General features: G+C 64.4%; 46 protein-coding genes, 1 tRNA gene and 2 pseudogenes (1 of these 49 cut by a window edge). 21 read left to right on the forward strand and 28 right to left on the reverse strand.

What is annotated here, in order from left to right:
- The 5 genes from IWX77_RS10350 to IWX77_RS10370 all read left to right on the forward strand — a co-directional run.
- Window positions 1-1,036, forward strand: the 3' portion of a protein-coding gene (locus tag IWX77_RS10350; protein WP_196844428.1) for a purine-cytosine permease family protein. 536 nt of this gene lie to the left of the window's left edge; only the last 1,036 of its 1,572 coding nucleotides appear in the window; the start codon falls outside the window, past its left edge; the stop codon is at window positions 1,034-1,036.
- The gene (locus IWX77_RS10355) at window positions 1,033-1,464 is read left to right on the forward strand and encodes a nuclear transport factor 2 family protein (protein ID WP_196844429.1); all 432 of its coding nucleotides are present in this window, start codon (window positions 1,033-1,035) and stop codon (window positions 1,462-1,464) included. The genes IWX77_RS10350 and IWX77_RS10355 overlap by 4 nt, the downstream gene beginning before the upstream one ends.
- Window positions 1,465-1,526: 62 nt before the next feature.
- Complete coding sequence (locus IWX77_RS10360) at window positions 1,527-1,865, forward strand: DUF6855 family protein (protein WP_196844482.1); 339 nt, start codon at window positions 1,527-1,529, stop codon at window positions 1,863-1,865.
- A 61-nt stretch (window positions 1,866-1,926) separates the two neighbouring features.
- Window positions 1,927-3,159, forward strand: coding sequence for an NRAMP family divalent metal transporter (locus tag IWX77_RS10365; RefSeq protein ID WP_297413015.1), 1,233 nt, complete (start codon window positions 1,927-1,929; stop codon window positions 3,157-3,159).
- Window positions 3,150-3,947, forward strand: a complete 798-nt coding sequence (locus tag IWX77_RS10370; protein WP_327012200.1) for a putative hydro-lyase — start codon at window positions 3,150-3,152, stop codon at window positions 3,945-3,947. The genes IWX77_RS10365 and IWX77_RS10370 overlap by 10 nt, the downstream gene beginning before the upstream one ends.
- A gap of 19 nt (window positions 3,948-3,966) precedes the next feature.
- Here the strand turns inward: IWX77_RS10370 and IWX77_RS10375 are convergent, their stop codons facing one another.
- The 5 genes from IWX77_RS10375 to IWX77_RS10395 all read right to left on the reverse strand — a co-directional run bounded on the left by IWX77_RS10375 (window position 3,967) and on the right by IWX77_RS10395 (window position 9,033).
- On the reverse strand, window positions 3,967-4,647 hold the full coding sequence (locus IWX77_RS10375) for a GntR family transcriptional regulator (RefSeq protein ID WP_196844430.1): 681 nt from the start codon (window positions 4,645-4,647) through the stop codon (window positions 3,967-3,969).
- A gap of 30 nt (window positions 4,648-4,677) precedes the next feature.
- Entirely contained in the window at window positions 4,678-6,426 is a 1,749-nt protein-coding gene (locus IWX77_RS10380) for an acetyl/propionyl/methylcrotonyl-CoA carboxylase subunit alpha (RefSeq protein ID WP_196844431.1), read from the reverse strand.
- A 3-nt stretch (window positions 6,427-6,429) separates the two neighbouring features.
- A complete protein-coding gene (locus IWX77_RS10385; protein WP_196844432.1) occupies window positions 6,430-8,058 on the reverse strand; it encodes a 5-oxoprolinase/urea amidolyase family protein in 1,629 nt (542 codons plus the stop codon).
- A gap of 3 nt (window positions 8,059-8,061) precedes the next feature.
- Entirely contained in the window at window positions 8,062-8,820 is a 759-nt protein-coding gene (locus tag IWX77_RS10390) for a LamB/YcsF family protein (protein WP_196844433.1), read from the reverse strand.
- Between the two features lie 66 nt (window positions 8,821-8,886).
- Window positions 8,887-9,033 (reverse strand): hypothetical protein, encoded by a 147-nt coding sequence (locus tag IWX77_RS10395; RefSeq protein ID WP_196844434.1) that lies wholly within the window; start codon window positions 9,031-9,033, stop codon window positions 8,887-8,889.
- Between the two features lie 354 nt (window positions 9,034-9,387).
- Between IWX77_RS10395 and IWX77_RS10400 the strand changes: the two genes are divergently transcribed.
- The 3 genes and pseudogenes from IWX77_RS10400 to IWX77_RS17460 form a co-directional block, all read left to right on the forward strand.
- Window positions 9,388-9,783 (forward strand): hypothetical protein, encoded by a 396-nt coding sequence (locus IWX77_RS10400; protein WP_196844435.1) that lies wholly within the window; start codon window positions 9,388-9,390, stop codon window positions 9,781-9,783.
- Window positions 9,784-10,925: 1,142 nt separating this feature from the next.
- Complete coding sequence (locus tag IWX77_RS10405) at window positions 10,926-13,991, forward strand: RHS repeat-associated core domain-containing protein (protein ID WP_196844436.1); 3,066 nt, start codon at window positions 10,926-10,928, stop codon at window positions 13,989-13,991.
- Between the two features lie 459 nt (window positions 13,992-14,450).
- Window positions 14,451-14,546: pseudogene (locus tag IWX77_RS17460) on the forward strand (DUF4158 domain-containing protein); the annotation flags it as partial.
- Window positions 14,547-14,602: 56 nt separating this feature from the next.
- Here the strand turns inward: IWX77_RS17460 and IWX77_RS10410 are convergent.
- Both IWX77_RS10410 and IWX77_RS10415 read right to left on the reverse strand, forming a co-directional pair.
- Window positions 14,603-15,175 carry a recombinase family protein gene (locus IWX77_RS10410; protein ID WP_196844437.1) on the reverse strand — a complete coding sequence of 191 codons (573 nt, stop codon included), beginning with the start codon at window positions 15,173-15,175 and terminating at the stop codon, window positions 14,603-14,605.
- A gap of 134 nt (window positions 15,176-15,309) precedes the next feature.
- Window positions 15,310-18,408, reverse strand: a complete 3,099-nt coding sequence (locus IWX77_RS10415) for a Tn3 family transposase (RefSeq protein WP_196844479.1) — start codon at window positions 18,406-18,408, stop codon at window positions 15,310-15,312.
- A gap of 64 nt (window positions 18,409-18,472) precedes the next feature.
- Here IWX77_RS10415 and IWX77_RS10420 point away from each other — a divergent pair.
- Both IWX77_RS10420 and IWX77_RS10425 read left to right on the forward strand, forming a co-directional pair.
- Window positions 18,473-19,063, forward strand: a pseudogene (locus IWX77_RS10420) (trypsin-like serine peptidase); the annotation flags it as partial.
- The gene (locus IWX77_RS10425; protein ID WP_196844439.1) at window positions 19,044-19,298 is read left to right on the forward strand and encodes a hypothetical protein; all 255 of its coding nucleotides are present in this window, start codon (window positions 19,044-19,046) and stop codon (window positions 19,296-19,298) included. The pseudogene IWX77_RS10420 and the gene IWX77_RS10425, both read left to right, overlap by 20 nt.
- Before the next feature lie 56 nt (window positions 19,299-19,354).
- Here IWX77_RS10425 and IWX77_RS10430 read toward each other — a convergent pair whose 3' ends face one another.
- Window positions 19,355-20,005: a CoA transferase subunit B gene (locus tag IWX77_RS10430; protein ID WP_196844440.1), complete on the reverse strand. Its 651-nt coding sequence runs from the start codon at window positions 20,003-20,005 to the stop codon at window positions 19,355-19,357.
- A gap of 39 nt (window positions 20,006-20,044) precedes the next feature.
- Window positions 20,045-20,761: a CoA transferase subunit A gene (locus IWX77_RS10435; protein ID WP_196844441.1), complete on the reverse strand. Its 717-nt coding sequence runs from the start codon at window positions 20,759-20,761 to the stop codon at window positions 20,045-20,047.
- Window positions 20,762-20,948: 187 nt separating this feature from the next.
- Between IWX77_RS10435 and IWX77_RS10440 the strand changes: the two genes are divergently transcribed.
- Window positions 20,949-21,758: an IclR family transcriptional regulator gene (locus IWX77_RS10440; RefSeq protein ID WP_196844442.1), complete on the forward strand. Its 810-nt coding sequence runs from the start codon at window positions 20,949-20,951 to the stop codon at window positions 21,756-21,758.
- A 106-nt stretch (window positions 21,759-21,864) separates the two neighbouring features.
- Here the strand turns inward: IWX77_RS10440 and IWX77_RS10445 are convergent.
- The 4 genes from IWX77_RS10445 to galU form a co-directional block, all read right to left on the reverse strand.
- Window positions 21,865-21,940 (reverse strand) — tRNA-Ala (locus IWX77_RS10445).
- 112 nt (window positions 21,941-22,052) lie between these two features.
- Window positions 22,053-23,054 carry a hypothetical protein gene (locus IWX77_RS10450; protein ID WP_196844443.1) on the reverse strand — a complete coding sequence of 334 codons (1,002 nt, stop codon included), beginning with the start codon at window positions 23,052-23,054 and terminating at the stop codon, window positions 22,053-22,055.
- A gap of 106 nt (window positions 23,055-23,160) precedes the next feature.
- Window positions 23,161-23,820 (reverse strand): GNAT family N-acetyltransferase, encoded by a 660-nt coding sequence (locus IWX77_RS10455; protein WP_196844444.1) that lies wholly within the window; start codon window positions 23,818-23,820, stop codon window positions 23,161-23,163.
- 50 nt (window positions 23,821-23,870) lie between these two features.
- Complete coding sequence (gene galU, locus IWX77_RS10460; RefSeq protein ID WP_196844445.1) at window positions 23,871-24,764, reverse strand: UTP--glucose-1-phosphate uridylyltransferase GalU; 894 nt, start codon at window positions 24,762-24,764, stop codon at window positions 23,871-23,873.
- A gap of 34 nt (window positions 24,765-24,798) precedes the next feature.
- Between galU and IWX77_RS10465 the strand changes: the two genes are divergently transcribed.
- The 3 genes from IWX77_RS10465 (at window position 24,799) to mscL (ending at window position 26,365) form a co-directional block, all read left to right on the forward strand.
- Window positions 24,799-25,377, forward strand: a complete 579-nt coding sequence (locus IWX77_RS10465; protein ID WP_196844446.1) for a 5-formyltetrahydrofolate cyclo-ligase — start codon at window positions 24,799-24,801, stop codon at window positions 25,375-25,377.
- Window positions 25,378-25,485: 108 nt separating this feature from the next.
- Window positions 25,486-25,878, forward strand: a complete 393-nt coding sequence (locus IWX77_RS10470; protein ID WP_196844447.1) for an FmdB family zinc ribbon protein — start codon at window positions 25,486-25,488, stop codon at window positions 25,876-25,878.
- Window positions 25,879-25,882: 4 nt separating this feature from the next.
- Window positions 25,883-26,365, forward strand: a complete 483-nt coding sequence (mscL, locus tag IWX77_RS10475; protein WP_442784473.1) for a large conductance mechanosensitive channel protein MscL — start codon at window positions 25,883-25,885, stop codon at window positions 26,363-26,365.
- A gap of 21 nt (window positions 26,366-26,386) precedes the next feature.
- Here mscL and IWX77_RS10480 read toward each other — a convergent pair whose 3' ends face one another.
- From IWX77_RS10480 to IWX77_RS10490, 3 genes are all read right to left on the reverse strand, one after another.
- Window positions 26,387-26,605 carry a hypothetical protein gene (locus tag IWX77_RS10480; RefSeq protein ID WP_196844448.1) on the reverse strand — a complete coding sequence of 73 codons (219 nt, stop codon included), beginning with the start codon at window positions 26,603-26,605 and terminating at the stop codon, window positions 26,387-26,389.
- Window positions 26,602-30,384, reverse strand: coding sequence for an AAA family ATPase (locus IWX77_RS10485; RefSeq protein WP_327012199.1), 3,783 nt, complete (start codon window positions 30,382-30,384; stop codon window positions 26,602-26,604). Before IWX77_RS10485 ends, IWX77_RS10480 begins: the two co-directional genes overlap by 4 nt.
- Window positions 30,385-30,462: 78 nt before the next feature.
- Window positions 30,463-31,479 carry a magnesium and cobalt transport protein CorA gene (locus tag IWX77_RS10490; protein ID WP_196844449.1) on the reverse strand — a complete coding sequence of 339 codons (1,017 nt, stop codon included), beginning with the start codon at window positions 31,477-31,479 and terminating at the stop codon, window positions 30,463-30,465.
- 61 nt (window positions 31,480-31,540) lie between these two features.
- Between IWX77_RS10490 and IWX77_RS10495 the strand changes: the two genes are divergently transcribed.
- Window positions 31,541-32,155: a 4'-phosphopantetheinyl transferase family protein gene (locus IWX77_RS10495; protein WP_196844450.1), complete on the forward strand. Its 615-nt coding sequence runs from the start codon at window positions 31,541-31,543 to the stop codon at window positions 32,153-32,155.
- Between the two features lie 378 nt (window positions 32,156-32,533).
- On the opposite strand, the gene IWX77_RS10500 is transcribed toward IWX77_RS10495, so the two are convergent.
- From IWX77_RS10500 to IWX77_RS10510, 3 genes are all read right to left on the reverse strand, one after another.
- Complete coding sequence (locus IWX77_RS10500; protein WP_196844451.1) at window positions 32,534-33,574, reverse strand: type IV toxin-antitoxin system AbiEi family antitoxin domain-containing protein; 1,041 nt, start codon at window positions 33,572-33,574, stop codon at window positions 32,534-32,536.
- A gap of 919 nt (window positions 33,575-34,493) precedes the next feature.
- Window positions 34,494-35,822: a M1 family metallopeptidase gene (locus IWX77_RS10505; RefSeq protein WP_196844452.1), complete on the reverse strand. Its 1,329-nt coding sequence runs from the start codon at window positions 35,820-35,822 to the stop codon at window positions 34,494-34,496.
- Between the two features lie 99 nt (window positions 35,823-35,921).
- Window positions 35,922-39,866, reverse strand: a complete 3,945-nt coding sequence (locus IWX77_RS10510) for a Pls/PosA family non-ribosomal peptide synthetase (RefSeq protein WP_196844453.1) — start codon at window positions 39,864-39,866, stop codon at window positions 35,922-35,924.
- A 433-nt stretch (window positions 39,867-40,299) separates the two neighbouring features.
- On the opposite strand from IWX77_RS10510, the gene IWX77_RS10515 reads away from it, so the two are divergent.
- The gene (locus tag IWX77_RS10515; RefSeq protein ID WP_196844454.1) at window positions 40,300-40,446 is read left to right on the forward strand and encodes a hypothetical protein; all 147 of its coding nucleotides are present in this window, start codon (window positions 40,300-40,302) and stop codon (window positions 40,444-40,446) included.
- A 42-nt stretch (window positions 40,447-40,488) separates the two neighbouring features.
- Here IWX77_RS10515 and IWX77_RS10520 read toward each other — a convergent pair whose 3' ends face one another.
- Window positions 40,489-41,421: a hypothetical protein gene (locus IWX77_RS10520; protein ID WP_196844455.1), complete on the reverse strand. Its 933-nt coding sequence runs from the start codon at window positions 41,419-41,421 to the stop codon at window positions 40,489-40,491.
- A 306-nt stretch (window positions 41,422-41,727) separates the two neighbouring features.
- On the opposite strand from IWX77_RS10520, the gene IWX77_RS10525 reads away from it, so the two are divergent.
- The gene (locus tag IWX77_RS10525) at window positions 41,728-41,994 is read left to right on the forward strand and encodes a DUF7218 family protein (protein ID WP_196844456.1); all 267 of its coding nucleotides are present in this window, start codon (window positions 41,728-41,730) and stop codon (window positions 41,992-41,994) included.
- 457 nt (window positions 41,995-42,451) lie between these two features.
- Here the strand turns inward: IWX77_RS10525 and IWX77_RS10530 are convergent, their stop codons facing one another.
- Together IWX77_RS10530 and gmd are read right to left on the reverse strand one after the other, a co-directional pair.
- Window positions 42,452-43,414, reverse strand: a complete 963-nt coding sequence (locus IWX77_RS10530; RefSeq protein WP_196844457.1) for a GDP-L-fucose synthase family protein — start codon at window positions 43,412-43,414, stop codon at window positions 42,452-42,454.
- Window positions 43,411-44,457, reverse strand: a complete 1,047-nt coding sequence (gene gmd / locus IWX77_RS10535) for a GDP-mannose 4,6-dehydratase (protein ID WP_196844458.1) — start codon at window positions 44,455-44,457, stop codon at window positions 43,411-43,413. Before gmd ends, IWX77_RS10530 begins: the two co-directional genes overlap by 4 nt.
- 579 nt (window positions 44,458-45,036) lie before the next feature.
- Between gmd and IWX77_RS10540 the strand changes: the two genes are divergently transcribed.
- The 4 genes from IWX77_RS10540 (at window position 45,037) to IWX77_RS10555 (ending at window position 49,083) form a co-directional block, all read left to right on the forward strand.
- Window positions 45,037-45,816, forward strand: a complete 780-nt coding sequence (locus IWX77_RS10540; RefSeq protein WP_196844459.1) for a WecB/TagA/CpsF family glycosyltransferase — start codon at window positions 45,037-45,039, stop codon at window positions 45,814-45,816.
- Window positions 45,817-45,912: 96 nt separating this feature from the next.
- A complete protein-coding gene (locus tag IWX77_RS10545) occupies window positions 45,913-47,106 on the forward strand; it encodes a glycosyltransferase family 4 protein (RefSeq protein ID WP_196844460.1) in 1,194 nt (397 codons plus the stop codon).
- Window positions 47,099-48,226 carry a glycosyltransferase family 4 protein gene (locus IWX77_RS10550; RefSeq protein ID WP_196844461.1) on the forward strand — a complete coding sequence of 376 codons (1,128 nt, stop codon included), beginning with the start codon at window positions 47,099-47,101 and terminating at the stop codon, window positions 48,224-48,226. Before IWX77_RS10545 ends, IWX77_RS10550 begins: the two co-directional genes overlap by 8 nt.
- The gene (locus IWX77_RS10555; RefSeq protein ID WP_196844462.1) at window positions 48,223-49,083 is read left to right on the forward strand and encodes a glycosyltransferase family 2 protein; all 861 of its coding nucleotides are present in this window, start codon (window positions 48,223-48,225) and stop codon (window positions 49,081-49,083) included. The genes IWX77_RS10550 and IWX77_RS10555 overlap by 4 nt, the downstream gene beginning before the upstream one ends.
- A 140-nt stretch (window positions 49,084-49,223) precedes the next feature.
- Here IWX77_RS10555 and IWX77_RS10560 read toward each other — a convergent pair whose 3' ends face one another.
- The 6 genes from IWX77_RS10560 to IWX77_RS10585 all read right to left on the reverse strand — a co-directional run bounded on the left by IWX77_RS10560 (window position 49,224) and on the right by IWX77_RS10585 (window position 55,581).
- Complete coding sequence (locus IWX77_RS10560; RefSeq protein ID WP_196844463.1) at window positions 49,224-50,675, reverse strand: oligosaccharide flippase family protein; 1,452 nt, start codon at window positions 50,673-50,675, stop codon at window positions 49,224-49,226.
- Between the two features lie 3 nt (window positions 50,676-50,678).
- Entirely contained in the window at window positions 50,679-51,530 is an 852-nt protein-coding gene (locus IWX77_RS10565; protein ID WP_196844464.1) for a hypothetical protein, read from the reverse strand.
- Window positions 51,531-51,901: 371 nt separating this feature from the next.
- Window positions 51,902-52,990 carry a hypothetical protein gene (locus tag IWX77_RS10570; RefSeq protein ID WP_196844465.1) on the reverse strand — a complete coding sequence of 363 codons (1,089 nt, stop codon included), beginning with the start codon at window positions 52,988-52,990 and terminating at the stop codon, window positions 51,902-51,904.
- Window positions 52,991-53,077: 87 nt separating this feature from the next.
- Complete coding sequence (locus IWX77_RS10575) at window positions 53,078-53,467, reverse strand: DapH/DapD/GlmU-related protein (protein ID WP_196844466.1); 390 nt, start codon at window positions 53,465-53,467, stop codon at window positions 53,078-53,080.
- 142 nt (window positions 53,468-53,609) lie between these two features.
- Window positions 53,610-54,275, reverse strand: a complete 666-nt coding sequence (locus IWX77_RS10580) for an acyltransferase (RefSeq protein WP_334353664.1) — start codon at window positions 54,273-54,275, stop codon at window positions 53,610-53,612.
- A gap of 94 nt (window positions 54,276-54,369) precedes the next feature.
- On the reverse strand, window positions 54,370-55,581 hold the full coding sequence (locus tag IWX77_RS10585; protein ID WP_196844467.1) for an O-antigen ligase family protein: 1,212 nt from the start codon (window positions 55,579-55,581) through the stop codon (window positions 54,370-54,372).
- Window positions 55,582-56,013 lie beyond the last annotated feature (432 nt).

A 56,013-nucleotide genomic window follows, 5' to 3' on the forward strand; every position in this document is an offset into this window, starting at 1 on the left:
CCAGTTCATGCTGCTGGTCAATAAGACCGCCGTCATCGCCAACACGACCCTGATCCTGCTCGCCGTCGTCGCATTCTCGGGCACCTTCGACGCCGGTTATGACCCCGGAGTGGATGCCTACGCCCTCGGCGGGTTCTGGCCCACGTTTGTCGCCGCAGCCCTCATCGTGATGAGCAATCCGATCTCGTTCGGTGCATTTCTCGGCGACTGGGCACGCTACATTCCGAGGAGCACTCCGCCACGCAAGCTATTGCTGGCCACATTTCTCGGCCAGCTGCTCACGCTCATCCCATTCTTGTTCGGCGTCGCCACCGCGACGATCGTGGCCGGGCAGGTTGACTACGTGTTCGCCCTGATTCAGGCGTCACCGATCTGGTACGCCGTGCTGCTCATGCTCGTCGCGTTCATCGGGGGGCTCTCGACCGGAACCACCTCGCTCTACGGGACCGGGCTCGATTTCTCGTCGGTGTTTCCCCGGTTCACCCGGGTGCAGGCCACGATCGGCATTGGCGTCGTCGCGTTCGGGTTCATCCTGACCGGGCGGCTGTTCTTCGACCTGCTCGGTGCCGTGTTCGCGTTCGCCGGCGCGATCATCGTGACTACGACCCCGTGGATCGTCATCATGGCGATTGGCTACTTCGTGCGCCGCGGCCACTTCGATGCCCGCAACCTGCAGGTCTTCAACAAGGGAGAGGTCGGCGGCATCTACTGGTTCAGCAGCGGCGTGAACTGGCGAGGAATGGTTGCCTGGATCGGCGCAGCAACGATTGGGCTGCTGTTCGCCAACTATCCGCCGGTGATCGTTGGCCCGCTCAGCGGCCTCGGCGGCGGCATGGACCTCAGTCTGATCGTCGCCGTCGTCGCCGGGGCCGTTCTTTACCTCGGTGCCCTGTGGATCTTTCCGGAGCCGCGGTATGTCTTCGGTCCCGACGGTTCGCGGCTCATCCCCTCGATTCCAGGAATCCCGCAGGCCATTGAAACGGACCACGATTCGACCGCGGCCAAGGTTGCCGAGCTTCGAAGCCGCAGGCCGTGAACGTCGTCACTCCGGCGGCCAACGCTCAGGCCGAAGCCGCGGCCCTCGCCGCCGTCGATGCGATCATTGACAACTTCAGCCGACACCAGACCCGGGCCTACTTCGACGGTTTCGCCACGGATGCCACCTTCCTGTTTCACAGCACGCCGCACCGCCTCGAGAGCCGCGCCGACTACGAAGACCTCTGGACCGAATGGGAGCAGACCGCTGGCTTTCGCGTGCACGGCTGCACGTCAACGAATCGCCGCCTGCAGGTGTTCGGCCGGGTGGCCATCTTCAGCCACGACGTTGAAACGACCCTCGAACTGCAAGGCACGACCCAGACCCTTGACGAACGCGAGTCGATTGTCCTGGAGTATCGCCACGGCACCTGGCTGTGCGTGCACGAGCACCTGTCTGTGCTCGACACGAGTGCGGCCGAAAAATGACCGAGAAATGACCCAGAAATGACCGAGAAATGACACCCCCACCTGGTTCCCGCGAAACGATTGTGACGATCTCCCCGGATCTCGGCGCGGGCGCCAGCCAGGGCGACGCCCACTACGCTGCAACGAAAAAATCCATCGGGGGCGTCAGCCACAGTGTCGCCCTCGACGTCGGCGCTGCCTGCATCGGCCCGGCCATTTCCCGAACGCCCGAACGCCGATCTCATGGGCGCACAGACAGAACCCGTGGGCCCGACACCATCGAGGCGTGGGATCGCTCGGAGAATAACCCGGTCGGAGGCTGGTATGGCCTCAAGAACGGGTTCCGCGGCCGCGTTTGGCAGCACGATACGAGTTGGGCCAATTTGCCACAAACTGTTGCGGGGATTGTTGAACAATCATAGGCTTTCTCACATTCAGTGACCGCCGGCGCTGACTTTCATCCCAGAGAAGTGAGCAGCGCCCATGGCTCCGACCGTCCTACCCGCAACCGCGAAACGATCGAAAAAACTCCAGAGCAAACACCGCGGCGCACTGCTCGGTGCCATGTTTCTCATGGCGACGAGTGCGGTCGGCCCCGGGTTCATCGTGCAGACCACAACGTTCACGGTGCAGCTCGGCGCCGCCTTCGCGTTCGCCATTGTGGTGTCGATCCTCGTCGACATCGCCGTGCAGCTGAACGTGTGGCGGGTGATCGGGGTGAGCGGCAAGCGCGCCCAGGAACTCGCCAATACCGTACTGCCGGGAGCCGGCTGGTTTCTGGCCGCGCTCATCTGCATCGGCGGGCTGGTCTTCAACGTCGGCAACATCGCCGGGACCGGCCTGGGCATCAACGTTCTGTTCGGCATCGACCCGAAGATCGGCGGGCTCATCTCTGCCGCCGTCGCCATCGCCATCTTCCTGAGCAAGCGCGCCGGCCTGGCCCTCGACAAGATCGTGGTCCTGCTCGGCGCCGTCATGATTCTGCTCATCGGCTACGTGGCGATCGTGTCGCAGCCGCCGCTCGGCGAAGCGCTCAAGAACGCCGTCATTCCCGACAACGTCGACTTTCTCATCATTACGACCCTCATCGGCGGCACGATCGGCGGGTACATCACCTATGCCGGGGCGCACCGCATGATCGACGCCGGCGTCTCCGGGCATGAAAACGTCGGCGAGATCACCCGAAGCTCTATTCTTGGCATCATCATCACGGGCGTCATCCGGGTGCTGTTGTTCCTCGCGATTCTCGGCGTCGTCGCGGGCGGTGTCGCGCTCACAAGCGATAACCTCGCCGCTGAGGCTTTCCAGTCCGCGGCCGGAGACATCGGACTCACGCTGTTCGGCGTAATCCTCTGGGCCGCCTCGATCACCTCGGTGATCGGCGCCGCGTACACCTCGATCTCGTTCGTCACGACCGCCAAGACCTCGCCGCGGGTGCGCAGCATCGCCACCTGCGTGTTCATCGCGGTGTCGGCGACGGTCTTCACCCTGCTCGGCCAGGCCCCGGCCACCCTGCTCATCATGGCCGGCGCCGTGAACGGGCTGATCCTGCCGGTGGGTTTCGCGGTCATTCTCTGGGTGGCCTGGCGTCGCCGCGACCTGCTCGGCGGCTACGTGTATCCCAAGTGGCTGCTCGTGATCGGTGTCGTCGCCTGGCTGCTCACCCTGTATCTCGGCTATCGCTCGCTCGGCGGCCTCGTGCAGCTGTGGGCGTAGCGGCCATCGACCGGGCCGACCTCACTCCCGCGCAGGCCCGCGCGTTGTTTCGCGACGGGCTCGCGGTGCCGACCGCAGGCTGGTCGAGCGGGTTCACCCAGGCGAATCTCATCATCGTGCCGCGCGAGCAGGCCTTCGACGTGCTGTTGTTCGCCGAACGTAATCCCAAGCCGTGCCCGATCCTCGGGGTGCTCGAGGCCGGGGAGACGACCGGCCCGCTGCTGGTCGGCGGCGATATTCGCACCGATCTCGGCCGGTACACGGTCTACCAGAACGGTGTGCTCGTCGATGAGCCCACCGACCTGTCGGCCTGGTGGCGCGACGACCTGGTGACCTTCATCGTCGGTTGCAGCTTCACCTTCGAGGCGGCGCTGCACGATGCGGGCATTCCGATCGCCCACATTGAGCAGGGCCGGAACGTACCGATGTACCGCACGAACCGGCGCTGTGCATCCGCTGGCAGCATGGCGGGGCCCCTGGTCGTGTCGATGCGCCCGATCGCCGCTGACCGAGTGGCGGATGCCGCGCGCATCACTGCGCGCTACCCCGCCGTGCACGGCGCGCCGGTGCACATCGGGGATCCGGCCGACCTGGGCATCCATGACCTCGCCAGCCCCGACTTCGGTGACCCGGTCACCCTGGCTGACGGCTTCGTTCCGGTGTTCTGGGCCTGCGGAGTGACGCCGCAGGCGGCCGTGATGGAGTCACGCCCGCCGCTCGCGATCGGTCATGCTCCCGGCCACATGCTCATCACGGATGCCCGCGACTCCGACTATCTGGTGCCGTGAGCCGGGCGCGCCCTGGCCGCTACGTGCGCGCGTGCGCCTCGAGCAGCTGCTCCTCGGCGCGTCGCAGGTAGTCGACCATGAGAGCGGCCGCCGCAAAGCGTTCGCCCGCCTCGAACTTCTCGAGAATGACCGCGTTGTCGTCGATGTAGGGCGCGTGGAAGAGCGGAGTGGCCACCATCGAGTGGAAGACCAGCCGCATCTCGGCGAGCACCTGCGTCATCTGCAGCTTGAGGCGGTCACTGTCGGTCAGGGCCACGATTGCCGCGTGAAAGTCCTGGTTGGCGCTGGCCATGCCCGGCACCGAACCGGCGCTGCGAGCGACGCGGGCGCGCGCGATGGCGGCGTGGAGGGCATCCGTTTTCGGCTCGGTCGACCAGGTGAGCGCTGCCGGTTCGAGAAAACGCCGCACCCGGTAGATTTCGCGTATGTCGTCGACGGTCGGCCGGGTCACGAAGACACCGCGATTGGGGATGCGCGTGACAACGTGCTCGCGGGCCAGGGTCGCGAAGGCCTCGCGCAGCGTATTGCGTGAGACGCCGAGCACCTCGCAGAGCGGTTCCTCCGACAGCTTGGCGCCGGGCGCGAGCTGCCCGGCCGAAATGCGTTCGCGCAGCATCGACGCGACCCACAGGCCGGTTTCGGCGTGGCGAACGTCGACGCTCTGGCGACGCAGGTCGGGGAGAATCTCGTCGAGGGTCATAACCTCACAGTATCGACTCTCGTGCGCGGGTCAGGCCTCGATGCCGGCGACGACCGCGTGCAGGGTCACCGTGTCGCCGGGAACCACGAGCAGTCCAACGACGATGCCGGAGCGGTGCGCGACGACGGTTGACTCCATTTTCATGGCCTCGAGCACCAGCAGCGCATCACCCTCGGCCACCGTGGCGCCGTCCTCGACGAGCCATTTCACGACGGTGCCGCTCATGGTGGAGCGGAGCGCGGCCGGATCCGGCTCGCTGGCCTCGTGCACGTCGGCGACCGGGGCGACGGGTACAGGACCGCCGCCGTGCACGAGGCCGGCGAGCAGGGTGTCGGGTACGCCCAGCGCCATCCGTCGCCCGTCGAGTTCGATGGTGATGGTGCGCCGGCTCGGGGCCGGGGCCGCCGGGGCGAGCGAGGGGTCGTGGGCGAGCTGCTCGGCGAACTCGGTTTCGATCCAGCTCGTGTGTACGCCGAGCCGATCCGGCCCAGTGAACGCGGGCAGGTCGACGACCGCGCGGTGGAACGGCAGCACGGTCGGCAGGCCCGCGATCTCAAACTCGGCGAGCGCCCGGCGCGCGCGCCGTACGGCCTGCGGCCGGTCGGCGCCGGTGACGATGAGCTTGGCGAGCAGTGAATCGAATTGGGGGGGTACCGCATCGCCAGAGCGGATGCCCGCATCCACCCGAATTCCCGGCCCGGTCGGCACGGTGAACGTCGTCACGGTGCCGGGCGAGGGCAGGAACCCGCGGCCCGGGTCTTCCGCGTTGATACGGAACTCGAAGGAGTGACCGTGCGGCACCGGGTCTTCGGACACCGGCAGCCCTCCGCCGGCAGCGATGGCGAGCTGGGCAAGCACGAGGTCAACGCCCGAGGTCTCCTCGGTGATCGGGTGTTCCACCTGCAGGCGGGTGTTCACCTCGAGAAAGGAGATGCTGCCGTCGTCGGCGAGCAGGTACTCCACGGTGCCGGCGCCGACATATCCGGCCTCCCGGCAGATGGCTTTCGCCGAGGTGTAGATGAGGTCGCGTTGGCTCGCGGTGAGAAACGGTGCGGGCGCTTCCTCGACCAGCTTCTGGTTGCGGCGCTGCAGCGAGCAGTCGCGGGTGCCGACGACGATCACCGCGCCGTGCCCGTCGGCGAGAATCTGCGCTTCAACGTGCCGGGGCTTGTTCAGAAAGCGTTCCACGTAGCATTCGCCGCGACCGAACGCCGCGATGCTCTCCCGCACGGCCGAGTCGAACGATTCCTCAATGGCATCCATCTCCCAGACCACCTTCATGCCGCGACCGCCACCGCCGAACGCCGCCTTGATAGCGACCGGGAGCCCGTGTTCCTCGGCGAAGGCGCGCACCTCGGCGGCGGTCTCGAGGGTACCGTTCGAGCCGGCCACGAGCGGAGCGCCCACGCGCACGGCGATCTCGCGCGCCGACACCTTGTTACCGAGCACCCGGATGCTCTCCGGGCTCGGGCCGATCCAGATCAGCCCGGCGTCCTGCACGGCCTGGGCAAAGTCAGCGTTCTCGGAGAGAAAGCCGTAGCCGGGGTGCACGGCGTCGGCGCCGGCCCGGTGGGCGATGGCCAGCAGTTTCGGCACGCTGAGGTAGGTGTCGGCCGGGCTGTTGCCGTCGAGCGCGTAGGCCTCGGTCGCCATGCCCACGTGCAGCGCGTCGGCGTCGACGTCTGCGTACACGGCCACCGAGTCGAGCCCGGCGTCAAAACAGCCTCGAATAATGCGCACGGCGATTTCGCCGCGGTTGGCGATGAGTACTTTCTGCACGGTTCAGCTCTCGTTCGGGGTGTGTGAGGTGGCGATATCACGCGCTGCGGCGTTCTTCACCACGGCGGCGAAGCGGATGCGCGCGCCCGTGCCGAGCTGCGCGGCGAGGTCGAGGTCGGCGTGCAGCACCACGCCGAGCACCGGATACCCGCCGGTCACCGGGTGGTCGGCGAGAAACAGCACCGGAACGCCTGAGGCGGGCAGCTGGATGGCGCCGGAGACAGTGCCCTCGCTCGGCAGCTCGCCGCCGCGCGCGCGTTCCAGGGCGGTCCCGTGAAGGCGCAGGCCAATCCGGTTCGACTGGGCGGTGACGCTCCAGTCGGTGCGGTCGAAGTCGGCGAGGGTGTCGGCGCTGAACCAGTCCGCTCGCGGGCCGGGCAGGTAGCGCAGCACGGTCACATCGGCGGGCGGCGCCGGCGCGGGTTCGGCGGCCCCGACAACGCTCGTCGGCGGGGCGGGGAGCACCCGCAGTGCGGTGCCGGCGACCAGCGGCGGCGGGCCGATACCCGACATCGAGTCGGTGGAACGACTGCCGAGCACGAGCGGCACGTCGAAACCGCCGCGCACGGCCACATAGCTGCGCACGCCCCACGCCGGAACGTCAAGGCTCAGGCGTTCACCGGCGTGCAGCGCGAAGGGCGCGTCGGTGGGAACGACGCGCGGGGCGGCATCCGCTCTGCTGATCGTGATCAGAACGGATGCCCCCGCCACCGCGAGAACCTGCTCGGTGAGTGCTTCGAGCACGAGGCCGCCGAGGGCGTTTTCGAGCACGGCGGCCGAGGCGGGGTTGCCGACCAGCCGGTTGGCGCGGCGCAGCGCACCGCGATCGAGCGCGCCGGCCCCGGCCACGCCGAGGTGGGCGAGGCCGGGGCGGCCGAGGTCCTGCACGGTGGTCTGCAGTCCGGGCTGCACGACGACGAGGCCCGCAGCGGGGTCGATGCCGGTGCCGTCAGCAGCGGTCCCGACGCTGTCGGCCTCCGCTGCCCGGGCCGTCGGTGCGGTGCGCACGAACTCCCGCACGGCTCGAAACTGCACCCGATCACCGGGCTGCACGAGTGCGGGTTGGTCGCGGTCGAGGCTCCACAGGGCCGCGTCGGTGCGGCCGATCAGCTGCCAGCCACCGGGGGTGACCCGCGGGTACACGGCCGAATAGCTATCGGCGAGCGCCACCGAACCGGCCGGAACAGCCTTGCGCGGGCTACTGCGCCGGCAAACCCGCAGGCTGTCGTCGCCGACGAGATACGCGAAACCGGGGGCGAAGCCGCCGAACGCGGCGGTCCACAGCTGCCCGGTGTGCGCCGCGATCACGCCGTCTGGGCCGAGTCCGGTGAGTTCGCCGACCTCATCCCGGTCGGCCCCGTCGTAGATCACGTCGATGGTCACGAGCCCGTCGTGCCCGGTTGCGGCGGTGCGCGCGTCGATCGCGCGCAGCCGGGCAGCGAAGCCACGGGCTGCTAGAGCCGAGTCGGCCGTCACGAGCACGGTTTCGGCGGCGGCGACAACGTCGACCTGGCCGGGGAGCGGATACTCACGGAGCGCCTCATACAGGCCGAGCACCTCGCCGAGGCTGCCGAGCTGCACGAGGACGGCCCGGTCCCCGACGGGCCGGATGGATCGAATGGGGGTGGGCATCCGCTAGGCGAAACTGGCAATGGAGACGCCGGCGCCCAGCAGAGCCTCGCGCACCGCTGCGGCGAGCCGCACGGCGTCGCGGGTGTCGCCGTGCAGGCAGATGCTCTGCACCGGCACCGTGATGATCGAGCCGTCGACGGCGACCACGGTGCCCTCGACGGCCAGCCGCACGACCTGGGCCGTCACGGCCTCGACCGAGTGCAGCACGGCGCCCGCAATCGCCCGCGACACGAGGCTGCCGTCGGGGTTGTAGGCGCGGTCGGCAAAGGCTTCGGCCACGGTGCGCAGCCCCGCGGCCTGGGCCAGGCCTTCGATGTCGCTGTTCGGTAGCACCATCAGCGGCAGCGTCGGGTCGACGGCGAGCACCGCGTCGACCACGGCGTGCGCCTGCACCGGGTGGTGGGCGATCGTGTTGTAGAGCGCGCCGTGCGGTTTCACGTAGCGTACGGCGGTTCCGGCGGCGCGGGCGAGAGCCTGCACGGCGCCGACCTGATAAATCACGTCGTTAGTGAGTTCGGCCGCATCCATCTCGATGAAACGACGGCCGAACCCGGCCAGGTCACGGTAGCCGGGGTGCGCGCCCACCGTGACTCCCGCGGCTGCTGCGGCGGCGCAGGTCGCACGAATGGTCGTGGGATCGCCGGCGTGGAATCCACCGGCGACGTTGACGCTCGTGACCGAGGCGATGATGGCGGCGTCGTCGCCGAAGGTCCAGTTGCCGAAAGACTCTCCGACGTCGCTGTTCAGATCGATGGTTGGCATGGGCCCCGTCTTTCGTTCCCCCTAGACTGCCGTATTTCTCTGAGTTGTTCAACAATCTGAACGAAATTATGCCGTGATTTCACTGTACCGAGAACGGATGCCGGCACCCACGCCCGGCGCGGAACCGGCCACCCCAGCACCATTCCGAACGTCGTTCCAGCTCAGGACCCCGTCGTCGTCGTCGTCGATCATCACGGCAACAATCCTGGTCACGATGACGAGTCAAGCTCCAGCAGCGGACTGCGCCACGTAGGCGGTCGTTCCCGCGATCGAAAGTCCGGCCACCGTCACGAGCACCATCGCGGAAAGAACGCGCGCGCAACGACAACGCGGGGCGTCGCCGCCCGGCGCGCACACCGATCGGGTCCGCCGTGCGCCCAATATGACGGGTGCCCAGTATGACGGGTGCCACCGACAGATGAGCACGCGAGCGGATACCGTTCCCCACCCACACTCCCCTTTTGGGTGGCACCCAAAAAGGGTAGACAGCGCGTGAACTGCCAAATACTGTATTAACACAGCGACAAGACAGTCTGCTGAATGCGATCGATAAGTGGAGTAAAGCACATGATGCGAAGCAGAGTGAAGACCGGCGCCCTCTCGGCGCTTCTGATCGGCACGTTGGTCGGTGCCGGCGGTTTCTTGTCGGCCGGCGCAGCCTCCGCCGCCATCGCGCCCGAGTCAGCAATCACTTCCGCGTCAGCGGATGTCGACCGCTGGGTCGTTCCAGAGACCCAACAGGGCGGCAACTACTGGACTCCCGAGCGCATGCGCTCCGCCGTCCCCGGCGAAGTCCTGGTGCAGGACAACGTGGCAGCCGGCGTGAGCGGTACGGTCGCATCCGGAGCCGCCTCGCGGGTGTCCCCGCAGGCAGCCAAGCCAGGCCCGTCACCCGCGGCCAGCCAGGTCTCCCCCATTTCTCACATCGGCAAGATCTTCTTCACCCTCGGCGGCACCGATTAGGGGTCTGGCCAGTAATGGAACGGTGGTTGGCGCTAAGGGTTGAGGTGGCGGTAGATCGTCGCTCGTGAGACGCTGAGGGCTTTGGCGATTTAGGTGGGGGTTTCGCCGCGTTGCTGTCGGGCTTTGGCTGTGAGTTTTGGCGCTCCATGGCGGCATTCTGTGCGCGCTATGTGGCGGCGTCGCCTCTCATCTCCCTCGGATTGTGCGCCGAGGGAATCGCCGACCAGGTTAAGACGCACGTCTCGAGCTGTGGTGTCACCAAATTTTCGATCACAATGTCGAATGTCGGCGACCCAGCCAACCCGGGAACAATATCCATGCCGACGTACGGTCGGGTCCGGTCCTCGCTGTCTTGCGCCTCGCGGAGCGCAGCTCCACGCATTTGACGAGATGTAAACCGAATCTACTGATAGGTACACAAGATGGCCACGACGACAGCAATTGCGGTCGCAATGGCCGTTATCCAGGTCGGCACAAGATCGTAAGAAACGCTGTCTCGGCGGAGATCCACGTGCTCACACGGTAGCCGGAGCGCACCGTACTGGTGCGCCATCGATATTCAATTCCATGTGTCGAGGAGGTTACCCTGGCTCGCAGGGAGGCTGCTCGTCACCGCGTCTCGCGCCCGCCCGCCCGCCCGCCCGCCCGCCCAAGCGTCAGGATCCACGGTCAACCTCGCAGACGACCTCGAAAAGCGACAACTCACGCACTTGCCGCCGGGGCGCCCCCGGCGACGCATGTTGTGCCCGAAAGGGGGCATGGACATTCCCGACATACATCGTATATTTGTGGAACGCCATGGCGGCGATATTTGCCCCGGATCGTATGGGAACGGTACGCACATGTCGCGTGGTCGGGTCTTTGTTCCTATCGCTGCCGTTTCGGTCGTCGCGATGTCGTTTACCTCGCTTCCGGCTGTCGCCGCCCCGGTCTCACCATTGGCGAGTCGGTCACTCCCACCGGGGGTTGAGTACCTGCCGCCGACAGAGTTTGACGAGGTGTGGTCACCATCGAAGGACGCTGCGAAGGGTGCAGCCGGCGAGTCGAATGCCCCCGCGAGCACATGGGCCACGCCACTGGCAACGAGATCGCTGTCGAACGGTTCGGGTGGGACCGCGAACCGGGCACCGGCGGGAACTGTTGTGGGCGCACCAGGCCTGGGCGCTCTGCCCTACTTTGCTTTCGATGAAGCGAACGTCTCGAACGCGACTGTGGCGCGGGTGAATCTCGCGAACGGGAACCTGTTGCTCACCTCGAACGACGGCGTCTTGAACGGTCCGGCCCTCGCGGTGCGCAACGACCGGTTCTACAACGGCCTGTCATCGTCGGAGGGCTCACTCGGTGGCGGCTGGTCGTCGCCCCTGTCGGCGTTCGATGTGGGTCTCGCGGTGACCTCGAGCACCGCCACCTACACCGGGGCGAACGGGTTCAAGGCGGTGTTCACGAAGTCCGGTGAGGCCTGGGTAACTCCGTCCGGTTTCAACGCCACGCTGACCGATCAGCCCTACACGAAAACGGTGACGTTCAATCGGACCGGTGAGCAGTTCGTTTTCAACAGCTCAGGCTGGATCACGAAGAACCTGAACCGGAACGGCGAGGGCACGACGTACAGCTACGACCCGTCGACGGGGACCGTGTCCACGGTGACGGAAGCGGCCGGCCGCTCGTACTCGGTGACGTGGGCGGGTGGGTCGCGGATCAGCCAGATCGTGGACTCTGCCGGCCGGACGACGACCTACACCGCGAACGGGGCCGGGCAGCTGAGCCGGGTGGATTCCCCGGGTGGGCTTTGGGAAGAATATGACTACGACGCGACCGGGAGAATCTCCGAGCTCCGGGCCCGCGGCACCAACGCGGCGTCGACGTCCCGCACCCTGTTCGGCTACGACACCCAACACCGGCTGACGTCGATCAAACGCGGGCTGGCGTCCTCCTCAACGTTCCTTACGACCGCCTCCTACGTCTACACGGCCGGGCAGACGGTCCTCACCAATGGGCGTGGGAAATTGTTCACCTACGCGATCGACGCCTCCGGGCGGATGACCTCTGTCACGGACCCGTTGAACCGTACCCGGTCGCAGTCCTACGCCGCGAACAGTGAGGTGGCGACCGTCACGGACGCGTTCGCCACCGGCGGCGTCGGTGGGAACAGCACCACGTACTCATATGACGCGTTGAACAACGCGGTCAGCGCGACCCTGCCGACCGGGGCGGCGGCCTCGGCCGCGTATGCGACCGGAGTTGGCTGCGCCGGCACCGGTGGAACCGTGTTCCCGGCTAAGTGCTCCACCGACGCGGCCGGGAACGGGAAATCGTTCGAGTACGACGCGAAGGGCAACCCGACGAAAGTCACCGACAGCACAGCCGGTGGCACCGGGGCGGTCCCGCAGCGGTTTACTTACGAGAATGGTGGCGCGGTCTGCGGCGGTTTCGACGGGCAGGTCTGCACCTCCAAGGACGGTAAAGGGAACACCACCGCTTACACGTATGACGGGAACGGGAACCTCAGCTCGGTGACCCCGCCCGCACCGCAAGGTGCGACCAGCTACACCTACGACTCCCTCGGACGGGTGCTGACCGTCACCGACGGCAATAGCGACACCACGACCTACGCGTACAACCTCCGGGACGACATTGCGCTGTCCACCTTCCAGGGCGGGCAGACCCTCACCACGACGTTCTACAGCAACGGCATCAAGAACCGCGACACCGACAGCACCGGCCCGTTCACCCAGTACACCTACGACGCCCTCGGCCGGATCATCAACTACCAGACCATCGTCACCAGCACCGTGAACCAGGAATTCGACTACGACGCCGCGGGGAACATCACAAGGTTCCGGGACGCCATGACAGGCGAGGTGAACTACATCTACGACGACGCCAACCAACTTACCCAACTCACCGAAAGCCTCGGCACCTGCCCGGTCGCGGCCGGCTCTCCGACCGACTCCGGCTGTATCAAGTTCGCCTACGACGCGAACGGTGCCGAGACGCTGCGCACCCTGCCCGGGAACGCGACCGTCGCCACGGTGAACGACGCGGCCAGCCGGGCGACCAGGATCACCGCGAAGGATGGTTCCGGCGTCGTCAAAGCCGACATCGGCTACTCCTACATCGTCCCCGGTGGAACCGCGGACCGGACCAACATCCAGACCCGCACCAGCTATCTCGAACAGGGCATCAGCGCCGGTGCGATCAGTACCTACGGTTACGACTCCCTCAGCCGCCTGACCACAGCCACCGAGAGACTCGGTGCAGCCACGACCGCCTCCTGGGCGTATACCTACGATCCGGCCGGGAACCGCACCCAGCAGGTGAGGGCCGGCGCGACCGGTGCGACGGCGGGGACCATTGCATACAGCTACAACGCCGCGAACCGGATCACCGCTGCCACCGGAGACACCACCACCTGGACCTACGACGCGGCCGGGAACCAGACCAAAAACGGCCTTACCGGGCAAACCGCCACCTACAACGCCCGCGGCGCCGTCACCGCGATCGGCGCGACCACCTACACCGCCCTCGGCCAGGGCAACACCAACCAGCTCTCCCGAAGCGCCTCCACCACCACCTACCTGAACGGGCCGCTCGGCCTCGCCAGCGAGAAACTCGGCACCGCCAACCGAGGATTCACCCGCACCCCCACCGGCCAGGCCTTGGGCGTGCACGGCACCAGCACCAAGTACTACTACGCACAAGACTCCCTCGGATCCGTGATCGGACTGTTCGACAAAACCGGCGCCTACATGGGCGGGTACTCCTACAGCCCCTACGGCGAAGCACGCGCTACCGGCACCAACACGGCCACCGCCTACAACCACCTCCGCTACATCAGCGGCTACTACGACGACGCCACCAACCTCTACAAACTCGGCGCCCGCAACTACGACCCCACCATCGGACGCTTCACCCAATACGACCCGTCCGGGCAAGAAGCACACCCCTACGCCTACGCAAGCTGCAACCCCATCAACGCGAAAGACCCGTCCGGCCTGGGAGCCTTTTGCACATTTGCTCCCCTGGCTGTCGCCGCCCTAGGTTTTCTAACGGCGCAAGTCGGGTTGACCGCTGCGGTTCTAGCGATTATCGGCGTCGGCGCACCAGCTGCTGCAGTGGTCGGAATAGTTGCGGCTGCACTCGGAGTGGAAACCGCGGGTATTGGGCTAATCATCCTTTCAGTCTGCACACTTCGCCCGGATCTGTAAGGGGCCACATGATGCCGATTTCCTCGATTCTCATTGGCATTACAGTGGTCCTTTGTCTTCTCAATACTGTTCCGCTGCTCGCTCTGGTGTTCTCCGGAGAACGCTTACGTGCGAAGTCACGTGCGAAGTGGCGTGCCTTAACTATCGTCACAATGTCGCTGTATGGAGTTGCTCTCATCACGGGCGTCACTGGCATTGCCCTCATCGTTTCCCAAAACACAGGGTAGGTATTCAACAGACTGCACAATGAATAGATGCCACATGGATACGCGAGGAGCGACCCGGTCCTCGACTGAATTTCGAGGTTGGTGGCTCCATTGTTAAGGAACTCCACGACCTCGTGGCCGGGCTACTACTTCTTAGCGAGGGGCATGGAATTTCACCGATGAAGACACTGACGCCATGTAGTTTGAAGTTACGGCGTCGTTTCGGGGTAGTTCGTTGTGTTCCCGGCGAAGCCGCCAGCGCAGAGGTGAGGGCAACCGGTTGGGTTTTGTAGCCCAACTCTGTTACCTCCGATCTCTAAACGTGCTATTCATTCCGCTTCGTGAGCTGGCCCCTACTACGACGACGCCACCAACCTCTGGCCAGCAATGGCACGGTGGTTGGCGCTAAGGGTTGAGGTGGCGGTAGATCGTTGCTCGTGAGACGCCGAGGGCTTTGGCGATTTGGGTGGGCGTTTCGCCGCGTTGCTGTCGGGCTTGGGCCGCTGCGAGCGTGTCGGGTGTGACGACGGTCGGGCGCCCACCGATCCGGCCCTGGGCTCGGGCGGTGGTGAGGCCGGCGAGGGTGCGTTCGCGAATCATGTCCCGTTCGAGTTCGGCGAACGCGGCCATCATGGTGAAGAAGAATTTGCCTTCTCCGGTGGGCCGGTAGGTTCCGGCGAGTGTGCCGGTGAGGATCTGGAGGGCGATGTGTTTGTCGTGGAGGTCGTCGGCGATGGTGAGGACTTCTTTGACGGATCGGCCGAGGCGGTCCAGTTTCCAGACGCAGAGGGTGTCGCCTGGTCGGAGGTAGTCGAGCGCGGCGATCAGTCCGGGCCGGCTGGGTGCGCGGCTGGAGATGGTGTCGGTGAAGATCCGTCCGCAGCCGATGGATGTGAGTGCGTCGTGTTGCATGGTGGTGTCTTGGCTGTGGGTGGAGACGCGGGCGTAGCCGACGAGGGTGACGTGTGTGGTGGCCATCCATCTATCGTCTCAGAATAGTCTCAGAACATCGTCGGTTCCAGCTATGTTTTGAGACGGGTTGTAGACGTTCGTGCACCCGCGTGTCGTTAATGGTGCCGTTGGTCTCGAAATGTACCGTTTGTGGACACGGGTCATTCGTCGCTCGCGGAGTTCGGATCGCGGAGGGGGCGAAGCCCGTCGTCTTGCACGCTAGTGAAGGCGTATCGGCCGTGAATGTTGATGTGGGTATCGCCCAGGGGTGACAGCCGGGCGATGTCGGCGTCGTCGACGGGGTAGCCCTGATCTCGGAGCGAGTTCAGGGCGGCGTCGATGTAGCGGGTGTTCCACAGGATGACGGTGTTCAGGACGAGGCCGAGGACGCCGAGCTGGTCCTCCTGGCCGTCCCGGTAGCGCTGCCGGAGCTCCCCACGCTGCCCGTAGAAGATCTTCCGGGCGAGGCGGTGACGGGATTCCTGGGTGGTGAGCTGGACGTGGATTGATCGGCGGTAGGTCTCGTCTTCCGGGTCGTACATTGCCAGGAGGTGCAGGGTCTTAGCGATGCGTCCGTATTCGGCGAACGCGGCGCCCAGCGGTGTCGGATCGCCGTCACGGCCAAGCATCCGCAGGAGGTCGTAACCGGCGACAGTACCGTTATGGAGGGAACCGACCACGCGAAGCATGTCCTCCCAGTACGGTTCCATCCGCTTGAAGGACAACTTATTTCTGGCGACCGGGCCCAAGATCCCGTAGTCGGCCACCGGGGCGCCGGGCGGGGTGAGCCGCCAGAGCCGCTGGTCGGGCATATCTGCCACTCGTGGGCTGAACTGGTAGCCCAGGAGGCGGAAGAGGCCGAACACGATGTCGGAGTACGACGCCGTGTCGGTCGCGATCATCTCTGGGGCAGGGCCGCCGTCACGGTTCAGGATGACGTCGAGGACGTGGAGGGAGTCCCGCATGGTTCCGGTGACGACGACGGCGCCGATTCCCGCGACCTGGTCGTTGATCGCGTTCAGCCAGGTCACTCCTTGACCCTGGCCGAAGTAACGGGGGTTCGGGCCAGCGTCGAGGGTGCGAACGGGGACAACAAATCGGAGCCCATCGACGGACGCGACGAGTCCACCACCCCACACCTGTACGGTTCCTATCGATGCTTGCGTGTCGATGAGGCGCTTGTTCGCGGCCGAGAGAGTCTCCGCGCGGAGGTAATTCTGGGCGACGTGGGAGAGCCTGCGCCGGTTCAAGCTCGGATGGCCATGTTTAACGACCGGTGCGAAGCCGAGGTTGCATCCCTCGGCGACGAGGACGGCAGCCATCGACAGTGCCAGGTCATTCAGCCGTGATCCCGACCTGCTCTCCGTCAAATTGATGTGCGTGAAATCGTTCAGATACCCGGTCCACGCGTGGACCTCCAGCAACACCTCGGGCAAATCGACCCGCGGCATCATCCGCTCGACGAGATCTCGAAGCTTAGTCAGGGACTCCGGTTCCGGGATGGGTTTGAGTTTTGCAAGGAACACACGAGTGCGCCCATCGGGGCCGGTCTCAACGGTGAGGGGAGAGTCTTCGTTCTCGGGGACCTTGCTCAGCCGGGTCGCGATCGATGTGTAGGCATCATCCAGCCGCCCGGCCAGGTGAGTCATGTGCGTGTCGAAGGGGTCAGCCAGCTGGAGAGCCGTCAGTACGTCCGGCTTCGCCGTCGACCAGGCGTCCCCGTCAAGCAGCTGCACCCGCGGATCCCCCCAACGTGTGGATCCCTTGGCGAAGAGGTCACGGCGGCGCAGAGCGCGATGCGTACCTTCGAGCACGCACAGCGTGTACGCACGATGATCCACCGGCCCATCAGCAGCCGGGTCGGAAAAGACCAGACGCCGCCAAGCGCCACCCACCACGTCATCGACGATCTCCGACCGCTCGACTCTTTTCCGCCCGACCAGCGCGCCCAGCCCGCGGACGGCTTGGAGTAGCGACGCGCCGGCCTCGGTCGAACGCAGAGGCAGCGTCGAAGCGAACATCGACCAGAACGGCCGCACGGTCGCGTATCGCTTCACCAGCTCGACCTGTTCCAGCGTGGGATCGTCCCCGCCGAACGGACTGAATTCCTCCACAACCTGCACCGCTTTCATCAGCCGCTCCCGCATCCCCTCCGTGCGCAACAACTCCCACACCGCGGCAGCATCGATCTGTTTGCCCTTTTCGCCCTGTTCGTCCTTTTCGGCAACCTTCAGGAGCAACTTCGCCGCCGCCGCCAACGTCACGGACGCACGACGCAGCGCCGGCAATGACCGCATCTGGTCCTTGACCGCGGCCCGTGTCGCGGGGCCGATCAGCTTCGTGGCCATCAGCACAGCGAACAAGTCAAGGACATCGTCAACGGATGACACCTGCAGGGACGCCACCGTCGCGAACACCGTCGCCCGACGACGCCGCTCGGGCATTCGCCGCAACGTGCTTGCGTCAGTAGACCGGCCGTGCGTCGCCAGAACGTCCAGACGCCCCGGGGCGATCCCCGCCAAATCAACCGTGGACGCACCTACTGCGGTTACCTCGCCCACCCGTTCGAGCGCCTTCACCATTTCCGGCCCCGATGCTCGGACCGGTGCCCTGCGAAGCTCCTCCAGCCCGGAAACACGCCCCTCCACAGCGCTGTCAACGAGAGCATCGAGACGCGAAGCCAACCCGGAAGGCACCCGATCCGATAGCAGCGAGAACAACTTCTCGTTTGCCTCCGCCCTCGCCTCGGCGACCAGTCTCGTGACCAGGCTCACCCCCGGCAGGAGCACCTTCTCACGCCGCAACCACGCCAACGCCTGGTCGAACACAGCTGTCGGCCGCTCCGTGCGCGTATTCGTGCGCGCTGCAAGGAAGCACGTCAATTCACCCAGCACGACGGGGTCCGATGTCCGCCGATAACCGTAAGCCTCCACAATCTCCCACCCGTGCTCATACCCGGTCTTGGGCCGCACCGAATACTCCGCGAACACGCCCGGCGCGGCGATTCCGAGCTGCCGTGACACGAACTCGACCACGTTCCCTGGGACAGCCGTCGGGTCATCCAGAAAACTCCCCAAGTACCTCACCGTCCCGAGCTGGACAGCAAATCCCAACCGGTTAGCAGCGCCCCGCCGTCGGCCAACGATCATCAGGTCATCGTCATCGAGAAAGAAGAACCGCGCAAGGTCCAGCTCCGACACCACCCCCACGAACCGGCCATAAGACCCAACCTGCTCATCACTCAGGAAATCAACCGGCATCATCCAACCGTAATGACCCGGAGCTGCTTGGCGCCAACCACCGTTCCAGTACTGGTCAGACCCCGATTACGTCTGTTCGGGCAACGCCATCTCCGCCGTGAACAAGAACACGGTCGTCACCGCCGGACACTGCGTCAACGAAGGTCCGGGCAATTTCGCGTCGCGGCTCATCTTCGTGCCGGCCTACGACAATGGTTCCGCACCGTTCGGCCAGTGGAATGCCACCGCGCTGTACGCCCCGACCCAGTGGAGCAACAGCGGTGACATCAGCTACGACACCGGATTCGCCACCGTCTCCTCGCCCACCGGCACGTCGCTGAGCGACAGCGTCGGCGCCTCGGGCGTCACGTTCAACCAGGGCCGCGGCCTCACCTACACCGCCTACGGCTACCCGGCGGGCGCACCGTTCACCGGCGGGACCCTCCAGTCCTGCTCCGGTACCGCCACCGCCGACCCCTACGGCCAGAGCCAGTCGCAGGGCATCCCCTGCGACATGACCGGCGGATCGTCGGGCGGGCCGTGGATGATCGGCAGCGGTTCCAACGGCCTGCAGAACTCGGTCAACAGCTTCGGCTACAACAACATTGCAAACACCATGTTCGGGCCCTACTGGGGATCGGTCATTGAGAATGCCTATGTCGCAGCATCCGCGTGATCCACGCGACGCACACCCGGTTGCCCGGCAGCGACTGAACCCCGATGCCGATGACTGGGATGACGATGATTGGGATGACGAACGGATGCGCGCAGCCCGGCCGCGCGTCATCCGCCTGAACCCCGACGGGTCGCGCGAGCTCGACGGCGGAACCAACCAACCGGACACCGACACGGAGACCGATACGGAGACCGATACGGAGACCGACTCGGACACCCCGCCGACGGCATCCTGAAGCAGTGACAGCCCCGTCCACAAGGTGGACGGGGCTGTCGCTGTTGACGCGGGCGACTACGGGACCGGAGCTGTCTCCGCGACCGTAAACGCTGCCTCGGTGGTGTCCTCAATGTCTTGCAGACTCACACCGGGGGCCCGCTGCCGCAACACGAGGCCGGTCGGCGTCACGTCGAAGACGGCCGTGTCGCTGATGATGCGATCGACCACGCGCACACCGGTCAGCGGCAGGGTGCACTCGGTGACGATCTTCGGCGTGCCGTCCTTGGCGACGTGCTCGGTGAGCACGACCACCCGCGGGGTGCCGGCGACGAGGTCCATCGCGCCGCCCATGCCCTTGACCATTTTGCCGGGAATGGTCCAGTTGGCGAGGTCGCCGAGGCCGGAGACCTGCATGGCGCCGAGAATGGCGACCTTCACGTGACCGCCGCGGATCATGCCGAACGAGGTCGCCGAGTCGAAGATCGACGCCCCCGGCAACACCGTGACGGTCTGCTTGCCGGCGTTGATGAGGTCGGCGTCTTCCTCGCCCTCCCACGGGAACGGCCCCATGCCCAGCAGCCCGTTCTCGCTCTGCAGCGTCACGAGAATTCCCTCCGGCAGGTTGTTGGCCACGAGCGTCGGAATGCCGATGCCGAGGTTCACGTAGTCGCCGTCGCTGAGTTCCTGCGCCGCGATCGCAGCCATTTCGTTTCTGGTCCAAGCCATGGTTCTACTCCTTCTACAGTCGGTGATAGGCGCTAGGCGCTAGGCGGATGCCAGCACGGGCCGGCTGCGCACGGTGCGCTGTTCAATGTCTTTGACCCGCGCGGAGGCCTGAATGACGCGTTGCACGTAGACGCCCGGGGTGATCACGTGATTTGGATCGATGTCGCCGGGCTGCACGATGATCTCGGCCTCGGCGATCGTCATGATTCCGGCGGTCGCGACGACCGGGTTGAAGTTGCGGGCGGTGAACCGGTACTCGAGGTTGCCGACGGTGTCGGCCCGCCACGCCTTGACCAGCGCAACGTCGGCGACGATGCCGCGTTCCTGCAGGTAGGTTTCACCGTCGAAGTCGGCGAGCGGCTTGCCCTCGGCGATGAGCGTGCCGACGCCGGCCTTGGTATAGAACGCGGGAATTCCCGCGCCGCCGGCCCGTAGCCGCTCGGCGAGGGTGCCCTGGGGGCTGAACTCCACCTCGAGCAGGCCGGCCAGAAACTGCTCGGCGAACAGCTTGTTCTCGCCGACGTACGAGGCGATGACCTTGCGCACCTGCCCGGCTTCGAGCAGCACGCCCAGGCCCTTGCCGTCGACGCCCATGTTGTTCGACACGACGGTGAGATCTTTCACACCAGAGGCCCGCACCGCGTCGATGAGATCGGCCGGAATTCCGCTCAGCCCGAACCCGCCGACCGCGAGGGTCATCCCGTCTCGAAGTACGTCGCCGAGAGCTTCGGCCGCGCTGGTTACCACCTTGGACATGAAAATCTCCTCGTTGAGTCGTGCCTGCCTGAGTCGCATGTCCACTAAATGGACAAGACCGCTATAAATGGATGCTATTAGCCCCGTCAGACCCCTGTCAACCGCGCATTCACGCGTCTTTCTGAGCGGATCCACGTCATGAACGCTAAACTCCATTTCATCCACATTATGGACATAAGGAGCAAGAATGCCCCAGCCGCCCGTTCCTGCTCCCGGCACGCCGGGCGCGCAAGTTGTCAGCCGCATCGCACTGCTGCTGCGCCTGGTCGGTCGCAATCCCGCGGGCAGCCCTCTCGCCGAGATCGTGCGCGACTCCGGCCTGACCCGCCCCACGGTGCACCGGCTGCTGAGCTCCCTCGCGGCCGAGGGGTTGCTCGACCACGACGCAGTGCGCCACACCTGGCATTACGGGCCCGAGATCTTCGTCATGGGCACCGTCGCCGCCGCCCGCTACCCGATCGAAGAGCTGGCCCGACCGAGCCTGCAACGCCTCGCCGAAGCGACCGGCGAGAGCGCATTCCTATCGATCAGGCGCGGCGCCGAAACGGTCTGCCTGCTCCGCGAAGAGGGCAGCTTTCCCATTCGCTCCTTTGTGCTGCACGAGGGGGTGCGGTTTCCGTTGGGGGTGGCATCCGCGGGGCTCGCGATCATGGCGTATCTGCCCGATGACGAAGTGGATGCCCTCCTCGCCGACACCGAGGCGTTCGCGGCTCGCTGGGGCGGCCAGCACTCACCCACCAGCATCCGCGCCAATCTGGAGTGCACCCGGGTCACCGGCTATGCCGTCAACCCCGGACTCATTCTGGAGGGCAGCTGGGGCATGGGCGCGGCGATCTTCGACCGGGCGGGGCGCCCGGCCTGGGCCCTATCGCTGACCGGAATCGAGCCGCGGTTCAAGCTCGAGCGCCAAAAGCTGCTCGGCCAGCTGCTGCTCGATGAAGCCAGCCGCATCACCCAGACCCTGCAACAGGCCCGAATAGCCTCCAACACGATCTGACGCCCGCCGGGTCACGTCGGTCGCGCCTGTCGAGATTTCGACCGGCAATGATGAAAAAGACCGCCTGCCAGAGAATCCCTGACCAGGCGGCCTGTCATTGTGCAGGTGGTGGAGCTAAGGAGATTCGAACTCCTGACCTTCTCATTGCGAACGAGACGCGCTACCAACTGCGCCATAGCCCCAAACTGCCTTTGAAGAATAACACGGGCTGGCCGACAGTTTCGCCGCTTCGAGCCCGGAGCGTGAAAACGTAAAGACGAATGAGACGGCGGGGCGCACCAGCCAGAGGGTGAATTAGACCGCGCGACGGCGACGCAGCACGGCGTCGAGGTCGGTCATGCCCGGCTCGGTCTCGCCGACGATACCCATCGATGCAAAGCGGCTCGGCGCGACAGCCACAGTCCCAGTCCCAGTCCCAGTCCCAGTCCCAGCCCCAGCCCCAGTCCCAGCCCCAGCCCCAGCCCCAGCCACGACGGGGCGTGCGATCGGCGTGACCGCCCGGTTCGCCTCGTCGGCGAGCGCGGCGGCGCGGCGTGCGATCTCTGCCTCGGCGGCTACCTTGCGCAGCTGGTTCGCCGCTTCAACGGATGCCATCGCCGTCTGCGCGATGGATCCACGCGAGAGGTGCAGTGCTCGCGGCACCGGTTGCGGCGTCCAGGTCGCCGCGGCGACCGGAGTCGCGTCCAGTTGCACGGGTTCAAAGGTCTGGCCGATCAACACGGGCAGCTCCACCGGGGCGTCCACCCGCACGATGCGAGCCAAGCGGGCGACCGTGGCCAGCCGTCCGAGAATACCGAACGCGGCCACCATGACGACCCCGCCGCCCGCCAGAGCGGTGAAGGAGCCGGCCAGAGCCGGAGCGATCCCGGCCAAAGCCAGCACGAACCCGGCCAGCAGAATCAGCGAGACCAGGCCGCGGAACCGACGAAGACGCCGAAGTTTCTTCACCGGCGACTCCGGCAGGCGCGGTACCGCCGCAGCGGCCACAGCGGCGGCAGCGCGGCGCACCGACGTGGCGGCATCCGCTACCGCCTGCGCTTCAGAGCGCTCGGAGAGCTCAGCCCGTGCCAGAACCCGCTGCTGCTCCGCCACGGTGCGGGCGGTCGCTTCGAGCCGCACCTGCTGCGGAACCTCGGCGGTTTCGGCCAGAATACGCAGTGTCTGCTGCAATCGCACCGCGTTGCGTTCGGTCGCCTGGTACTGCTTGCGGCGCGACCAGGTGGGCATCAGATAGGCAACCCAGAGCACGGCAGCCACCGCCACCATGACCCCGCCACCCAATGCCTCACTACTCATGTTGACAACGGTAGGAGGCGCGGGCAGATCCGACGGTCATTACCCGTGGTGTGTCACCGAGATTAATACTTTGATTTGTGCCCCCGAACAGGCAAAATCAGGTCGGTCACCGTGTAATGACACGCACCGGACGCGCGGCGGACTCGAGATCTGCCGCGGAGACGCTCGCGGCATCCGCTGGCACCAGTCCGTCGTGCCAGCGGCGCATGACGCCCTGGGTGAGTTCTTCGGCGACCAGGCCGAAGCAGAAGTGGTCGCGCCAGTCACCATTGATGTGGATGTAGCGGCGGCGCAGGCCCTCATACCGAAAGCCGAGCTTTTCCACCACCCGCAGGCTCGCCTTGTTCTCGGGGCGGATGCAGATTTCCATGCGGTGCAGACCGAGCTGATAGAAGCAGTAGTCGGTCGCGAGTGCCACGGCGGTGGGGGTGACCGACTGGCCAGCGAAATTCTCGCTCACCCAGTAGCCGATGGTCGCCTGTGACAGCGATCCCCAGGTGATCGACGACACGTTCAGCTGACCGGCCAGTTGCCCGTTCTGTTCCACGATGAAGGGTAAGCCGTGGCCCGACCGCGAGTGGCTCAACAGGCTGCGGATGCTCGCGCGCGTGTCGAAAGACATCGGCGCGTAGGGGTTCGTCGCCTCCCACTTGCGCAGCCACGATCGGTTGGCCAGCAGCTCGCCCTCGAGCGCGCGCGCGTCGCGCAATCGGATGGGACGCAGGGTGACGGCCCCCTCACGTAGGGTCGGAATTGCGATCGGCACGGTTCGCCTGTCTGTCGTGGGGTATGAAGTGGTGCTGTTGGTGACGAGCGTTAGTCGAGCGTGGCGACGAATTCGCGCAGCCACGGCTTGAGGTCGGCGCCGAGATCGTCACGATCAACGGCCAGCTGCACGATGGCCTTGATGTAGTCAAGCCGGTCGCCGGTGTCGTAGCGGCGCCCGCGAAAGATGAGGCCGTACACGCCGCCGGTGGTTTCGTGGTTGACGGCCATCTCCTGCAGGGCATCGGTGAGTTGAATCTCGTTGCCCTTTCCGGGCGCGGTGTGCTCCAGAATATCGAAGATTTCGGGTCGCAGCACGTAGCGGCCGATGATGGCCAGATTCGAGGGGGCATCCTGGGCGCTCGGCTTCTCGACCAGGCCGGTGATGTGCACGACGTCGGGGTCGTCGGTCGTTTCGACCGCGGCCGCACCGTACATATGAATCTGCGAGGGGTCCACCTCGAGTAGCGCAACGATGCTGGCGCCGCGCTTGACCTGCTCCTCGAGCATGCGGGTCAGCAGCGGGTCGCGGGCATCGATGATGTCGTCACCGAGCAGCACCGCGAACGGCTCGTTGCCCACGTGCATGCGCGCGCGCAGCACGGCGTGGCCGAGGCCGCGCGGGTCACCCTGGCGAACATAGTGTATGTCGGCGAGCTCGTTGGATTCGCGCACCTTGGCGAGCCGGGTCTGGTCGCCCTTGCGTTCGAGCATGGTTTCGAGCTCGGTCATGCGGTCGAAGTGATTCTCGAGGGCATTCTTGTTGCGCCCGGTCACCATGAGCACGTCGCTGAGGCCGGCCGCCACGGCCTCCTCGACGACATATTGAATGGCCGGTTTGTCAACGACGGGCAACATCTCCTTCGGCATGGCCTTGGTCGCCGGCAGGAAGCGTGTTCCGAGTCCAGCTGCGGGAATGACGGCTTTAGTTATCGGGGTACCCATGGGCACTAGGTTACCGGCAAGTAGGATGCCTTATATGGACTCCGACACAGGTCATCGAAAGCGTGCGCTGAGAGCGGAATTGCGCGAACGCCGCCGAAACCTGACCTCATCGGAACGCCAGGCAGCCACGGCGGGATTCACCGAAAACCTGCAGAGCCTCGTACTCGATCTGTCGGCACAGTCGATCTCCTGCTATTTGTCAGCTCACAATGAACCCGATACCCGGCCTTTTCTCAACTGGGCCTCGGCAGAAGGCATTCGTATTCTGTTTCCGATTTCGCGCGAAGACGGCCTGTTGGATTGGACCGTCGGCGACGGCGACGAGGAGTTCACCGGCATTTCCGGGGTGCCGGAGGCCGTGGGAACCCTGCTCGGCCCGATCGCCATCAATGACGTCGACCTCATCATCGTTCCCGCAGCGGCGGTCGGCCAGGACGGCCTGCGCATGGGCTGGGGTCGCGGCTACTTTGACAAGACCCTGGGGTCGATGGAGAAGTGCCCGCCGGTGTATGCCGTGGTGTTCGACAGTGAATTTCTCGACGAGGTGCCCCGCGAGGTGCACGATCAGCCGGTCAACGGTCTTGTGACGCCGACCCGAATCATTGCTTTCTGACCGTTTTCACCGCTCATGAGTGCCGTTTCTGAACCTGAGGGGGCGTGGGGGCGCATAACCTTAGTTCTGGCAGGCGTTTGCCTGTCGGCTCAATCAGCTGGAGATGCAGTGCCTACCTACTCTTACCGTTGCACCGCGTGCGACACCGCCTTCGATATCCAGCAGGCCTTCACCGACCACTCGCTCACAGTGTGCCCGGCCTGCCAGGGAAAGCTGCGCAAGGTGTTCTCCTCGATCGGTGTGACCTTCAGCGGCTCCGGTTTCTACAGCAACGACTCCAAGTCAGACTCGAAGCGGGCCAACCCGAACCTCGACCGCCAGTCGGGCGAGAAGTCTGCCGACAAGACCGACTCGCCGGCGAGCAGGCCCGCCGAAAAGAGCTCAGAAAAGAGCGGCGAGAAGAGCGGCGAGAAGAGCGGCGAGAAGGCGTCCACGAGCTCGCCGGCCACGTCGACGAGCTCGTCCCCTTCCTCTTCCATTCCGGCCGCACGGGCGTCCTAGAGTAGTGGCGCTGACAAAGACGGTCTCCCAAGTCATCCGTTTGGAGCATCCCGTGATCAACGGTTTCAAAGAATTCATCATGCGCGGCAACGTCATCGACCTCGCCGTCGCCGTCGTGATCGGCACGGCGTTCACCGCGCTCGTCACCGCCATCGTCACGAGCGTGTTCAACCCGCTCATCGCCGCGATTTTCAGCGCCGAGTCCCTCAACAAAACCCTCGTCGTTCCGCTCCCCGGCGGCGATGGCATTCTGTTCGGAGCCGTCATCGGCGCGCTCATCAACTTTGTACTGATCGCCGCGGTCGTCTACTTTGTCATCGTGCTACCGCTGAACAAGCTCAAGGAAGCCCAGGAACGTCGCCGCTCGGCCGGCGTGCCCTCCGACGTCGTGGCCGATCCCACAACCGAGCTCGACCTGCTCACCGAGATTCGAGACCTGCTGGCGAAAAACGCCGCGGCCGACCAGGGACCCAAGCACACCGCCTAAAGCACACCGCCTGGAGCACACCTACCAGTGCGGCGGACGATCCTGCCGCAACCGCGCGTCGTTCGCACCCGGCAGGCTGCCCACGGATGCGACGCCCCCCTCTTCGCGCAGCACCGGCGGGTGCGGGTTCGGGTCGGTGTTCGGCGCCGGCAGCAACTGGGCACGCCGGGCCGTGCCCGCGGCCTTCACGATCGGCTGACGTGCTGTGCCGAGGGGCGGCACAGCCTCAGACGTGCTCACACGCCCGGCCGTTTCGGGGTGATTGTCGAAGCGTCACCCGTTGCCACGGGGCGGGCTGCGGCCTCCGTTTTGGCCAGACCGGCGATCGCGGCCACGCGCGCCGCAACGGCGTCGGGGTTGCTGAACAGTTCGAAGCTGTGCACGCGCAGGTAGTGCCAGCCGAGGCGGCGCAACACTTCGGGGCGCAGCCGCAACGACTCGCGCAGGCTCGCCCGGCCGACCACGGCATCGGTTTCGACGACGATCGCGCGGGTGCCGTAGCTGGCGGCGAGGGCGAGCTTGCCGCGGTGGCCGAGGCGCACGGTGAGGCCGAGCTTTTCGAGGCGGCCGCCGAGGTCCACGAGCATGGCCTCGCTCGCGTCGGGCACCTGCACCTCGTCGCGGCGGGCTTCGGTCTCGCTCAGTACCTGTGACAGGGCGAGAATACCGTGGCGCTGGCGGTCCTCGTCGATATCGGCGGGGCGAAAGCACGAGACGATGTCGAGTGCGCGGCGGGCGCGGGTCATACCGATCGCGAGCAGGCGTTCGCCGCCGGGCTCGCCGAGCGAACCGAAGTTCGACAGCAGGCGACCGTGCGGGGTGCGACCGTATCCGATCGAGAAGATGACCCGGTCGCGGCTCTGCGCCACGGCCTGCTCGAGGGTGAGCACGGTGAACGGTTCGCTGCGGTCCTTCAGAATGAAATCGGAGAGGTCGGTGCGCTTCGCAAACGCGGCGAGCACGGCCTGCTGCACGCGCACGGCATGCCGGGTGCTCGCGGTGATCACCATGAGCGATTCGCGCGGACGCTTGGACGCGTGGTCGAGCACGAGGTCGACGACCTTCACGACCTCCGCGTCGACGCTCTCGATGGCACCGCTGTCGGCGTCGGGCATGCCGCGGCCGCCGGCCACATAGTTGATGGTGAGGCTGCCGTGGCCGAGAAAACTGCCAGCCCAGGGCAGGGAATCGATGCGTCCGCCGTAGAAACGGTGGTTGACGAGTTCGGCGAGGTCTTCGCCGCCGGCCCGGTAGCTGCGGGTGAGGGTGAGCGTCGGCAGCAGTTCGCCGAGGCGGGCCAGTGCGGAGTCGGCGTGCAGGGCATCGACGGACACGTCGGGCGCGGCGGCCTCGCCCGAACCGGTAATGCCGGTCTCGAACGAGGACGGCGTCTGGGTGACCGGGTCTCCGAACGCCACGATCTGGCGGCCACGGCGAATCGCGCCGACGTTTTCGGCGAGGGTCGTGGCGCCGGCGTCGACGAGCAGCACGGTGTCGAAGGTGATCTTGTCACTGATGCCGGCCACTTCGTAGGGCGAGGCCAGCCAGACCGGGGCCAGCACCCGGCCGAGGTGCGGCGCGACCTCGTTGAGTCGGGCGGGGGTGGCGCGGTCGGCGCGCAGCAGGCGGCGTAGGTGGTCGGCTTCCTCGGGAAAGTCGACGACGCCGATCTTCCACGTTTCGGCGAGCAGCCAGGCCAGCAGCTGGCCGGTGGCGGATGCGTGCGCCTCGTCGACCAGTTTGAAATCCGCCTCGAGGCGGTCCAGTACCTGGGTGTTGGCGTTGAGCAGCGCTCGGTCGCTTGCGAGCATGATCTCGAGCACGGACTGCCACCAGGCCAGTTCGAGCTCGGCGGCCACGTTCTCCTCCGACACGTGGCGCTGGGAGAGATCGGTCATGAGCGGGTCGAGGTTGTGCTCGCGCAGCGTCGCCAGCAGCGCGGTGCGCTCGTGCAGGTTGGCGAGCACCTCGCTCTCGGCGGCGAGGCCGGAGACCATCGAGACCAGTTCGCCGATCTGACGCCCGGCGAGGGTGCGCGGGGTTCCGGCGGTGCCGAGCGGAATGTCGAGCAGGCCGAGGTCTTCGCCGACGCGCTGAAAGGCCACGTGTACGTCGTTGATACCGACCGGCACCTCCGGGGTGACGCCGGCGGCCGCGTAGCGCTGCCAGAGCGTGCGCTGGCTCTGGATGCGGCGCAGGCTCTCGTTCATGTCGGTGACCCGCACGCCGGGGCGCTGGTATTCCTCGGCGAGCTTGCGCAGCCGGCGACGACTGGCCGAGCTCATCTCCGACGATTCGCGGCGCGACGACGTGGCGGCGATCAGCTCGGTGAGGGACCGGTCATAGACGCCGGGCTGAAACTTGTCGAGGGTTTCGCGAATATCCAGCAGCAGGCGCAGGTAGATGCCGAGCTCGTTGATCGTCTCGAACGGGCGCAACCGGGTCTGGCCGATGAGGCCGTTGGCCCGTTCGAGCAACCGGGGCAGTTCGATCTGGTTGATGCGTTTGGCGAGCTGGTGCGAGTTGGAGGCATCCGCTGTGGAGCTGAACGAGGCGCCGTACCAGGGCGAGTCGCCGGGGCCGTACCGAAACTCTCCGAGTACGGCGGCTTTGATCAGGGTGTTGGCAGCGGCTGAGCGGGAGTGCGCGAGCAGTTCGAGGGCGTGCCGGTCGAGGCGAGCGGTCGTCGACGGCGGCTCGGGCAGCTGGGCGAGGCGGGCGAGCTCGCCGAGCGCGTCGAGCACCGAAACACCGAGGGCTGAATCACGGCGGGTGAGCGCCGACCGGTAGTCGAGCAGCACTTTGCGCAGGCGCACGAGGGCGTCGTCGACGTCACCGACCCGGGGAGCGGTGACCTTCTCGTTGCGGGTGATCGACTGGATCAGGTCGCGGCGCAGGGTGCGCGGGGTCACGGCGATACCGGGCAGGCCCACCTGCACCAGCCGGCCGTGAATGCCGTCGAGGCTGGAGCGGCGGGCGCTCACCACGAGCACCCGCTTGTGCTGGGCCACGAGCGAGCCGATCGCGTTGACGATGGTCTGGGTGCCGCCGGTGCCGGGCAGGGTCTTCACGACGAGGGAGTTGCCGGCCGCGATCTGCGCGACGACGTTCTCCTGTTCGGGGTCGGCGTCGCCGAGCAGCGTGTCGGTGGCCGGCGGGCGGGCGTCCTGGCCGATCGGAACCACCGGGTTGTAGGCGGTCTCGATGTTGCGCTTGGCGGTCATGTTGCCGGCGACGGCGTCGAGTAGCGGGTGGTCGAGCGCGGAGGCGTCGGCGGCGAGCGCCCGGCCAACGTCGGCGAAACTGGAGACGACGAGGCGCGGCACGACGTTGAACCAGGGCAGGTGTGAGGTGAGGCCGCGCAACCGGTCGATGACGGGCTGCGGTTTGAACGCGCCGTTGGTCACGGCGAGCGCTACGAAGGCGTCGGCGTCGAGCACGATCTGAAACTGGTCTTTCAGGGCGCGGGCGAGCTCGGGGTTGAGAAAAGGCTGACCCTTGAGCTTGAGTTCGTAGTCGCGCCCGTAGCGGCGGATGGCGAGGGGGCGCAGCAACACCGGGGCGCTGTAGTCGACGTCCTGGTAGCGCCACTCAGCGAGGCCGATAGCGAGGTTGACCGACTCGATGCCGCGCATGGAGCGCAGTTCGATGCCCTTCTGGGTGATCTCGTTCGCGGCCAGGCGGGCGTTGCGCAGTGCGAGCTCGTCGCGAATGAGGTTGGACAACAGGGTGGTCTTGCCGATGATGAACTGCGGCAGGCCGCCGGGATGCGTGGCGCTCAGCTCGATACGGGTGCGGGCTTCGTCGGTGAAGTGCAGCAGCGGCGAGCGACCGCCGAGCGCGGCGAGTTCGTCGCGCCAGCGCTGCCAGACCGGCTCGGCAATGTTGCCGGCGGTGAAGGCCGGGTCGCCCAGACTGAGGTTGTGCGGACTGGTCACATTTTGCGGGTCGTCGGCAGAGACGTTCAGGTACTTGGAAAGCACGTCGTCGTCGTCTTGTTTTCTATCGAGGTGCCACACAGGGATACCCTAATTGGCAAAACCTCGGTTTACCCTGAGGCGGCCGGGGTTTCGCGACTTTGGGCCGCAATCTGACGTTCACAGCCAGCCGCGCCGCTTGAACACGGCGTACAGGGTGACCCCCATGGCGAGCATCAGGGCGACCGCAAACGGGTAGCCGAGCGGCCAGTGCAACTCGGGCATGTTGTCGAAGTTCATGCCGTAGATGGTTCCGACCAGGGTCGGAGCGAACAGAATGGCCGCCCAGCTGGAGATCTTCTTCACCTCTTCGCTCTGCGCGAGGCTCGTCTCTGACAGGTGCCGCATTTCGTCGTTCTGGCGTTGCCCAACCAGGGTGCTGTGCACGGTGAGGGCGTTTTGCAGCAGTTGGCGAAAGGCGTCGCCGCGCTCGACGACGCGCAGGGTGTGGTCGAGCACGTCGCGCAGGTGCCGGTGCAGTTCGAGGTCGACGTTGTACTTGTCGAAGCCGCGCTGCATCGCCTCAAACATGCTCACGAGCGGCTGGGTGGCCCGCTGAAACTCGATCACCTCGCGGGAGAGGGCGTAGATGCGCCGGCTCACCTCGGGGTCGCCGTCGAAGAGCTGGTCTTCGATCTCGTCGATGTCGTTCTCCAGCCCGGCGACGACCGGGCCGTATTCATCGACGACCTGGTCGAGAATGGCGTACAGCACGGCCTCCGGGCCGAGTGCGAGGAGGTGCGGGGTGCTTTCCATGCGCTCGCGCACCGAGGCGAGGTTGGGCGATTCGGCGTGGCGAATGGTGACGACGAAGTCGGGGCCGACGAACACGTGCAGCTCGCCGAACTCGACCCGCTCGTCGTCGTCGAGGTAACGGGCCGGGCGCAGCACGACGAACAAAATGTCGGCGTAGCGCTCAATCTTCGACCGCTGATGGCCCTTGAGGGCGTCTTCCACGGCGAGGTGGTGCAGGCTGAACTCGGTCGCGACGGCCCGAACTTCGGCATCGCTCGGCCGGTACAGTCCGATCCAGGCGAAGCCCTGGTTCTCTTTCAGGGCCTCGAAGGTCTCGTCGAGGCTCGGCGGGGTGGCCACCCGGCGCCCGTCGACGTAGACCGCGTTGTCCACCAGCGCCATTGGCTCTCCTTGTTCGATGTATCAGTGTGCCACTCGCCTGCGCCCCCGGTAACGTCTAAGGGTGCCACAAACGGATGTGTACCTCGTACTGGCCCCGCGCGCGCCGCTCCCCCAGACCGACCGTGCACAGCTCGCCGCCGCCGTGGCCCGGGTCTGCCCCGAGCGAGGCCCGGTCAGCATCGAGCAGCGCTGCGAGCGCTGCGGCGGTGCCCATGGCCGCCCGCGCGTGCTGACGCCGAGCGGGGTGCGCGTGAGCCTGAGCCGTGCCGGCGACAGGGTGGTCGTGGCCGTGTCGCTGATGGAGCCGATCGGGGTCGACATAGAAAGCGTCAGCGCGGTCGGTCGCGCGGGGTTCGACGACGTCGCATTCAACGGGCTCGAGCGCGCGGCGCTGCACGCGCTGCCGGCGCGCGACCGCGATCGGGCGCGCGCTTTGCTGTGGACTTCCAAGGAAGCAGTGCTGAAGCTCTCGGGCGAGGGCCTGACTGTGGACCCGCGGGAGCTGACCGTTGCGTGGACGGAGGCGGGGGTATCCGTTTTGCTGAACTGGCCGGGCGCCACCCTCGATCTGGGCCAGGTGCAGCTCACCAGCTTCGACGCTGGCCCCGGCCTGGTCGGCACGCTGGCCGTACTCGGCGCTCAAGCGCCCCGCATCGTGCTGCGCCCGCAACCGTAGGCGCAGCGGGCATCCGTTTCACGGTGCGCGGGGGGTGCGCCGCTACGCGGGAGGCGCAACTCCCGCGCACTGGCGCAAGTCCCGCGTAGCGCGTGGCGCGGGAGTTCTGGCCAGGCCACAACTCCCGCGCACCGGCGCAGGTCCCGCGCAGGGCCCGCGCAGGGCACCGTAGCGGCCGGGAGCGGGGTGGGTCGAACGCCCGCGCGCCCGCGCAACTCCAACGCACCGGAGCAGGTCCCGCGCAAGGCGCTCTCCCGCGGCCATCCCGCCGCCGAAACTGGGCGCAGCGCGGGTTTCGCCTCACCAAGGCAGGCGCGTCCCGCGCACCGCGCAGGCAAACGCGCCGACCGCGCTGAGCGGGCCGCGCGCACACCTGGGCTACGGCTTTGGGCGTTCGAGGCCGCTCAAAACGCGCTGCGGCCCTGGCTGCAATCCGAGCTCGAGTAGCCGCCGCCGCAAAGGATACTGGCTCATCCCGACGGAGGCCGGCCAGCGGGCGAATCCGTGCACCTGCCGCCGAATACCGTCTTCACGCAGCTTCTCGTCATACTGCACCTGCTCGGGAGAGCGCCCCGACAGAAATTCTGGGTTGAAGTACTTATCTCGCCCGTCACACTCCCCCACGCCGTCGATCTCGAGCCAGTAGAAGTCGGTCTCGCACTTATTGCCGTCAACAATGAACGGATGCTGCAATTCCGGCTCGGGAAATCCGCTCAGGGCAATGTTCACTCGACTGGCCGATTCTGCCGGCGACCCGGAAAGATGGCTCCCGAACTGGATGATCGCGCGGGCGCGGCGCGAACCGCGGAAGGGCAGCATCCGCTCAAGGGTAGCCAGGAGTGCCTCTTTGGTGGTCAGAGTGGGCGTGCGTCCAAACCGATCCTGATAGAGCGCACGGTCGACCAACGCCACGGCAGATTTGAGATCCAGGGTCGCGGCGAGATCCACCACCGTACGCTCGATAGTCGTCACGAGTAGTCCGTCGACGGTTGTGACGTCGCGGGCGTCCACGCCGAGGGCATGGCGGCGGATGCCCGGATCCGAGCGTCCGCCCGTGGCCCGTTCGGTCAACAGATGCACCTCGCTCGGCCACCCGATGAGCATCGGCAGCCCCCAGAGCACGGCGGCCGAGTGGTGACTGAGCACGGCCTGACCGCGCCGGATGAGGGCGGCCCCACGCACCCGGATGAGGTAGCGCTGATCCTCGCGCAACTCGTTCCAGCGCGCACTGGGGTAGTACAGGCCGCGGCTGACCCGCTGCAGTCGCCCCCGAGATTCTTCCCGTCGCAGGCGAAAATCGACGCCGAGAGCACTGGCGAGGTCAGATGCGAGGATGAGGCCGTCGCCCGGGGCGGGACTGGTGCTCACTCGGGAGCTCAGGCTGGGGCTATCGACGGGGGCGAGGCTGGGCTGGGACATGCAGCCAGAGTGCCCGGACGGCGAACGCTGCGGGGAAAGGATCTCCACTCTGGCGTACAACCGGCCCCGCACCTGCCTGTGGAGGAGTACCGCACGGCCGCCACGCTCCTCTCGTGGAGGTCACTTTTGACGGATGTCTGCGGCCGGCTGACCGGGACCGACGGCGCTGGGGCATCCGTTTCACGGTGCGCGGGGGGTGCGCCGCTACGCGGGAGGCGCAACTCCCGCGCACTGGCGCAGGTCCCGCGTAGCGCGTGGCGCGGGAGTTCTGGCCAGGCCACAACTCGCGCGCAGCGGCGCAACTCCCGCGCAACGCATCACCCCTGGGCCACCCCGCCGCCGAAGGTCCCGCACACTGGCGCAGGTCCCGCGTAGCGCGTGGCGCGGGAGTTCTGGCCAGGCCACAACTCGCGCGCAGCGGCGCAACTCCCGCGCAACGCATCACCCCTGGGTCACCGCGCCGCCGAAGGTCCCGCACACTGGCGCAGGTCCCGCGTAGCGCGTGGCGCGGGAGTTCTGGCCAGGCCACAACTCGCGCGCAGCGGCGCAACTCCCGCGCAACGCATCACCCCTGGGTCACCGCGCCGCCGAAGGTCCCGCACACTGGCGCAGGTCCCGCGTAGCGCGTGGCGCGGGAGTTCTGGCCAGGCCACAACTCGCGCGCAGCGGCGCAACTCCCGCGCAACGCATCACCCCTGGGTCACCGCGCCGCCGAAGGTCCCACGCAGCGGCGCAACTCCCGCGCAACGCATCACCCCTGGGTCACCCCGCCGCCGAAGGTCCCACGCAGCGGCGCAACTCCCGCGCAACGCATCACCCCTGGGCCACCCCGCCGCCGAAGGTCCCACGCAGCGGCGCAGGTCCCGCGAAGCGGCGCAGGTCCCGCGAAGCGGCGCAGGTCCCGCGCAGCGGCGCACACCTAGAGGCTCGGCACCGCGCGGTCCTGCACCCAGCGGGCCACGAAACCGCCGATCGCGCGGCTGCCGGTGTGTTCGGAGAAGAACTCCACGAAGTCGTCGGTGGAGACCCGGCCGTGCCGCCGGGCCGCGGTGTAAGCGCGCAGGGCCGCGAAGAAGGCATCGTCACCGAGCGATTTGCGAATGGCGTGCAGGGCCAGCGCGCCGCGTTTGTAGACGCGGTCGTCGAACATGGCGTGCGGGCCGGGGTCGCCCACGATAATGTCATGCGGCAACGCCGCCACCTTGCCGCGGTGCAGCACGGCGAGGGCGTCGGCGGTGCGACCGCCGCGCTCCTCCTCCCAGAGCCATTCGGCGTAGCAGGCGAAGCCCTCCTGCAGCCAGATGTCCTGCCAGCGGGCCACGGTGAGGCTGTTGCCGTACCACTGGTGTGCCAGTTCGTGGGCGATCAGCCGGTCGCTGCCGTGCTCCCCATCAATGTGGTTGCTGCCAAACACCGCCAGGCCGTGCGCCTCGAGGGGAATCTCCAGCTCGTCGTCGGTCACCACGACCGAGTATGACGCGAACGGGTAGGGTCCGAACCGGTCGGCGAAGAAGGCGATCATTTCGGTGAGGCGGGCGAAATCGGTGCCGACGCGGGTCGCCAGCCGAGCCGGAAAGTACAGGCTGTGCGCCACCGGAGCGGCGGCCAGGTCACGGCGCCGGTAACGGCCGATCAGCACCGAGGCGAGGTAGGTCGCCATCGGCTCGCGCACATCGTAGGTGTGGCTCGTGCGGCCCGAACGGCTCGACTGCGCCGACAACACCCCGTTCGACACCACGGTGTAGCCCGATTCGCAGGCGATTGTGATGCGATAGGTGGCCTTGTTGCTCGGGTGGTCGTTGCACGGAAACCACGACGGTGCCCCGCACGGCTGCCCGGCGACGAGCACGCCGTCGTCGAGTTCTTCCCAGCCGACATCGCCCCAGACACTGCGCACCGGATGCGGCGCCCCGCGATAGCGCACCATCACCTCGAACACGGCCCCGGCCTCGATGGTTGTGGCGAGGGTGATCACGAGTTTGCGGGCGTTGTGCGTCACCTTGGTCGGCCGCGCGTCGTTCACGGTGACTTTTTCCATGCTCAGCCCGGCGAAGTCGAGGCTGAACCGGTCGAGCCGCATGAGGGCCCGCATGCGAATGATCGCGGTGGCGTTCAGCCGGTTGGTGGCCACCCGGTAGTCCAGGCTCAGGTTGTAGTGTTCAGCGATGTAGCCGCCGTTGCCGCCGGTCGCAATATAAGGGTCACCGGCGCTGGCCGAGCCGTAGGTCGTCTGCAGAGTCTGGGCCATCGCTTTACTATTCCACGCTTACGGTGAACGGATGCACGGTGAGCGGGTGCACGGTGAGCGGATGCACGGTGAACGGGTGCACGGTTAGCGGGTGCACGGTTAGCGAGTCCACGGCGGCTGGTGCCACGGCGCGATCGGGTTGCCCGACCAGAGCGAACCGGTCGGTACGCGTTCGCCACGCATCACGAGCGAGCCGGGGCCCACGGTCGCTCCCGCGTCGATGCGAGCCGCCGGCAGAATGACGCCGTTCGGCCCGAGCGTTGCGCCGTCTTCGAGTACGACCGCGTCGAGCTGCATGATGCGATCGTGAAACAGGTGCGTCTGCACGACACAGCCGCGGTTGACGGTGCTGCCGGCGCCGAGCCGCACCAGATCCGCCTCGGGCAGCCAGTACGTTTCGCACCAGACACCGCGCCCCACCGACGCGCCCAGGGTGCGCAGCCACACGGCGAGCGCCGGCGTGCCCGACGCCTTTTCGGCAAACCAGGGGCGGGCGACCATTTCAACGAAACTGTCCGAGACCTCGTTGCGCCAGATGAACGATGACCAGAGCGGATGCTCCGACGCGTCGATGCGCCCGACCAGCATCCACTTGACCACCGTCGTGACGCCGGCGGCCACCGCGCCGGCGATGAGCATGACCACGCCCGACAGCGCGATCGCCGCGCCGAGGCCGAGCTGCAGCCAGAGCAGGTCGAGCAGTGCGAGCACGAGCAGGGCGATCCAGGCGCTGGTGAAGCCGGCCACGATGCGCAGCAGTTCCCACAGTGATCGAGCTATTTTCAGCCGAACGGGAGGGTGGAACGTGCGGGAGTCGTCGGCATCCGTTTGTTTGCGCCGCAGTCGGGCGGGCGGGTTGCCGAGCCAGCTCGACCCGCGTTTGGCCTTGCGCGGGGTCGATGAGAGCACCGCGACGAGCCCGTTGCGCGGCACGGTGCGGCCGGGGCCGGCCATGCCGCTGTTGCCGAGAAAAGCCCGGCGGCCCACCTTGGCCGGGCCGATGTGCATCCAGCCGCCGCCGAGTTCGTAGCAGGCCACCATGGTGTCGTCGGCGAGAAACGCGGCCGGGGCGATGGTCGTGAGTGAGGGCAGCAACAGCACGGTCGACGCCTCGACGTTGGCTCCCACCCTGGCACCGAGCAGTCGCAGCCAGGTGGGCGTGAGCAGGCTCGCGTAGACCACAAAGAGCACGGTGCGGGCGCCGTCGAGAATGCGTTCGGTCATCCAGACCTGCCAGCCGATGCGGCTGCGCACCGGGTAGTAGCCCTCGCGCAGGCCGGTACCGAGGGCGCGCACGGCCCCGATCACGAGCAGCGCGTAGGCGAGGCCGCCGGCGATGACGGCGACCGGCATGATGAGGGCGGCGCGCAGCACGGCCACGCCGAGGCTGTCGGCGTGGCCGACGACGGCGCCCACGATGACCGCGCCGAGCACGAGCGCGATGGTTGGAATCATGGTCATCGCAACCGACCCGGTCGCGAAAGCGCCGAGCCAGCGGCTGGCCCGCGGCGGGCGTTCAGCCGGCCACGGGCGGCGCGCCGAGCCGACCCGCCGCGCCGGAGAACCGGCCCAGCGTTCCCCCGCCGGTACCCGCGACGACACCGCGGCGCCGGGTTCGATCTCGGCGCCGTTGCCCACGTGGGTGCCGCCGAGCAGGGTGCTGCGGGAGCCGATGCGTGCGTCGGCGCCCACGTGCAGTTGGCCGATGCGCAGCACGTCGCCGTCGATCCAGTGGCCGGCCAGGTCGACCTCCGGTTCGATCGAGGCCTGGGCGCCGATGGTGAGCAGGCCGGTCACCGGCGGCAGGGAGTGCAGGTCAACATCGGGGCCGATCTCTGCGCCGAGAGCCCGGGCGTAATAGCTGATCCAGGGGGCACCGGCAAGGCTTGCCGCGTCGACGAGCAGCGCGATCTGTTCGGCCAGCCACAGCCGCAGGTGCACCGACCCGCCCCGCGGGTAGTTGCCCGGCAAGACGCCCCGCAGCAGCAGGCGGGCGGCGACCGCCGCAATGAGCATCTTGCCGGGCGGGGTCACGAACAGCACAAACCCGAGCGCCACCCACCACCACGACAGGGTCGGCGCGAAGGTCGCGCCGGCCAGGCTCAGCAGGTTGTTCGCGATGGCGAGGTAGACCAGCCAGCGGGCACCGCTCAGCACGTGCAGGGGAATACCGAGCAGCGTCTGCGCGAGCTGGCTGCGGGCCGGTGTCGGCAGTACCTCACGCACGACCGGCGGGGTGACGGGCGTGCGCGCGTCGAGCTCGTCGGCGAGCGACCCGATGCGCGGGTGGTCGTAGAGGTCGGCGACGGTGGTTTCGGGGTGGCGGGCGCGCACGGCCGAGACAAACTGGGCCGCCGAGAGTGACCCGCCGCCCTGGGCGAAGAAATCATCATCGGGCCCCGCGACCGGCACTCCCAAGATGGATGCCCACGCCTCGGCCAACCACGCCGCCGTCGCCGACAGCTCCCCCGCGTCGTCGGCGCCGTCGGCCGACCCGGGCAGCGCATCGGGCAGTGGCCAGGGCAGTGCCGCCCGGTCGACCTTGCCCGAGGTGCGCGTCGGCAGGGAGTCAACGATAGCCAGCAGCGGCACGAGCGCGGCGGGCAGTTCCGCGCGCAGCCGGATGAGGGCGGCCTGCCGGTCGAACGGCGCCGAGCCGTCGGTGAGGGCGATGTACCCGACGAGTACGTGGTTGCCGGCCGGAGTGATCTGCACCACGGCGGCGCCGCCGGCCACTTTGTCGAGAGCGTTGAGGGCGGCATCCACTTCGCCCAGTTCGATGCGTCGGCCGCCGAGTTTCACCTGGTCGTCGGCGCGGCCGGCGAAGACGAGACCGGCCCGGTCGAAACGCACGAGGTCGCCGCTGCGGTAGGCGCGCTGCCAGCCCAGCTGTGGATGCGGCGCATACTTCTCGGCGTCTTTCTCAGCGTCGAGGTAGCGGGCCAGGCCGACGCCGCCAATGATGAGTTCGCCGGTCTCTCCCTCGGCGACCCGCTCACCCTGAGCGTCAACGACGGCGAGGTTGTACCCGTCGAGCGGCAGCCCGATGCGCATCTCGCCCACGCCGTCGACGAGGGCTCCGCAGGCGACAACGGTGGCTTCGGTCGGGCCGTAGGTGTTCCAGATTTCGCGGCCGCGGGTATTGATGCGGGCCACCAGTTCCGGCGGGCAGGCCTCACCGCCAAAAATGAGCAGGCGCACGGCTTCGAGCGATTCCTCTGGCCACAAAGCAGCGAGGGTCGGCACGGTCGACACGACGGTGATGCCGTGCGCGATCAGCCAGGGGCCGAGGTCGGCGCCGCTGCGCACGAGGGAGCGTGGCGCCGGCACCAGGCAGGCACCGTTGCGCCAGGCCAGCCACATCTCTTCACAGCTCGCGTCGAAGGCCACGGAGAGACCGGCCAGCACCCGGTCACCCGGAACAATCGGCTCGGTGCGCAGAAACAGGTTGGCCTCGGCGTCGACGAAGGCGGCCGCGGAGCGGTGGGTAACGGCGACGCCCTTGGGCACCCCGGTCGAGCCCGAGGTGAAAATGACCCAGGCGTCGTCGTCGGGGGTGGGAATGGTGCCGGCGGGATAGACCAGTGCCGGGTCGTCGTGGGCCGGCACCGGTCTGCACTTCAGCGCCTGCAGGTCGAGTGCCGCGCGCGGCGCGAACACGCTGTTCTCGCCGATGATGCCGACCACGTGTGCCTCGGAGAAGACCAGCCGGGCGCGCTCTTCGGGGTCGTCGGCGTCGACGGGAACGTAGGCGGCCCCCACGAACAGCGTGGCCAGCATCGACACGTAGAGGTCGCGGGTACCCGAGGGAATGCGAATGCCCACGGTATCGCCGCGGCGCACCCCGGCCAGGCTCAGCGCGTTGGCCTGGGCCTGCACCCGCCGCAGCAGGCCCCGGTAGCTGATCGTGCCTGATGCGTCTTCGAGGGCGAGGGCATCGGGGTGCCGGGCCGCAGTGTGCGCCAGAATGTCGGCGAGGGTGCGGGCCGGCGTGGCCCGGTGGCCCGCCGACAGCACATGCTGGTCGTGCCCGGTGTCATTCAATTCACTGGTACCCGATGCACGGTCTTTCGATGCACTGTCGCCCGTTGCAGCGCCTGCCGATGCACGGTCTTTCGATGCACTGCCTTGCGGTTCACTGTGCTGCTGCTCGCTCACACGATTCCCCGTTCAGGTCGTGGCAGCCCGGCACGCCGCGAAAATACCAGTCTAGAACTCGCGGGTAAAGCGCGGGTAAACAGCGACGCCCGAGAGGCTCCTCCCCCGTTGGTCGAGCCTGACGAGACCACCCCCAAGGCACCCCCGGCACCCCCAGGCACTCCAGTCACCCCCCATCGACGCCCGAGCCGCCCTTCGGGCACAGCTTTCACAGCCCACTGGGTGTGTTCTCAACGAATTACCCCAGCATCGAGGTCGAGGATACTTCTCAGAGATACCCTCCCCGCGTCTCTGACCGGGACGAATGGAGAGCCAGACCATGAAACACGTATCGAAATCCACCTGGGAGCGTCTGAAAGAAGAATCGGCCGCCGACCTGCACGTTGTACTGCACCACGACGAGCCCAAGGTCAGCACTGCACCCGTCGATACGAAAGCCCCCAGCGGTGAGCAACCGCCCGCCTAACCCGCGCTATGTGCGACGGATGTTGATCCGCAGCAAACGAGGCTAAGCGAGCTTCACCCAGTTCGACTGCGTCGGGTCGCCGCCCACCTTGCAGAACCAGAGACTCACAATTTCTTTATCGCGCTGCTCTTTGTCAGCCCAGACTGTGGTCAGTAGTTCCCCGGCCGTTGACCTTTTGAGGTCCAGCGGGCCTTCGATGCGCAGGGGAACGAGAAGCAGCTGGGCCATGCGTGTGGATTCCAAAACCGCAGCCTGCTCCGACGTCGACGAGACGAGTGCCCCCGGGCCGCCGGTTCCCGTCGCGACCAGGCCCGTCAGCCCGAGCGCCACAACTCCCGGCCCACCCGTCGATTGCCCCTGAACGCCGGGAACGCCGCGACCGAATACGCCGGCACCGTTCGCACCGTCACCGCTGACGCCGGTCTCGCCGCGCCCCAGTACGCCGGCCTTTTGCCCTGCCTCGAAGGCGAGATCGCGACCGGTCGCCTGCTCATAGCCGACGATTCCGTTCTGTCCACTGCCGAAAACGCCCGCGGCATTGGCCCCGCCCACACCGAGCAGCCCCGCGCCGACGGAGCTCTCCAGTGGCTTGTTCCGAGCGACGTCGTGCACGTAGCCGACAACCCCGTTGAGGCCCTGCGCGATGATGCCGTTGCCGGCCGGGATAGTGCCAATGGCACCACCGGTTGCAAAAGACACCGTCCCCTTGGCATGGATCGCATCGACGCCGTGCGGAGTAGAAACGAGCACCTTGTCACCCTGGGTCAAAACATTCAGAACGAAGTCCTCCCCGTAGCCGTCGGGGGCGTTGTCACCGTTGATTGCCAGCAACAGTGTTCGATCCTCGCTGGTGTTGGTTCGACCGACAACCATGTCGTCGCCGGATTCTTCAGCTCCGCTCGCCATGAGAATCACCTCGCCATTTTCTGTTTTCTCGGCGACCGGCCGTCGGCACACGAGCACTACTGCGCCCATTCCCTGGCATTGTGGCCTCGCCCGGCCGCGCACACAAGCGCATCACGCTCATCGAGGGTCGCCTCGACGATCTCCCGGCCTGAGCAAGAAGCCGGCCCCGTCGGTCGAGCCCCTACCGATGTTGGTCGAGCCCGTCGGTGAGAGACCACACCCCCGCGAGACTAGATGGTCTCGACAAGCTCGACCAACGCTTAAAGAGGCTCGACCAACGCGTGAACAAGCTCGTCCGACATTGCTCTGGTGCTACTCTGGCTCCGATATCTGCCCCACGCAGGCGCACAAACCTACAGAGACTGGAACCTCGAGATGCCAGACAAGCGTAACGCCAGCCTAAAAGACCCCGAGCTGTACGAGGAACTGCGCGACGACGGGGCATCCAAAGAGAAAGCCGCCCGCATCTCGAACGCCGCAGCGAAGCGGGGCCGTTCCGCTGTCGGCCGCAAGGGCGGCGAAAGCGGTTCCTACGACGACTACACCGTGCCCGAGCTGAAGAGTCGTGCCAAAGAACTCGGCCTCACCGGATACTCCAAGAAAACCAAGAGTGAGCTGATCGACTCCCTGCGCAACCATTAACCCCGCCGGGGTCAAACTCCCTGAAAACCCCATCTCAGTTCGTCAGTGACGTGAAAGCATTTGCTATCAGCGTTCTCGATCGCCTCCGCGCCGATGCCGTCGCTGCGGACGAGCTGCACCAACGCTCCCGCTCATTTCTCGTACAGGCCGTGCGTTCCGGACGAACCGCTGGCCTAACTCAGCGTGACATCGCAGCTGCAATAGGTCGGCACCAGCCAGAGGTTTCGCGTCTACTGCGCTTTCACGGTTGATGTCGTACCGGCCGTGAACCTTCGCGAAAATCTCACCGAGCGAGCCCTGAGCGAAGCTGTCCCGCTGTGAGCAGGTCAGACGGCCTCGCTCACCCGCGGCTGGTCGAGCTTCCACCGTTGGTCGAGCCCGTCGAGACCACACCCCCGCGAACCTAAATGGTCTCGACAAGCTCGACCAACGCGTAAACAAGCTCGACCAACGTGTCCTACTCCCGCAACTCCCCCGCCTGCGCCCGGTACCACTCCACCGTCGACCGCAACCCATCCTCAAGCCCGATCGACGACCGCCACCCGGCGTCAGCCAGCTTCGACACATCGAGCAGCTTCTGCGGCGTGCCATCGGGCTTCGACGCATCCCACTCGGTCGCCCCTGAATACCCGACCACCCGCGCAATCGTCTCGGCGATTTCCCGAATCGTCACATCCGACCCGGTGCCAACGTTCACCTGCTCCGGCCCGTCATAATGCTCCATCAAATGCAAACAAGCGGATGCCATATCGTCCACGTGCAAAAACTCGCGCCGCGGCGTGCCGGTTCCCCAGTTCGTCACCGACGCAGCCCCCGATACCGCCGCCTCGTCGTAGCGCCGAATCAGCGCGGGCAGCACGTGCGACCCCACCGGCGAGAAGTTGTCGCCCGGGCCATAGAGGTTCGTCGGCATCGCCGAGATCCACGGCAGCCCGTACTGGCGCCGCACCGCCTGCACCTGCAGAATGCCGGCGATCTTCGCGATCGCGTAGGCGTCGTTCGTGGGCTCCAGGTGCCCGGTGAGCAGAGAGTTTTCCCGTATCGGTTGCGCAGCCAGCCGCGGGTAGATGCACGACGACCCCAGAAACAGCAGGCGTTCAACACCGGCCGCCACCGCGGCATCCAGCACGTTCACCTGAATCTGCAGGTTCTCACTCAGAAAGTCGACGGGGTAGGTGTTGTTGGCGAGAATGCCGCCCACCTTGGCCGCGGCCAAGACCACATACCGCGGCTTGGCCTCGGCGAAGAACGCAAAGACCGCCGCGCGATCTTTAAGGTCAAGCTCAGCGGATGTTCGCCCGACCAGGTCGGTGAACCCTTCAGCCTCGAGCAGCCGCCAAATGGCCGACCCGACGAGTCCGCGGTGCCCGGCCACATAGAACGTTGACGCGCGGTCGAGCGCTGCCGGTACGAACGTCACCGGGCAGCGACCAGCGCGGTGCCCCAGCTGGCGAGCTTGGGCTGGTCGATCCAGTCCTCACCGCGGTGCTTCAGCAGCTCCATGTCAGCATCCACCATGATGCGGGCGAGCTCGGCAGTGTCGACCTCGGGAACCCAGCCCAGAACATCCGCTGCCTTGGAGGCGTCGCCGACCAGGGCGTCGACCTCGGTGGGGCGCAGGTAGCGTTCGTCGAAGCGCACGTGCTTCTGCCAGTCGAGGCCAGCGCGGCTGAACGAGGCTTCGACAAAGTCGCGCACGGTGTAGCTTCCTCCGGTGGCGAGCACGAAGTCTTCGGGCTCGTCGGCCTGCAGCATGCGCCACATACCCTCCACGTATTCGGCGGCGTAGCCCCAGTCGCGAATGGAGTCGAGGTTGCCGAGGTAGACGTGGTCTTGCTTGCCGGCGTGAATGGCAGCGACGGCGCGGGTGATCTTGCGCGTCACAAAGGTTTCACCGCGGCGCGGGGATTCGTGATTGAACAGAATGCCGTTCACGGCGAACATGTCGTACGCCTCGCGGTAGTTCTTGGTGATCCAGTAGCTGTAGACCTTGGCGGCTCCATACGGAGAGCGCGGATAAAATGGCGTGTCTTCGTTCTGCGGCGGCGGGGTGGCGCCGAACATCTCTGAGCTCGACGCCTGGTAGAACCGGCAGTGAATGCCCGACATGCGCACGGCTTCAAGCAGGCGAATCGTGCCCATGCCCGTGGTGTCCGCCGTGTGCTCGGGCTCGTCAAACGAAACACGCACGTGCGACTGCGCGGCAAGGTTGTAGACCTCGTCGGGCTGAATCTTGGCGAGCAGGGTCACCAGGCGCGATCCGTCGCTCAGGTCGCCGTAGTGCAGAAACAGCTTCGCGCCCTCGTCGTGCGGGTCCACATATAGGTGATCGATGCGCGACGTATTAAAAGTGGATGCCCGCCGAATCAGCCCGTGCACCTCATAGCCCTTGGCCAGCAGCAGCTCAGCCAAGTAGGAGCCGTCTTGCCCCGTAATACCTGTAATCAACGCGCGTTTTGCCATGACTCCCCCTGTGCCCAAATGCAAACTCCGCCAAGTTTACAGCCGCCTCTGCCCCGGATTCTCGACGGGCCGATGCTGAGCAGGCGCTGCATAAGTCGACGATTCGTCACTATCGCTCGCTTTTGTCACGCTCCTGGGCTACATTCCGATAAACGTGCTTGTGCTTACCCACTCGTTCTACGTTCGACCCGACTTTTTTCGTAGCCCGAAGGATGCCCCTCATGCCCCACACGTCTACCCGTCCGTTCCAGAAATGGCTGGCGAAGCACACCCCATACCCTGCGCTTGGACAAGCGAAACGCGTTCGACTTCGCGACAAAATACCCCGCACGTCGTCTGCCTGCCGGTACTGCGGCGGCGAGGTGACTCCTCTGCGCACGGGTAGCCAAGCACGATGGTGCTCGACTGAACATTGGATCGAGGACGTCAACCTCGTTCTGTAACAACATCCGACGACCCACCAGCCAGGATCCTCAAAGCGAAGCGCGGCGCGCTGTGCCCTAAACTCAAGGAGGGGGGCACCTGCCTTAGAAGATCAACACTGATCTCCCGTTCGAAAAAGAACTAGGTGGGTTAATAGTGTTTCAAGCTGAGGTCAAGGAATTCGACTACTCAACCGTTGGCCACGTTCCCTTCGCAATTACAAATTTAGAGCAGGCCACCAAATGGCTCATCGCCACCTCCAAAGGCAACCCAACGCCGATCGCAGTGCGTCTCGCGAATGCTTATTGTGTCGCGCTCGCCGAGGGTGAAGACAGTTATCGCACACTCTTAAAGGCAAGCGGCATCAATTTCCCCGATGGAACTCCCGTCGTGAAGGTTATGCAGCTCAATTGTCAAGGCAGCCAATCACAGCCTGGCCGAGTGCGCGGCCCCTCGCTTTTCACAAGAGTCTTGGAGGAGGGACAGCATCAGGGGCTTCGGCATTTCTTCCTCGGTGGATCCCCGGAGACGCTGGCAGCACTTGAGACCAACGTAAAGTCACGGTTTCCGGACGCAGAAATTGTTGGAAGTTATTCACCGCCCTTCGCACCCATTTCGGAGAGCTACGTCGACGATTGTGCCCGAGCCGTAAGAGAGACCTCAGCTGAGGTCGTATGGGTTGGCTTGGGTACGCCGAAACAAGACTTCATTGCGTCCGCGCTGGCTCCTCGGCTAGGCCTACCCGTCGTCGGGGTAGGTGCCGCGTTCGATTTTGTCGCTGGCACAAGGCCAGAAGCTCCAGTATGGATGCAGAATTCTGGAACGGAATGGCTCTTCCGATTTGCGTCTGAGCCTCGCCGATTGGGGCATCGCTATCTGGTGGGAAACGCAATTTTCCTGAAGGCGGCATTTCGCTCGATACGCGCCCGTCGCTAGCTCCACTCCGACCAACGCCCAAGTCGCGGAGTCTTGGCTGCAATCTAACTCGATAAATATCGCAGTCTCAGCTCTCTCCACGCTTGTGTAGTCGGAATGATTTTTTTCGAAAAGAGGCGTGCAGTGAAAATTGCCCTTGTACACAGTTACTACTCAAGCCGCCAGCCGAGCGGCGAGAACGTCGTCGTTGACGCCCAAGCAAAAGCTCTCAGGGACTACGGTTTTGATGTGCGCGTTATCGCAACACGCACCGATGAGCTCGAAGGAAAGCGCGGCTACAAGCTCTCTACCGCTGTCAATGTTGCAACGGGTAAGGGAGCGTCACCGCTGCGAGAGCTGAATGATTTCGCCCCCGACATAGTGCATGTGCACAATCTTTTTCCAAATTGGGGAACTTATTGGCTAAATCAATGGCATGGACCGTTGGTGGCGACACTTCACAACTTCCGACCGGTCTGCGCCGCTGGCACACTGTTCCGTGACGGTGCCGAATGCACTTTGTGCCCTGACACGACCACGCTGGCCGCAGTAAAACACGCCTGTTACCGTGGCTCAAAAGTCGCCACTATCCCGCTAGCCGTTCGCAGTCGAAATGGGGTCTCTGGCGACCCGCTACTGAATCGTGCAGATGCTATCGTCGTGCTCACTGAAAGAGCTAGACGAATGTATACAGAATTCGGTCTCCCGCAACACAAAACTTCAGTAATACCCAATTTTGTCCACGATTCCAGTTTCTCTCCGCTTATCGTTCCAGGCAATGACTGGGTCTACATCGGTCGGCTGTCGCAAGAAAAGGGTATTCTCAACCTGATCAAGCACTGGCCGGAATCACAAACGTTACGTATTTACGGAGACGGGCCGCTGCGCAACCCTGTCGAAAACGCTACCGAATCCGTGCCGAATGTGTCCTACCTTGGTCGGCTCGACCATGATGCGGTGCCAACCGTACTTGCAGAGGCTCGTGGGCTGCTACTCCCGAGCGAGTGGGCGGAAGGGCTCCCGCTCTCATATATCGAGGCGCTAGCGGCGGGGAGGATGGTCGTCGCGATGGCAGGGAGCAGCGGCGCAGACGACTTGGCCGAGGCTGGCGCTGGCACTATCTTCGCCGACTGGGCTGGACTTCAAGACGCCCTCAATAAGGCCCGAGCTCAAGCGGAACTCTTCGCTACCCGTGCGCGATGCCATTATGAGCATAACTATCGTCGGGAGGCTTTTCTCGAGCGCACCAACGAACTGTATCAGAACCTCCTCGCCGCGTCCCACCGCGTGACTGGACGGAAGCATGCGTAGGGTCGTTATTCTGCAGGAATACATTCCAACCTACCGTGTTCCCTTTTATCAGGCGCTTCGAACCCGTGCGGCGGAGGAACAGGTTGACCTCGTAGTTGCCTGCGGACGCCCAAGTGAGACGCAGAACTTGCGTGCCGATTCGGGCACAGTTTCATTCGTGCAGTTCTTTCGTCAGCGTGAGGTTTCTCTCTGGGGCCGTCGCGTTGTCTTGAGACGAGTGGCTGAGGCTATTCGCGGCGCCGACTTGGTGGTGCTCGAGCAGGCACGACGGAATTTGGATTCGTATTGGCTGCTAGGGCCGGCACGTCGGCGAAAGCCACTGGTGGCCCTGTGGGGACATGGACGTGACTATACGCGGCCAACGGGAAATTTAGACAGAAGAGTTCGACAATGGTTGACATCACGCTCGGACTGGTTTTTTGCTTACACAGAAGGCGGTGCGCTCGCGATCATCTCAGATGGATACCCCCGTGGTCAAACCACCGTGGTACAGAACTCAATTGACACAACTGCCCTGCGTCTGGGAGTCGCATCAGTTGAGCCCGGTACCGTCACAAACTTTAGCCACGATCATGATCTGCGGGGAAATACTGCAATCTTCTTGGGCGCCCTCGACGAATCTAAGCGGCTGGATTTCTTGTTCGAAGCCGCGAAGATAACGCATACTCTGAACCATGACTTCCGATTGCTGGTGGCTGGAGATGGGGCTCTACGAGACGACGTAGAAGAATGGGCCCGATCAGAAAGCTGGATCACTTATCTCGGCACAGCGCGTGGTCAGGCTAAGTTAGTGGCTTTGGCCTCCGTCCAAGTCATGGCTATGCCTGGACGAGTTGGCCTTGTCGCTGTTGATAGTTTTGCCGCGGGTACACCGATTGTCACGACCGACTGGGCGTGGCATGCCCCCGAGCAGGAGTACCTTGAGTCTGGCGTGAACGCCATCATCACTCCAGACGATGTAAGAGAATTTGGCAGAGAACTCGCTGCAGTGCTTGCCGATCAGAAGCTGCTATTAAGTTTGTCGGCAGCCTGCCTCATCTCTAGCGAGCAATACACGCTTGAGGCAATGGTAGAAAACTATATGGGTGGGATCATGCGAGCGCTGGACACAGAGCGATGAAACAACTGCACGTCATCATGGCCTGCCACAATCGTCGGGACCTCACTGTCGGGTCGATACGTTCAGCCATCGCAGCAGCCGAAACTGCCCATGTTAACGTTGACTTCACGGTTTACGATGACGGTTCAACCGATGGATCGTCGGCAGCACTAAGTGAAATGGGAGCCGATATCACTGTGCTTTCAGGCGATGGATCTGCGTACTGGGCGCGCAGTATGGCCCGCGCCGAATTGGATGTATGGAGCAGGCCTGTTTCCCAGCAGAGTTCAGAAAGTTGGATAGTTTGGCTCAATGACGATGTCATCCTCGACACGACCGCCTTCCACGACTTGGATGCCATGGCGGTCAACACCGTGTACATCGGAGCTATGCGCGACGGTGACACAGGTGATATTACCTATGGCGGGCTTAAAAAAACCGGCTGGCATCCTCTCGGCTTCAGCACAGTAGCGCCTGGCCCCCTGCTGATTCCACTTGACTCCTTTAACGGAAATTTGGTCTTCGTCTCCATGCCGACTGCGATTCAGTTAGGTGGCATCGATGGAGAATACTCACATTCACTGGCCGACATTGACTATGGTCTGCGTTGTGGGCGGCTCAATATTCCAGCACTATTGCTGCCCGTAAGTCGCGGAGTGTGCGCCAGGAATTCGCCCGAGCCGCGTGATGGGGTCCGACGCCAGTGGCGCAGGTTTGTTGGCCTAAAGGGAGGTGGCCACTATGCGTCCCTTACCCGGATAATCAAGAAGGGCGCGCAGAGAAAGTGGCCTCTATATGTATACGCGACGTATATTCTCTGGTGGGCGAGACACTTGATTAGCAGTGTCAAGGCTCGATATCAAAACGGTGAGAGTTAGCGAAGCCAATGTGGTGTCGTATACCGAAAAGCTGAAAGCGAAAATATGGTTTTCGACCTCGCGGTGTTTTCGGGCGGAAACGTCGTAGGTCTGATATGAGCTGCTCTGCGACGAGTAGGTGCACCGTTTCGCTGGACGTGCTAAGACTCCCGCCCAAATAATCCATACTTTTTTGCCAGAATCACGGGAGGCAGGCGGTCACGGAATCGCCACAGAAGTACGGCCGCTCCGAACACGATGAGAGCGATCAGGCCCCACAAAGTCGGCGACGTAAGAGCTAACGGTACGAGAGTGCACACACCCACTCCGATGGCCGCGACCAAGGTGGAGAACACGACGACGACGAGGTAGTTCCGCGCGAGTCTCGTGATATTTAAGTATCCGTTCTTTCCGCACAGTGCAATTTGTACTGAATGTCGAGCGATTTGGGTGACGATGAGAGCAACCATTGCAAAGATGATGTCCTGATACACGAACACGCTCATTGCCCCGGCAACTTGGACGGCAAGGAGAAGCGCAGACGTGATCCACATCCAGCTGAACCTCCCCAACGTCTCCACCGCGCTGGAAAGGACCATCGACATCATTTGAAGCCCCGCGGAGAGCGCGAGAGGCACAACGAGCGCTGACGTGATGGTCCAACCCGGGCCAAAAAAAATCGGAACCAAGGCGGGCATGATCACCGCGGCGAGTGCACTCAGCGGCAAGGCAAACCAGGCAACGAGAATGAGAAGGTCCGTCCAGACGTGACGAGCGCGCTCCGCATTGCCAATGTCATGCCGAAATTCCGGAGATATCGCCTGGATCAGCGCAACCTGTACTTGTTGAAAAGGCACAGAAGTCAGCACATCAGCACGGTTCCAGTAGCCGAAATACGATGACCCGATCGCACGACTCGTGCTGAATTTTGTGATGTTGCCAATGAGGTACTCCACGAACTTGATGGCCGTAAGATGGCCACTGAACCGGACCTCGTTTCGTGCCCGCTTCAGCCGCGCTAGACCCCAAAGATCTCCACCTGTGAGGGAGAGTGCGCCTAGCACAAGCAAGAGCTGGGCGACAATGGAGGACATCACGAGCGCGCTCGCAGATTTAAACTCGATTACAGCGATGGCACCGGCTCCCATACCCACCAGATTGCTCAGAAGGGCAATCAGAGCGAGTGCTCGAAAACTACCTTTCCTGCGCATGAGAGTTGTCGCAATTCCACTGAGCGGAGCGACAAACGAGCTCACCGCTAGCCAGCGAATCACCGGCGTTGCGCTTACGTCCCCCCATGCTGAGGCCCAAAACGGAGAGCTTAGCCACACAAACGCCGCCGCTCCTCCTCCAAGAATCAGTGCGTAACTAACTAGTGCCCTAATGTGCGGACGGTCGAGCTCCGTCATGCGTGCTACGGACTGGGCGATTCCTCCTGAGGACAGGAGGGCGACGAGGCCGGCCACAGAAAGGGCGATGGCATATGCTCCGAACCCAGCTGGCGCGACATACCGCGAAGTTATTGCCGCGTACGCGAACTGCACCAAAACCGAAATAGCTTGCGCTCCATACATCCAAGCGGCGCCGACAAGGAGGTTTCGACCGGTGCCCAAGGCCTAGACTCCCCCGGCAATCGCTGCTGAGAGTTGGGTAGTACTGAAGTTCCCTTTCGCATCAATATTTACCCAGCGCCCGGTATCGGGAACCTTGTGCCACCAAGGAACTCGTCCAAGGATCACGTTGCGGGATGCCAAAGCCGCAGTGAAGCTGAACGAACTCGAAGACAAGACCAAAAGTCTTGCCGAGGCGAACTCGATGAGATCAGTATCTCTGTCTCCATTTAGTTTCACCAGAACTCCAGCTAGGGCCAGTAGCGGGAAATCTTTAGGCTGCTCTAGCGCATAGACCTGTATCTCCATGTCATCAAAGCCATCAGTTGCCCTAAGCGCTTTGACGACCTCTACGTGCCAATCTTCAAGTACCCACCGATTGATGCCCCCCGCGCCGCCCATATGGTTCTCATGAATATCCGCGCCCCGACGCACGTGGCTTGCCACATACTCCGCCTGCGCTTCTTGTCTATCGAATTTTTCACCCGGGCTGCCCGCCTGCAACGCACCCCTGACGGCACCTTCCGTCGGCACCTGACCCCAGAGTCCCGGATCAAGGGAGCTTCGGAACATTAAAACGAGATCAGGGAATTTCGCCTTGACGCTTGCCACTTGTGCGCGCAAAATCCTGGCAACCCGAGGGTCACTCTGGTCGCCGACTGGCGTCAGCCAAACGCGCTTGACACCGGACTCAGGAGGGCGCGACGTGACACGAGAAAAATCAAAGAGCCCTTCAGGGTCTTTTGTTAGGGCGCCGCCAGCACATTCGAAATCAAGATCCTTCGCCCACAAGTACCCCGAAACCCACGAGGAGACTTGACGACCGATCAGAGCATAGGGGTGAACTTCTATTTCCAAATATGCTCCCGCTGATCGTGAAGGATTGGTGTGCGTGGGGGGTTGCGCCCATTTCCTATCCAGCCAAAACGCGGCAGTATGCGCAAATGCGTTGAAACGCCCCTCGAGTCTTAGCCTAAATCTCAGCCCCAGGGTCCCGAACGGTCTTGCTCTCATTTGTTCACTCTCCCTTCAAGACGTTCAAATACCAGCATGCCGCGTCCGTCGAAGATGGCGGCGGGGCCAAGAATCTGAGTTGACGGTAGATTTTGTCTACCCTGCGGGCGTTCCGTTAGCACGATTCGACCACGGGCCGCTCTGGCATACCCACCCGACTTCAGCTTTGGCTGCTTCTGACGGATTCTGGTTGGCTGTTGTTCGACGCGCGACTGCTAGAGCCCGTCTAGCGCCGGCGCATCAATATCCCACGCGTTACGAGCGGCTTGAGGATCCACCCGAACGGCCCTGTAGTTGAGGAAGGAAACCAACTGGTCATCTTGCCGATAGTGCGCGTGAGCAAATGCCTGCGCCTGCTGGCTCAGACAGATGCGTTCCGCGGGTGACGTCTCTGTCAAGACCCGTTCAATTGAATCGGCAAGGCTCTTATAGGTCTTGCCAAGGAGGAGGAATGGCCTGGTGCACTCCGGGAAGACCTCGTCATATTCGGGGTGATGCGTTGTGGCATGAATGGATCCCGATGCAAGCGAGATCGGGAGTCGATTCGAAAAATAGCTCGGCTCGCCAGCGTAATGATCCCAGTTTGCGCTAATCCAAGCCGAACGTATTGCCTCGCTCTGGGCGGGGAAAGCAACCGGTCCCATGGCTCCCACACCCGTCCAACCATTTCCGTAGACGGCGAGCCTGTCACCCAGTCGATCCTGTAGGTACGATACGAATTCAATCCTCTGCCTCCAGTTCGGGTGGCCCTTGAAACGAGGACGATTTCGGTTTGCGACGATCACGACGTCGTGCGTGCGCTGCTGGGCTTGACTGACCGCGGCGTATCTGAAACGCTCTGCATCGAACGCGCTCGCCGCCCAACGCACATCGCTTGATCCAGACCTGCGAAAATTCTCTGCAAATGTTCCGGTGCCAACGGTAAATACGACGTCGGCAGAACGTCCTGCCGCTCTCGCCGCAGATGGAAGGGGATGCAGGAAACGACTATATGGATCGCCCTCGTGATAGATTATCTCGAAATCTGAATTCGTCCGCATCGCTTGGAAATGCTTGTCCTTCAAACCCGTTGAACCAAGGTGTTGCATCAGGATTACGTTGGGTTTGAACGCACGCACATGACGCACCAAGTCCTGTCGATGCCGCTCGGCGTCACCGCCGTTCCGAATGCGCCACTGCAAGCTGAACACACTCACTTGCTCAATTAACTTCTGGTTAACAAGATTCGCGAACGGGCGCCTCAGGCCAACCTGCCTGAACGCACCATCCTCATTCGGAACATAAAGAACGCGGAGTTGTTCCATTATTTTTCTGACCGGGGCTTTCTTCTAAACGCTTGTGGAACTTGGAAGTTGACCCGAGATTAGATTCTCCAGATCCCATGAGCGAACTTACGCTGTCATCCTCACGATGCCAGCCGAATTCAAAGCCTCCCAGTGCTCAACAAAGGCGACTTCGTCAAACCTAGTGCCTACAACTCTTGCGGGATTGCCGACTGCTATCGAGTTGGATGGGATACTCCTCGTGACGACGGCGCCAGCGCCAATAATGCTGCTGTCTCCAATCGTCACTCCCGATAGAACGGTTGCGGCGTACCCGATCCATACGTCTGAACCCACGACGGTGATGTGGCTCATCTCATCCGGGAATCGTCCGACCCATCGCGAATCACGTATCGAAATGCCGACCTGTGCCATGTCGTGATCCTCGCGGCCGACAATACCCACACCATTCGCGATTAGCACATCATCCCCGATTCGGCCGTCCACTTCGATTCGCACATTGGACCCCACACTTACGTTGCTTCCGATTACCAGCCTTCGAGGTGCCCACACGATTGAGTTGGTACCGAAAACAAAACGTTCCCCAACGGAGACATTCTGTCGAATCGTACGTCGTCTCCAATACGCGACCTTCAGCCGCCTAATGAGCACGAGTTATCCCTTCAGCGTTGCTCCCTTGTAATTTAGGGTGTCCAAGGGGGGAGAGGCTTCCAAGGACTCGACTGGGATTGCCAGCGGCAATCACGTCCGCCGGGACGTCGCTTGTCACGACTGATCCAGCTCCAACAACTGACCGGTCACCTATGGAGACGCCCTTGAGAACGATGGCCCGGGCGCCGATAAACACGTCATTCCCGATAATCACACGGTGTTTCTCCAGGGGTTCGGGGAAGCCAAGGTGCCGCCGAGAGGCGCCGGGAGGCGGCTTCACAACATGGTGATCCGAATCAGTTATGAGCACCCCCGCACCAATCAGTACGCGATTGCCAATCGAGACATCCCAGGCAGCACTGATTGTGGCACTCGTGATTCCAGAGTCCTTGCCAACGCTCAGTCGTGCTCCAGGGCGCAGCGTCTTCAGGATAACCGGACCCCGCGCTTCCAGAGTGTTTCGACGAATGTCGGCATTGAGGATGACGTTATCGGCGAGAGAAATTGTGCTCCCGGCCGCTCGGTCCACGCGAACCCGACCATACGAGAGGACGTTTGAACCTAAGCGCACGCCCGCTCTCCGCATGATGAACTGGTTGGGCATCATGCTAATACTTCGCATGAGTTTCTTGATACTTCTCATTCTGGCTCTCATGCTTCGGATGCCGCTTTTCTAGGTCGGCCTGATAAAACTCGGTAGTTCACGCTGGATTTCTCTTCCCTCTATAATCTCGCCTCGCGCTGGGGTGCTATTGAGTGTAGGTGCCATTCGCTGCGGATGCAGAAACAGGAATCGTCCTCCATTTGGCGCGGTCAGATTTCATTGTATTTAATTTTTGCGGTAGGGGCGTAGCGAGCGAAATCCCGACGATTACCGCGAGTGGCGCTACCACGAACGGATACACAAGAGGGTTGTCGGTCAGGCATCCGAAGACGAAAACGACGAGTGCGAGTAAAGCACTTAGATGCGGCGCTGCTTCAATTTGCGTCGGCGCTCTCCGTGCTCTTTTTGCAGTTGCAGTGAAGAGTGCCAATAGCGCCCAAAGGAACAAGGCAAGTCCGATTAGGCCGGCGTCGAAGTAAACACGCAAGAAATCGTTGTGAGGTTCAGCTTGTCCGGGAATGAGAGACGCAACTTGAAGTTTGACTGAACCTGGCCCCTGACCGATAAGCGGAGAACGCAGGGCGCCCTGTAGCACTGCTGCCCAAATCTTGTCTCGGCCTTGACTACTGATAACGATGCCCCCGACTTGAAAGGCTTGGTCGCCACCGGTGAATCGCTCTCTAACAAATGGGATGGTCAGGACGGCACCAATTACGGCCGCCAGCGCAAGAAAACCGAGAGCTAGAAATCTATTTCGTCGAAACCCCTGATGGCTGAGGGATGCTCTTATAGTCAACAATAGGGCGCCCGCAACTATCGCTGTGCGGGAAAGACTTGCTGTCATGAGCGCGGCAAGAAAAATCGGAAGATTGCGAGCCCATTTACTTGAGTTGATGACATATGGAACAGTGGCGGCCATGAGGACGAGTGCCTCAAGAGCAAACGATCTTCGTCCGAAGAATCCGCTCGCGCCCAAACCGCCACTAACGAGAATTAGTGCATAACCAGTGCCAATGATCCAACCGATCATGACAAGCTGTCGCCGCAGTCTTTCTAGCCCAAGACTGCCTGTATACGACGCAGTCAACATGGCGACAGACACGAACAGCCAGAAAATCAGAATTGTTTGAAAACCTCCGACGGAGGTGCCGAGAACGATCGCAAGAAACGTAGACCATATTGCTAATAAAGCAAACGGTAGGAGTGGACGCACTGCACCGCGGGGCGCAGCAATTAGAGATGGCAGGGAGACGATCCCAAAAAGAGCGACGAGTGCAGTTAGAATAGCGGATCCAGATACGCCGCCGAAGCCGACGTAAGCTGGGAAATCGCATAAGGCCGCGATGGCCACAGCCATCGTAGTGACTAGAGGTATTCGTTCCCCGGCTGCATCCGTCCGCTTGCCCAACAATCTCACCATTCCTATTACTAAATAGAACCATCAACACAATAGCTTTCGGACCCTACGAGCGTTCCCCAATATGACACCGATGTCGGCTGGTTTCAGTCTACAGAGTGGGGGGCACGCCCCATTTGGGGATCTTCATCTAGGGAGATGTGGCCAGAGTTCTCTCGACAGACCCGCCCAACGGGCCGGGAGCGGTTCAGAGGGGCTCGGCCATCACGGAATGATGGGCGTCGCCGACAATACGTGTGGCACGGGAGCGGAGCATCCGCTCTGCGCGTCTAAGCCTCAATACCGTTCAGTTAAGCGTTTGGATAGTGATTTCTGGCTCGTGGAGCGGTTGTGGCCAGTCCGCGTGATGGAAACGTTTGGCGGGCCACTTTG

The sequence above is a fragment of the Cryobacterium sp. CAN_C2 genome (genome assembly GCF_015751745.1).
In the GTDB taxonomy this organism is placed as follows: domain Bacteria; phylum Actinomycetota; class Actinomycetes; order Actinomycetales; family Microbacteriaceae; genus Cryobacterium.

Excerpts from the sequence above, each read along its gene's own strand:
- IWX77_RS10365 (WP_297413015.1), top strand. The coding sequence starts at position 1,927 with ATGGCTCCGACCGTCCTACCCGCAACCGCGAAACGATCGAAAAAACTC.
- IWX77_RS10375 (WP_196844430.1), bottom strand. The coding sequence starts at position 4,647 with ATGACCCTCGACGAGATTCTCCCCGACCTGCGTCGCCAGAGCGTCGAC.
- IWX77_RS10385 (WP_196844432.1), bottom strand. The coding sequence starts at position 8,058 with ATGCCCACCCCCATTCGATCCATCCGGCCCGTCGGGGACCGGGCCGTC.
- IWX77_RS10390 (WP_196844433.1), bottom strand. The coding sequence starts at position 8,820 with ATGCCAACCATCGATCTGAACAGCGACGTCGGAGAGTCTTTCGGCAAC.
- IWX77_RS10400 (WP_196844435.1), top strand. The coding sequence starts at position 9,388 with ATGATGCGAAGCAGAGTGAAGACCGGCGCCCTCTCGGCGCTTCTGATC.
- IWX77_RS10410 (WP_196844437.1), bottom strand. The coding sequence starts at position 15,175 with ATGGCCACCACACACGTCACCCTCGTCGGCTACGCCCGCGTCTCCACC.
- IWX77_RS10415 (WP_196844479.1), bottom strand. The coding sequence starts at position 18,408 with ATGCCGGTTGATTTCCTGAGTGATGAGCAGGTTGGGTCTTATGGCCGG.
- IWX77_RS10425 (WP_196844439.1), top strand. The coding sequence starts at position 19,044 with ATGTCGCAGCATCCGCGTGATCCACGCGACGCACACCCGGTTGCCCGG.
- IWX77_RS10430 (WP_196844440.1), bottom strand. The coding sequence starts at position 20,005 with ATGGCTTGGACCAGAAACGAAATGGCTGCGATCGCGGCGCAGGAACTC.
- IWX77_RS10435 (WP_196844441.1), bottom strand. The coding sequence starts at position 20,761 with ATGTCCAAGGTGGTAACCAGCGCGGCCGAAGCTCTCGGCGACGTACTT.
- IWX77_RS10440 (WP_196844442.1), top strand. The coding sequence starts at position 20,949 with ATGCCCCAGCCGCCCGTTCCTGCTCCCGGCACGCCGGGCGCGCAAGTT.
- IWX77_RS10450 (WP_196844443.1), bottom strand. The coding sequence starts at position 23,054 with ATGAGTAGTGAGGCATTGGGTGGCGGGGTCATGGTGGCGGTGGCTGCC.
- galU (WP_196844445.1), bottom strand. The coding sequence starts at position 24,764 with ATGGGTACCCCGATAACTAAAGCCGTCATTCCCGCAGCTGGACTCGGA.
- IWX77_RS10465 (WP_196844446.1), top strand. The coding sequence starts at position 24,799 with ATGGACTCCGACACAGGTCATCGAAAGCGTGCGCTGAGAGCGGAATTG.
- IWX77_RS10490 (WP_196844449.1), bottom strand. The coding sequence starts at position 31,479 with ATGGCGCTGGTGGACAACGCGGTCTACGTCGACGGGCGCCGGGTGGCC.
- IWX77_RS10500 (WP_196844451.1), bottom strand. The coding sequence starts at position 33,574 with ATGTCCCAGCCCAGCCTCGCCCCCGTCGATAGCCCCAGCCTGAGCTCC.
- IWX77_RS10505 (WP_196844452.1), bottom strand. The coding sequence starts at position 35,822 with ATGGCCCAGACTCTGCAGACGACCTACGGCTCGGCCAGCGCCGGTGAC.
- IWX77_RS10515 (WP_196844454.1), top strand. The coding sequence starts at position 40,300 with ATGAAACACGTATCGAAATCCACCTGGGAGCGTCTGAAAGAAGAATCG.
- IWX77_RS10520 (WP_196844455.1), bottom strand. The coding sequence starts at position 41,421 with ATGGGCGCAGTAGTGCTCGTGTGCCGACGGCCGGTCGCCGAGAAAACA.
- IWX77_RS10525 (WP_196844456.1), top strand. The coding sequence starts at position 41,728 with ATGCCAGACAAGCGTAACGCCAGCCTAAAAGACCCCGAGCTGTACGAG.
- gmd (WP_196844458.1), bottom strand. The coding sequence starts at position 44,457 with ATGGCAAAACGCGCGTTGATTACAGGTATTACGGGGCAAGACGGCTCC.
- IWX77_RS10545 (WP_196844460.1), top strand. The coding sequence starts at position 45,913 with ATGATTTTTTTCGAAAAGAGGCGTGCAGTGAAAATTGCCCTTGTACAC.
- IWX77_RS10550 (WP_196844461.1), top strand. The coding sequence starts at position 47,099 with ATGCGTAGGGTCGTTATTCTGCAGGAATACATTCCAACCTACCGTGTT.
- IWX77_RS10555 (WP_196844462.1), top strand. The coding sequence starts at position 48,223 with ATGAAACAACTGCACGTCATCATGGCCTGCCACAATCGTCGGGACCTC.
- IWX77_RS10570 (WP_196844465.1), bottom strand. The coding sequence starts at position 52,990 with ATGGAACAACTCCGCGTTCTTTATGTTCCGAATGAGGATGGTGCGTTC.
- IWX77_RS10580 (WP_334353664.1), bottom strand. The coding sequence starts at position 54,275 with ATGAGAGCCAGAATGAGAAGTATCAAGAAACTCATGCGAAGTATTAGC.
- IWX77_RS10585 (WP_196844467.1), bottom strand. The coding sequence starts at position 55,581 with ATGGCTGTGGCCATCGCGGCCTTATGCGATTTCCCAGCTTACGTCGGC.